The following is a 57,154-nucleotide window of genomic DNA, read 5'->3' as shown; positions in this document are numbered from 1 at the left end:
GCGATGCCCGACCGGATCGAGGCCGCCTCGTGGGGTTCGGCCGCGCTGGCCACCGGCGGGGACATCTTCGTGGCCGGTGCCCGGCAGTCCGACATGATGACCTACCTCAACACCTTCCGGAAGGTCGGCGGCGGGCTCGACATCGGCGAGGACGGCATCCGCTTCCACCACCCCGGCGGGGACCTGAACCCGCTGATCGTGGAGACGGACGTGCACCCCGGGTTCATGACCGACTGGCAGCAGCCGCTCGTGGTGGCGCTCACCCAGGCCAGCGGCGTGTCCATCGTGCACGAGACCGTCTACGAGAACCGCTTCGGCTTCACCGGCGCGCTCAACCGGATGGGCGCCACCATCCAGCTGCACCGCGAGTGCCTGGGCTCGGTGCCGTGCCGGTTCGGGCAGCGCAACTTCGTGCACTCCGCCGTCATCTCCGGGGCCACCCCGCTGCGGGCCGCCGAGATCAACATCCCCGACCTGCGCGGGGGCTTCTCCCACCTGATCGCCGCCATGGCCGCCGAGGGCACCTCCCACGTGACCGGCGTGGAGCTGATCAAGCGCGGCTACGAGCACTTCACCGACAAGCTCAGCGGCCTCGGGGCGTCCTTCGACCTCGACGACGAGTGAGCCCCGCCCCATGAGCCGTGCTGCCGACCGCGTCCTCTTCCGCGTCCTGGCCGGGATCGTCCGGCCCGCCTACCGGCTGGTGGCCCGGGTGCGCTGGAGCGGCCAGGAGCACCTGCCCGCCTCGGGCGGGTTCGTGGTCGCGCCCAACCACCTCACCGAGCTGGACCCGCTGACCGTGGCCTGGGCGCTCTACGACAACGGGGTCCTGCCCCGCTTCCTGGCCAAGGACTCCCTCTTCCGCGTCCCCGTCGTGGGCACGCTGCTGCGCGCGACCGGCCAGGTGCCCGTGATGCGCGGCACCGCCGACGCCGCGGCCGCCCTGACCGCCGCACGCGCGGTGCTCGACGCCGGCGGGGCGGTCGTCGTCTACCCCGAGGGCACCCTGACCGGGGACCCCGACGGCTGGCCGATGACCGGCCGCACCGGGGCGGCCCGGCTGGCCCTGGCCGCCGGCGTGCCGGTCGTGCCCGTGGCCCACTGGGGCGACCAGGAGGTCCTCGGCCGCGACGCCGCCGGCCGCCGCCGCGTCAGCCTCGTGCCCCGCAAGGACGTGCGCGTGCGCTTCGGCCCGCCCGTCGACCTCTCGCCCTGGCGACGGGAGAGCCCCGACCTGGCCCGCCCGGGCAGCGGGGACCGGGACCGGCTGCAGGAGGCCACCGCGGCGATCATGCGCGCCGTGACCGCGGAGCTGGCCGTGCTGCGCGGGCAGCCCGCCCCCGACCGCCCGTGGGACGCCCGCCGCGGGGGCCGGTCGTGACCGGCCCGGCGGGGACGGACCCGGCCCGCACCGGTCCGGTCCCGCCCGGTCCGGAGGGGGGCGCCCCGGCCGCCGCGCCCGGTGCCCCGGCAGCGGGGGCGGCAGGCGCCGGGGCCCCAGCTCCGGGTGCCGCCGCCCCGGCCGTCGTCCCGACCGGCCCGGGCCCGCGCAAGGTCGCCGTGCTCGGGGCCGGCTCGTGGGGCACGACCTTCGCGAAGGTCCTCGCCGACAGCGCCCGGGAGTCCGCCCACGCCCGCCACGAGCCGCTGCGCCGCACGGTCGTGCTGTGGGGCCGGGACGCCGCCGCGATGGGCCACCTCGCCCGCACGCACGTCAACGACCGCTACGTCCCCGGCATCCGCCTGCCCGAGCTGCTCGCCGCCACCGGCGACCTCGGCGAGGCCGTCGCCGGCGCGGACCTCGTGGTCCTGGCCGTGCCCGCCCAGTCCCTGCGCTCGCAGCTGCCCGCCGTGGCGCGGCACGTCGCCCCGGACGCCGTCGTGCTCTCCCTGGCCAAGGGCCTCGAGGGCGGGACCGGGCTGCGGATGAGCGAGGTCGTCGCCGAGGAGCTCGGCCGCGGCACCGGCCTGGGCGCCGAGCACTGGCGGGCGCGCACGTGCGTGCTCTCCGGGCCGAACCTGGCGATGGAGATCGCCGAGGAGCAGCCCACGGCCTCCGTCGTCGCCGCCCCGGACCCCGCGCTCGCGGCCTGGGTCGCCCACGCCTGCCGCACCCGCTACTTCCGCCCCTACACCAACACCGACGTGGTCGGCACCGAGATCGGCGGGGTCGTGAAGAACGTCATCGCCCTGTCCGTGGGCATCGCCGACGGCCGGCACTTCGGGGAGAACTCGAAGGCCTCGATCATCACCCGCGGGCTGGCCGAGACGACCCGCCTGGCGCTCGCGCTGGGCGGGCGGATCGAGACGCTCTCCGGGCTCGCCGGCATGGGCGACCTCGTCGCCACCTGCTCCTCCCCGCTCTCGCGCAACCGCACGGCCGGCCGGCTGCTGGGCCTCGGCAAGACCCTCGCCGAGGTGCGGGAGGAGATGACCCAGACCGCCGAGGGCATCAAGTCCGCCCCCGCCGTGCTCGAGCTGGCCCGCCGCCACGGCGTCGAGATGCCCATCACCGAGGCCGTCGTGGCGATCCTGCGCGAGCGGATCTCCGTCGACGAGCTCGCCCCCCTGCTGCTCGGCCGCGAACTCAAATCCGAAGGGACCGCCCCATGACCCACACCCCGGACCCCGCCGCCCCCGCCGGGAGCCCGTCCGCGCGGCCCTGCGTGGCCGTGCTCTTCGGCGGGCGCTCCAGCGAGCACGCCATCTCCCTGATCACCGCCCGCGGGGTGCTGCGGGCCATCGACCGCGAGAAGTGGGACGTGGTGACGGTCGGCATCGCGCCCTCCGGCGAGTGGTTCCTCTACCCGCAGGAGGAGCTCGAGCGGCTGCTCGACGAGCAGCCCATCGCGCAGCTGCCCGTGGGCGAGGACCTCGTGAGCCTGCCCCTGAAGGTGGGGGAGTCCGAGCTGCTCGTGCGCCAGGACGGCCCGTGCGGCGGCACCGTCGGGCGCGACCGCCACGTCGACGTCGTCCTGCCCCTGCTGCACGGGCCCTTCGGCGAGGACGGGACCCTCCAGGGCCTGCTGGAGCTGGCCGATCTGCGCTACGTCGGCTGCGGGGTCACCGCCTCGGCGATGGGCATGGACAAGCACTTCATGAAGCTCGCCTTCGAGGCGGCCGGACTCGAGGTGGGCCCCTACGAGGTGGTCACCGACCGCCAGTGGCGCGCCGACCCGGACGCCGTGCGCGAGCGCGTGGCCGGGCTGGGCCTGCCGGTCTTCGTCAAGCCGGCCCGCGCCGGGTCCTCCTTCGGGATCACGAAGGTCGAGCGCCCGGAGGACCTCGACGCCGCGATCACCACCGCCCGCGAGCACGACCGCAAGCTGGTCGTGGAGGCGGCGATCACGGGCCGCGAGATCGAGTGCGCCGTGCTGCAGGGCCGCGGCACCGACCCGGTGCGCACCTCCATGCCCGGGGAGATCGAGATCGTCGACGAGCACGCCTTCTACGACTTCGAGGCCAAGTACGTCTCCCAGGCCTCGGCCCGGCTGAGCTGCCCGGCGGACCTGCCGGCGGAGGCCGCCGAGGCCGTGCGCGCCGGGGCGGTGCGCGCGTTCGAGGCCCTCGACGGCGAGGGGCTGTGCCGCGCGGACTTCTTCTACACCGACGACGGTCGCGTGGTCATCAACGAGATCAACACGATGCCCGGCTTCACGCCGATCTCGATGTACCCGCGGATGTGGGCGGCCTCCGGGCTGAGCTATCCCGCGCTGATCGACGAGCTGCTGAGCCTGGCCCTGGAGCGGCCGGTCGGGCTGCGCTGAGCCCGCGGCGCCCGCTCAGGGGTCCGCCGGGGAGGCCACGACGACGACGTTCTTCTCGACCGCGTCCCGGGTGTAGCAGCTGATGAGCACGACCCGGTTCGGCACGATCCGCCAGATCTGCGACCCTGCGAGCTCGTCCTTGTCGTAGGTCGCCACCGAGTCCACGACGTAGTCCAGGGTGCCGTCGAGGGTCTCGACCTCCAGCCGCATCCCGACCAGCGACGGGTCGGAGAGCCGGTTGAAGGGCAGCTCGATCCGGTCCCAGCTGTGCCCGGCGACGTAGGTGGTGTTCTCCGAGCCCTCCCCGGGCATGCCGTAGCGGGTCAGGAAGTAGCCGCTGTAGGTCTGCGGCGGCACCAGTGCGTCCTCGGCGAGCTCCTCCTCGGACGGGCTGTAGGGCAGCACGTCGGTGTCGAAGCCGACCTCGTCGATGCTCAGCCGCACCGGCGGGGCGGCCTGCGGGACGTGGCCCAGGACGTGCTGGGCGATCCACCACTGGTTCATCAGCGCGACCCACAGCACGGCCGCGCAGACCGTGACGACCGCCGCCCAGCGGGCGAGGCGGTCGGGGGCGCGGCGCGGTGCCGGTGCGGTCGTCGTGCCCGGTGCGGGGCGGGTGCTCGTGCTCATCGGCGGTGCCTGCGGCAGCTCGTGCGGCGGCGCGCTCCGGGGCCGGGGCCGCCCGCGGGCGGCCCCGGCCCCGGACCGGGCTCAGGCGCGGCCGCGCCCCGTCCGGCGGGCCCGCAGCGCGAGCGCCCCGGGCAGTGCGACGGCCGCGGCCAGCAGCGCCGTGATCAGCCCGGCGCCCGCCTGCTCCGGCGGGGCCGCCGTCAGGAAGGTGTCGACGGCCATCCCGGCGTTGGTCCCGAGGTCCGGCAGGGACTCGGCGGCCGGTGCGGCCGGGGCCACCTCGGCCGGCGCGACCTCGGCGGCCGGTGCCGCCGGGGCCACCTCGGCCGGCGCGACCTCGGCGGCCGGTGCGGCCGGGGCCACCTCGGCCGGGGCCTCCACGACGGCGGCCTCGGCGGCCGGTGCGGCGGGCTCCGGCAGGACCGGCGCGGCCGGCTCGGCGGCCGGGGCCGCGGGCGCCTCGACGAGGGGCGCCACGGGGGCCTCCGCGACGGGCGCGGGAGCGACGGCGGCCTCGGCGGGCGGTGCGGCGGGCTCCGGCAGGACCGGCGCGGCCGGCTCGGCGGCCGGGGCCTCGACGACGGGCGCCTCGGCGGCCGCCGGTGCCGCGAGCTCGGCCGCCGGTGCGGGCACCTCCTCGGCGACGGCGGCCGGTGCCGCCACGAGCAGCCCCCCGATCAGTGCGGTGGTCGTGGATCCGGCGGCCACCAGCCTCTTGAGAGCGGTCATGCGTTGGTTCTCCTGTTCCCCCATGCGGACCCGGCTCCGTCCGGGGCCGGCAGCCGGCCGCGCGGCCGGTCCCGGGACCCGGCGCGCACCCCCGTGCGCCCCGGCCGGTCGTCCCGCGCGCCCCGGCCCGCCCCCGGCGCGTGCGGGCCGGGCGGGCGTGCCGGAGGACGGCTGTGCAGTCCACTATGACCGTTTCCCGGCGATTGGCAATAGCGAAGACGGATGTGACGCCGGGAGGAGGAGAGAGGGCGACGGGTCAGAGGCCCTCGGCGGCGTCGGCGAGGTCCACGCACTGGCGCTCCGCGGGGATGCGCTCCACCGCCGAGCCCAGCTCCGTGAGCAGCGTCGAGGAGGCCACCGCCCCGCTGTCGAAGACGACCTCGACGGCCGGGTCGCGCCCGTAGGTCGTCGCCGTCCACGTCTCGCCCTCGTCCTGGCGCAGCAGCCAGTCGACCCCGTTGACGGAGGAGCACGGGTCGGTCGTGGGCCCGGGCGGGGTCACCCCGCACCGGACGACCACCGCGGTCGGGTCCCCGTAGGCCGTCGTCGCCTGGCTCGTCGTCTCCCGGCGGTCGTGGTCGCCGATGCGCTCCGGCACGGCCACCATGGCGGGCGCGCAGCCGGGGTCGGCGGCGTTCTCGGCCGGGTCCACGGTCACCGCGGGGGTGCACCCGCTCAGCAGGGCCGCCAGGGCGAGGGCGGGCGGAAGGGCACGGGCGGGGCGGGGGAGGGCCATGCCCCCAGCGTAATCGGCCCCGGCGCCGGCCGGGGCCCCGGGGCCCGTCGCTAGGATGGCGCCATGACCCGACCCCCGGCGGCCCCCCTGCCCGTCCCGGCGCCCGGCGAGCCGGTCGTCGGCGAGCTCTCCGAGGCGGAGCTGCTGGCCCGGGTGCTGCCGCTGCTCGAGCGCCCCGCCCTCCCGCACGTGCTCACCGGCCCCGGCGACGACTGCGCCGTGGTCGCCGCCCCGGACGGCCGCTTCGTGCTCACCGTCGACACCCAGGTCCAGGACCAGGACTTCCGGCTGGCCTGGCCCTGCGGGACGCCGACCACGGGCTTCGACACCGGCGTGAAGTGCGCCGTCCAGAACCTCGCCGACGTCGCGGCGATGGGCGCGGTGCCCACCGCCGTCGTCGTCTCCCTGACCCTGCCGCCGGCCACGCCCGTGTCCTGGCCCGAGGACTTCGCCCGCGGCTTCGTGGCCGGGTGCGAGGCGATGGGCGCGCACCGCTGCGCCGTGGTCGGCGGGGACCTCGGGGCCGGCCGCGAGCTGTCCGTGACCGCGGCCGTCACCGGCGACCTCGAGGGCCGCGACCCCGTCCTGCGCTCGGGCGCCGCCGCCGGCGGGGTCCTGGCCCTGGCCGGGACCACCGGGCGGGCCGCCGCCGGGGTCGCCCTGCTGGAGGACGCCCGCTACCGCCCCGGCGCCGACCCCCGCCTCGACGAGCTCGCCCGCGCGCAGCTGCGCCCCTGCCCGCCCGTCGCGGCGGGACCGGCCGCCGCGCGCGCCGGGGCGCTGGCCATGATCGACCTCTCCGACGGGCTGCTGCGCGACGCCGGGCGCCTGGCCGCCGCGAGCGGCGTCGTCGTCGACCTCGACGCCGCCGCCGTCGGCGGGCTCGCCCGGCCGCTGGACCCGGCGGCCGCGCTGCTCGACGCCGACCCCCGGGACTGGGTGCTGACCGGCGGCGAGGACCACGGGCTGCTCGCCGTCCTGCCCGCCGGGGCGCCGCTGCCGCGTCCGTTCCGTGCGATAGGCTCGTGTGCGCCCGCGCCCCCGGGACCGGCAGGACCCCGCCCCCGGGTGCTGCTCGACGGACGAGCGCCGGAGCTGGCCCTCGGGCACCGCACCGGCGAAGGATGGGATCACTTTGAACCATAGGATCGGATCGAACGCGGCCGTCATGCGGCGGTGGCTCGACCTGGCCCACCGCGACCTCGTCCGGCACGCCCCCGTCCTCGACGCCCTCAACGTCTTCCCCGTGGCCGACGCCGACACCGGCACGAACCTCGCCGCGACCGTGCGGGCGGCCGCCGAGGCCGCCGCCGTGATCGAGACCACCGACGTCGGGGAGCTGCTCGCCCTCGCGGGCCAGGCGGCCCTCGAGGAGGCCCGCGGGAACTCGGGCACCCTGTTCTCCGTGTTCCTCACCGCCGTGGGGCGCTCCCTCGAGGGCAGCACGCGGCTCAGCGCCGAGACCGCCCGGCTCGCCCTGCACGCCGGGCACGTGCGCGCCTGGAGCGTGCTGACCGACCCCGTGCCGGGGACCATGCTCTCCGTCCTCGAGGCCGCCGCGGCCGTGCCGGTGCCCGAGGACGTCGGGGAGGGGACCAACCAGCAGCTCAAGGACTTCCTGCACGACGTGCGCGCCGCGGCCCTCGAGGCGGTGCCGGCCACCACGGGCCAGCTCGAGGTGCTGCGGGAGACCGGCACGGTCGACGCGGGGGCCCTGGGCATGCTCGTGGTCCTCGACGCCCTCGCCCGCACCGTCGGCGGGGAGGACCTGGTCGCCGAGGCGGCCGTCCAGCGCCTGCTCGACACCGCCGCCGCGGCCGCGCCCCGCCCCGCGGACGCCCCGCACGCCGTGCTCGGCGGCGTCGAGGTGATGTGCACGGTGGAGCTGAGCCCCCTGGACGCCGCCGAGCTGCGCCACGAGCTCAGCGAGGTCGGGTCCAGCGTCATCATGAGCGCCGTGACCGAGGTCGGGGAGGCCTACCGGTGGCGCGTGCACGTGCACGTCGAGCGACCCGAGGACGCCCTGGCCGTCATCTCCCCGCGCGGGGAGCCCGTGGCGCTGTCGGTCACCTCGCTGTCCGAGGCGGCCGGGGCCGCCGGCGCCGAGGACGGCTGAGGCCGCCGTGACCGCACGGCACGGCGGCGGGGCGTTCCCCGACCCGGTCCCCGAGCTCGACCAGCCCCTGGCCCCGCTGCTGGGCCGGGGCACGGCCGAGGCCCTCGACCGGCAGCTGGGCATCACCACGATCGGCGGGCTGCTCGACCACTTCCCCCGCCGCTACATGCCGCGCGGGGAGCTGACCCCCTTCGACGAGCTGCGCCTGGACCAGCAGGTGACCATCGTCGCGGAGGTCGTCTCCACGTCCACCCGCCGGATGCGCTCGCGGCGCGGGTCGATCACCGACGTCGTCATCACGGACCGGGCCTCGGCCGACCCCCGCCGGCTCTTCGCCGACGACGGCGACACCGGCGCCGGCACGGGCGGGACGATGCGCCTGAGCTTCTTCAACGCCTGGACCGCCGCCAAGGACCTGCGCCCCGGGACGCACGCCCTGTTCTCCGGGAAGGTCGGCCTCTACGACCGCGCGCTGACGATGACCAACCCCCACTACGCGATCCTGGACCCCGAGGACCCCGAGGCGGGGGAGACCGCCGAGCAGCGGGCCGAGCGGCCCATCCCCATCTACCCCGCGACCGCTAAGCTGACCACGGACAAGATCGCCCGCGCCGTGCACGCGCTGCTGCCGGTCGTGGACTTCGGGGCCGTGCCCGAACCGCTGCCCGACGCCGTGCTCGGCCGGGAGCGGCTGATGGGCCTCGAGGAGGCCTACCGCCAGGTCCACCGGCCGCGGGACGCCGCCGCCCACGCCGAGGCCCGGCGCCGCTTCCGCTACCAGGAGGCCTTCCTGCTCCAGTGCGCGCTGGCCCGCCGCCGGGCCGAGCTCGCCGCCCACCCCACGACCGCCCGCCCGGGCCGCCCCGGCGGGCTGCTCGCGCGCTTCGACGCCGCCCTGCCCTTCGAGCTCACCGCCGGGCAGGGGGCCGTGGGCGAGGAGCTGGCCGCCGAGCTCGCCGGGTCCCACCCGATGAACCGGCTGCTGCAGGGCGACGTCGGCGCGGGCAAGACCCTCGTGGCCCTGCGGGCGATGCTGCAGGTCGTGGACTCCGGGGCGCAGGCGGCCCTGCTCGCGCCCACCGAGGTCCTCGCGGCCCAGCACCACGCCTCCGTGCTCGCCGCCCTGGGCCCCCTGGGCCGGGGCGGTCAGCTCGACGGCGACCCGGACGGCACCCGGGTCGTGCTCCTCACGGGCTCCGTGGGAGCCGCGGCCCGGAAGCGGGCGCTGCTGGAGATCGCCTCGGGGCAGGCCGGGATCGTCATCGGCACCCACGCCCTGCTCTCCGAGGTCGTCCAGTTCGCCGACCTCGGGCTCGTGGTCGTGGACGAGCAGCACCGCTTCGGCGTCGAGCAGCGCGACCGGCTGCGGGACAAGGCCGGCCGGCCCCCGCACCTGCTCGTGATGACGGCGACCCCCATCCCGCGCACCGTGGCCATGACCGTCTTCGGGGACCTCGACGTCTCCGTCCTGGACCAGCTGCCGGCCGGGCGGCGCCCGGTCACCACGCACGTCGTGGGCCTCGTGGAGCACCCCGCCTGGGAGCGTCGGCTGTGGCGCCGGGCCCGCGAGGAGGTCGAGGCCGGGCGACAGGTCTACGTCGTGGTGCCCAAGATCGGCGAGGACGACGACGCCCCCGCGCCCCGGCCCACCCTCGCCGAGGCGGCCGCCGCCGCGGCGGCGGAGCCCGAGGACGCGGAGGCCCCCCTGGCCTCCGTGGCGTGGCTGGCCGAGCTGCTGGAGCGCGAGCCGGCCCTGGCGGGCGTGCGCACCGAGGTGCTGCACGGGCGCCTGGACCCGGCCGAGAAGACCCGGGTGATGCAGGAGTTCGCCGAGGGCGCGGTCGGGGTGCTCGTGTGCACGACCGTCGTCGAGGTGGGGGTGGACGTGCCCAACGCGACGCTGATGGTCGTGGTGGACGCCGACCGGTTCGGGATCTCCCAGCTGCACCAGCTGCGCGGGCGGATCGGCCGCGGCGGGCACGCCGGGACGTGCCTGCTCGTCACCCGCCGCCCGCCGGAGCACCCCTCCCGGGAGCGGATGGACGTCGTGGCCGCCTCCACGGACGGCTTCGAGCTGGCCCGGGCCGACCTCGAGCTGCGCCGCGAGGGCGACATCCTCGGCGCCGCCCAGTCCGGCGGGCGCTCCACGCTGCGGCTGCTGCGCGCCCTCGACGACGCCGAGCTGATCGAGCGGGCCCGCCGCGACGCCGTCTCGATCCTGGCCGAGGACCCCGGGCTGGACGAGCACCCCGAGCTGGCCGAGGCGATCGGGCGCTACCTCGACCCGGACGCCGAGGCGTTCCTGGACCGGGGCTGAGGCCGGTGCGCGCCCGAGGACGAGCAGGAGGACGCCCGTGAGCAGGATCGTCGCCGGGGCCGCGGGCGGGCTGCGCCTGCGCTCGGTGCCCGGACAGGGCACCCGGCCCACCACCGACCGCGTCAAGGAGGCCCTGTTCGCGCGGCTGGAGGCGTGGAACATGCTCGCCGGCGCCGCCGTCGCGGACCTCTACGCCGGCTCCGGGGCGCTGGGCTGCGAGGCCGCCAGCCGCGGGGCCGCCGAGGTCGCCCTCGTGGAGCGCCACGGCCCCGCCGCCCGGGTGTGCCGGGACAACGCCGCGCTCGTGCACCGTGCCCTGGGCCGCGACGACGTCGTGACGGTCCACCGCGGGAGCGTGGAGACCTACCTCGCCGACCCCGCCGAGGGCCCGTGGGACCTCGTGCTGGCCGACCCGCCCTACCCGCTGGGCGAGCGGGAGCTCACGGCCGTGCTGGCCCGGCTGCCCGGGCGGCTGCGCCCCGGGGGCGTGGTCGTGGTCGAGCGCTCCGCCCGCTCCCCGGAGCCGCGGTGGCCCGCGGGCCTGCGCCGCTTCGCGCACGCCCGCCACGGGGAGACCGCCACGTGGTTCGCCGAGGCGGACGAGGCCCCCGCCGGGGACACGGCCGGGACCCCGCCCGCCGGGACGGGGACCCATGACGATGCATACTGACTACGGTCCGACGACGAGAGGGAATTCATGAAGATCACGGTGCTGGGCACGGGCTACCTGGGGGCCACGCACGCCGCCTCGATGGCGGAGCTGGGCTACGAGGTGCTGGGCGTGGACGTGGACCCCGCGAAGGTGGACGCGCTCTCGCGCGGTGAGCTGCCCTTCCACGAGCCCGGCCTCGCCGAGCTGCTGCGCGAGCACGTCGGGTCCGGCCGGCTGCGCTTCACCACGAGCTACGAGGAGGCCGGCGCCTTCGGCGACGTCCACTTCGTGGGCGTGGGCACCCCGCAGCGCCCGGGCGCGTTCGCCGCGGACATGCGCTTCGTCGACGCCGCCGTGGGCTCGATCGCCGCGGCCGCCACGAAGGACTGCGTGATCGCCGGCAAGTCCACCGTCCCCGTGGGCTCCGCCCGCCGCCTGGCCGGCATCGCCCGCGCCTCCGCCCGCCCCGGCGTGGACGTGCAGCTCGTGTGGAACCCCGAGTTCCTGCGCGAGGGCTTCGCCGTGGCCGACACGCTGCGCCCCGACCGCATGGTCCTGGGCCTGGACGGCGCGGACGGGGACCGTGCCGAGGCCGTGATGCGCCGCGTCTACGCCCGCCAGCTCGAGTCCGGGGTGCCGCTGATCGTCACGGACTACGAGACCGCCGAGCTGGTCAAGGTCGCCGCCAACGCCTTCCTGGCCACGAAGATCTCCTTCATCAACGCCCTGTCCGAGCTCACCGAGGTCGTCGGCGGCGACATCCGCACCCTCGCCGACGCGATCGGTCTGGACGAGCGCATCGGGCGGAAGTTCCTCAACGCCGGCGTCGGCTTCGGCGGCGGGTGCCTGCCCAAGGACATCCGGGCGCTGCGGGCCCGGGCGGCGGAGCTGGGCGTCGAGCAGTCGGTGCGCTTCCTCGCCGAGGTCGACGACGTCAACACCCGCCGCCGCGGGGCCACGGTCCAGGCGGTCACCGAGATGCTGGGCGGGTCCGTGGTCGGCAAGCAGGTCGCGGTGCTCGGGGCGGCCTTCAAGCCCGACTCCGACGACGTGCGCGACTCCCCGGCCCTGGACATCGCCGCGCGCCTGCACTCGATCGGCGCGGAGGTCGCCGTCCACGACCCGAAGGCCAACGCCAACGCCGCGAAGCGCTACCCCCGCCTGGACTACGTGGACTCCCTCGAGGCCGCCGTCACCGGCGCCGAGGTCGTGGTGCTCCTGACCGAGTGGGCCGAGTTCAAGGCCATGACCCCGGCCCAGCTCGAACCGCTGGTGGCCGTGCCCCAGATCCTCGACGGGCGCAACGTCCTGGACCCGCAGCAGTGGGAGGCCGGCGGCTTCACCTACCGCGCGCTCGGGCGCCGCGCCCTGCCGGTGGCCTGACGGGAAGGGCGGTCCGGCGCCCGGCCGGCTCAGCCGGCCAGGCGCCGGACCGCCTCCTCGAGGACCTCCGGGCGCTTGCCGAACGAGAAGCGCATCCAGTCGCCGTAGTCCCCGGCGCGCGCCGCCGAGGCCAGGGCGGAGACCGGCACGCCGACCACCCCCGCCTCCTCGGCCAGCACCGGGGCCAGGGCCGTGGCGTCCGCGGCGCCGTGGCGGGCGCACAGCGCCGAGACGTCGGCCACCACGAAGAACGTCCCCTGCGGCCGGGCCGGGTGCGCCCCGGCCGCCGCCAGCCCCGCGACGAGCACGTCGCGGCGGCGCCGGAAGTCCTCGGTCAGCTCCGCGTAGAACGCGTCGGGGCTGCCCAGGGCCGTGGCCGCGGCCAGCTGCAGCGGGGTCGCCGCGCTGTGCGTGAGATAGGCCTTGGTCGCCCGCACGGCCTCCACGAGCCGCCGCGGCCCGCTGACCCAGCCCACGCGCCAGCCCGTGGCCGAGAAGGTCTTGCCCACGGAGGAGACGGTCAGGGTGCGCTCGAACGCCCCCGGGACCGCGGCCAGCGGCCGGTGCGGGCCGGGGTAGCGCAGGTGCTCGTAGACCTCGTCCGTGACGACCACGCAGTCGTGGGCCGCGGCGAGGGCCGCGACCTGCCCCAGCGCGGCGTCGTCGAGCACCGTCCCCGTGGGGTTGTGCGGGTCGTTGAGCAGCACCATCCGGGTGCGGGGCCCGAACGCGGCCGCGAGCCGGTCGGGCCCGGGCGCGAAGCGGGGCGGCTCGAGGGGCACCGTCACCAGCCGCGCCCCGACGAACGCGGCCACGGCCCCGTAGAGGTCGTAGTGGGGCTCGAGGACCACGACCTCGTCGCCCGGGCGCAGGAAGGCCAGCATGGCCGCGGCGATGCCCTCCGAGGCGCCGACGGTGACGAGCACGCCGTGCTCGGGGTCGACGTCGATCCCGTAGAACCGGGCCTGGTGCTCGGCCACGGCCTCCCGCAGCTGCGGGGTCCCGGCCACGGGGCTGTACTGGTTGCCCCCGCCGCGCAGCGCCGCGACCGCGGCCTCGAGCATCTGCGGGGGCCCGTCGACGTCGGGGAAGCCCTGGCCCAGGTTGATCGCCCCGGTGCGCGCGGCGAGCCGGGACATCCGCTCGAAGACCGTCCCGCCCGGCCGCCCGTCCGCGCCCAGCAGCCCCCCGCCGCGGGCCATGCGCTCCCAGGGCAGGGGAGCGGGGGTCTCGGTCGGTCCGGAGGCGTCCATGCGGCCAGTCTAGGGGGAGGCCCCGCGGCGGGCGGGTGGGGCGCGGGCCGGGCGCCCGGGCCCGCGCCCCTAGGATGGGGCGCATGCGCCGCGCCGTCTGCCCCGGATCCTTCGACCCCGTCCACCTCGGCCACGTCGAGGTGGTCGAGCGCGCCGCGGCGCTGTTCGACGAGGTGGTCGTCGCCGTCTCCACCAATCCGCACAAGCGCTACCGCTTCGACCGGGAGGAGCGCCTCGAGCTCGTCCGGCGCAGCCTCGCCGGCGTCCGGGGCGTCGTCGTCGAGCCCATGGGGGAGGGGCTGCTGGCCGAGTACGCGGCCCGGCGCGGGGCCGTGGCCCTGGTCAAGGGCCTGCGCTCGGGCGAGGACTACGCCTACGAGGTGCCCATGGCCACGATGAACCGCCACCTCACCGGCGTGGAGACCGTGTTCCTGCCCGGGGACCCCCGCTACCTGCACCTGTCCTCCACGCTCGTGAAGGAGGTCCACGGCCTCGGCGGGGACGTGGCCCCGTTCGTGCCCGCGCCGGTGCTGGCGGCCCTCGGCCGCTGAGGCCCGCGCCGCGGGCGCGGTTGAGAACGTGCGGCGCGGCACGCTACCATGGTCCGTCGAGCAGAAATCCACCAGGAGTTTGTCATCAGCCGCGAGAACAGTTCGCCCCTCATCATCGGTGTTCGGGACCTCGAGCACCGTCCGGGGACCATGCGAACCCTGGAGGAGGCCGTGCCCGCGCCGAAGGACTTCGGCAACGCGCTGATCGGCGTCCCGGAGGGATCGGAGATCGCTCTGGACCTCCGCCTGGAGTCCGTCCACGACGGGATCCTGGTCTCGGGCACCGCCGGCGTCGCCGTCCACGGCGAGTGCAGCCGGTGCCTCGACCCGATCGACTACGATCTGGACGTCGACGTGCAGGAGCTCTACGTCTTCGACTCCGCCGGCGAGAGCGGGGAGGAGTCCGAGGACGACCAGTTGTATGACGTTCGGGACGAGAGCATCGACCTCGAACCCATGCTTCGGGACGCAGTGATCACGCAGCTGCCGTTCCAACCGGTGTGCCGGGAGCAGTGCCAGGGATTGTGCGCCCAGTGCGGCGCGCGCCTGGAGGACGACCCGGGGCACCACCACGAGGTGACCGACCCTCGCTGGAGCGCCCTCGCGGGCCTGCTCGAGCAGGACGGCACCCCGGCCCAGACGACCGAACCGAGAGAAGAGAGTTAGCCGTGGCTGTTCCCAAGCGGAAGATGTCCCGCGCGAATACCCGCGCCCGCCGTTCCCAGTGGAAGGCGTCCGCGCCGAAGCTGGTCAAGACCGTCGAGAACGGCAAGGTGACCTACAGCCTGCCGCACCAGGCCAAGGTCGTGACCGACTCCGCCGGGACCGCGCTGTTCCTGGAGTACAAGGGCCGCAAGGTGGCCGACGCCTGACCACGGTGACCCCCACCGAGAGCAGTCAGGACCTTCTGGAGCGTCTCGGCGTCGACATCGACGCCGGGACGCTCCGTTGTGCCCTGACCCACCGCTCCTACGCCTACGAGCACGAGGGCGAGGCCCACAACGAGCGCCTCGAGTTCCTCGGCGACTCGGTGCTGGGCCTGGCCGTCACGGACGAGATCTACCACCGCTACCCGGAGGACTCCGAGGGCAGCCTCGCGAAGATCCGCGCCGCGGTGGTCAGCACCCGCACGCTGGCCGAGCTCGCCCGCTCCCTCGGGGTGGGGCAGCACATCCGGCTGGGCAAGGGCGAGGTGCGCACCCGCGGCCACGAGAAGGCCTCGATCCTCGCCGACACCATGGAGGCGCTCATCGGCGCCGTCTACGTCTGCGCGGGCCTCGAGCCGGCCCGGGCCTTCGTGCTGCGCCTGGTCGTGCCGCTGCTGGAGGCCGGGTTCGTGGTGACCGAGGGCCGGGACTGGAAGACCGAGCTCCAGGAGCTGGCCGCCGCCCGGGGCCTGGGCCCCGTGCGCTACGCGGTGGAGGGCACCGGCCCCGACCACGACCGCCGCTACGAGGCGCGCGCCCTCGTGGGCGGGGCCGAGCACGGCACCGGCACCGGCACCACGAAGAAGGAGGCCGAGCGCTCCGCCGCCGCCCAGGCCTGCGCCGCCCTCGCCGCCCGCACGGGTGTCTGAGCCGGTGCGCACCGGCGCCCCGGGGGAGCCCCGTGCCTGAGCTGCCCGAGGTCGAGGTCGTCCGCCGGGGGGTGGCCCGCTGGGTCGTGGGCCGCACGGTCGAGGAGGTCCGGGTGCTGGACCCCCGCTCGGTGCGCCGCCACGAGGCCGGCCCCGCGCACTTCGCCCACGAGCTCGCCGGCGCGGTCGTGGCCGACGCCGTGCGCCGCGGGAAGTTCCTCTGGCTGCCCCTCACAGGCGCGGACGGCGCGGACCCGCAGGAGGCGCTGCTCGTGCACCTCGGGATGAGCGGGCAGCTGCTCGTCCAGGACGCGGGGCGGCCCGACGAGAAGCACCTGAAGGTGCGCCTGCGCCTCGGACCCCGCCCCGGGGTCCCCGACGAGCTGCGCTTCGTCGACCAGCGGATCTTCGGGGGCATGGTCCTCGACCCGCTCGTGCCCACCGACGACGCCGCTCCCGGCGGCCTCGGGTCCACCGGCCTGCCGCTCGTGCCCGCCCGCGCCGCCCACATCGGGCGGGACCCCCTGGACCCGGCCTTCGACGCCGACGCCGTGCACGCGCGCCTGCGCCGCCGCCGCACCGGGCTCAAGCGGGCCCTGCTGGACCAGTCGCTGGTCTCGGGGATCGGCAACATCTACGCCGACGAGGCGCTGTGGCGGGCCCGCCTGCACTGGGCCCGGCCCACCGACACGCTGCGGCGCCCGGAGACCGTCCGGCTGCTGGACGCGGTGCGGGCGGTGATGGAGCAGGCCCTGGCCGCCGGCGGCACGAGCTTCGACTCCCTCTACGTCAACGTCAACGGGGAGTCCGGGTGGTTCGCCCGCTCCCTGGACGCCTACGGCCGGGCCGGGCGGGCGTGCCGGCGGTGCGCCGAGGAGGGCCGGAGCACGCTGATCGTGCGCGAGCAGTTCATGAACCGCTCCTCCTACCGCTGCCCGGCCTGCCAGCGCACCCCGCGCAACGCCCGGTTCTGAGCCCGGCCGGCCCCTGCGGCCCGCGGCCCCGGGGGAACCGCGGGCCGCGCCCCCTCAGGCGGGCTCGGCGGAGGTGGAGCCCGTGGCGGGCAGGGCCGCGCCGCCGCGGGGGTGGGACCGGTAGTGCTCGGCCAGGCGCGCCATGCCCTCCTCGACCGTGACCTCCGGGCGCCAGCCGAGGACCTCGCGGGTGCGCCGCTGGTCGAACCAGTGCGCCGTGGACAGCTGCTCGGCGAGGAACTCCGTCATGGGCGGCTCGTCCCGGCCCGGGCGCACGGCCCAGACCCGCTCGATCACCCGTCCGGCGAGGCGGGCGGCCCAGCCCGGCACGCGGCGCCGGGGCGGCTCGACGCCGGCGGCGCGGCAGAACCCGGCGATCAGCTCGCCCACCGGCCGCGGCTGGCCGTTGGAGACCACGAACGCCTGCCCGTGGGCCTGCTCGATGCGCTCGAGGGCCCGCACGACCGCCTCGGCGGCGTTGTCGACGTAGGTCGTGTCGATCAGCGCGGCCCCGGCGTCGAGCAGCGGCAGCCGTCCGGCCGCGGCCCGGTCGACGACGCGCTCGACGAGCTGGGTGTCGCCGGGGCCCCACACGATGTGCGGGCGCACGGCGGTCACGCGCAGCTGCTCGCCGTCCGCGTCGAGGGCCAGCAGCTCGGCGGCCGCCTTGGACCGGGCGTAGTGGCCGCGGGCCCGCACGGGGTCGGCGGGGCGGGCGGGCTCGCCCACGAGGGAGGTCCCGGTGTGGGCCACGGAGGGCGAGGAGACGAACACCACGTTGCGGGCGCCGGCGCGCCGGGCGGTCTCCAGCACGGTGCGGGTCCCGGTGACGTTGGTGAGCACGAACTCGTCCCAGTCCCCCGCGAAGGAGACCTTGGCGGCGAGGTGGACGACGTCGTCGACGCCCTCCATCGCCCGGGCCACGGCGTCGGGGTCGGTGACGGAGCCCCGGACCTCCTCGACGTTGCGCTGGTCGGCCAGCGCGGCGTGCCCGCGCTGGAGGAGCCGGACCGTCCACCCCCGGGCGACCAGCCGGCGGGCGACGTGCTCGCCGAGCATGCCCGAGGCGCCGGTGACCAGGACCCGGCGGCCCTGCCCGCGCAGCTCCGGCGGGCCCTGCCCGGCGTCGTGGCTGCCCGCGGGGGGCGGTGCGGCGGCGGCCTCGGCCGCCGCGGGGTCGGGGACGGGGACCTCGGTGCTGCGGTGCTTCGCGCTCACGGGGTGCTGATCCTTCCTCCGGCGAGGGCGGCCTCGGCCCACCCGGCCAGCAGGGCTCGGTCGATCTTGGAGTTGTGCCGCACGTCGGTGGGGTGCTCGGGGAGCACGAGCACCGCCGCGAGGTCCAGGCCCGTGGCCGCCCGCACGGCGGCCCGCACGGCGCCGGCCAGCTCCGGGTCCGCGGGACCGGGGCGCCGCGCCGGCGGGACCGTCTCGGCCACGGCCACGGGCACCTGGCGGCCGCGCGGGCCCACGCCCACGACCGCGACCCGGCCGGTGCCCGGGACGTCCTGGGCCGCGTGCTCGGCGGCCACCGGGGTGCGCACGCCGTCGGCGGTGACGACCACGTGCGCCAGCCGGCCCTCGACCCACAGCCGCCCGGCGGCGTCGAGGTGGCCGACGTCGCCCGTGCGGTGCCAGCCGGGCAGCGCGGTCGCCTCGTGCTCGGTGGCCCACAGCCGGTCGTAGCGGTCCTTCACGTGCGGGGCCCGGGCGAGGATCTCCCCGGTGGTCCCGGCCTCCCGGGTGGGCTCCGTCCCGGGGACGCCGTCGGGGCCCAGGGGGGTGATCGCGAGCTCGGCCCCGGGGACGGGGGCGCCCACGCACACCCCGTTGCCCGCCCCGGCCACGGCCGGGGCGCCGGTGAGCTCGCCGGCGAGGTCCGCGGGCCCGGCGTCGGCGCGGGCCCGGCGGATGCCCTCGAGCGTGACGTCGGTCAGGGGCAGCCCCTCCGTCATGCCGTAGGGGGTGTGCAGCTCGGCCGCGGGCAGCAGCGCCTGCGTGCGCTCCAGCAGCGGCTCGGGCAGCGGGGCGCCGGCGGAGAGCAGCATCCGCACGTCCCCGAGCGCCGCGCGCCCGGCGGGGTCCAGCCCGTCCTGGGTGGCCAGGACGTTGTCGATCGCGGCGGGGGAGAGGAACACCGCGGTGGCGCGGATGGCCGCCGCCGCCTCGGCCAGGGCCCGGGCGGTGAGGGTCCGCGGGGCGGTGACGTCCATGTCGGGGGTGACCGAGGTGACGCCCAGGGCCGGGCCGAGCAGCGCGAACGGGGCGAAGCCGGCCACGAGGCCCGTGCCGGGCACGAGCCCGCACGTCGCCGCCACCGCGTCGCGCATGGCCGCGAGCTGGCGGTGCGTGTAGACCACGCCCTTGGCCGGGCCGGTGGAGCCGGAGGTGAACAGCACCGCCGCGTCGTCGTCGGGGTCCGGGACGGGCAGCTCCGGGTCCGGGGCCGTGCGCAGCAGGCCGGGCACGTCGGCCACCGCGCCCAGGGCCCGCCGGGAGACGGGGTCGAGGTCCTCGACGGCGATCCGGGTGCCGGGCCAGCCCAGCGCGCGGCCGGCCACGAGCGCCCGGCGGATCCCCACCAGCCAGGCGGGGCGCGCCCCGCGCAGCGCGCGGGTGAGGCCCTTGGGCCCGAGTCCGGTGTCGGCCACGACGATCACGGCGCCGATCCGCAGGCACGCGTAGAGCAGCGCGGTCAGCTCCGAGCCGGGCGGGACCATGAGGTTGACGCGGTCGCCGGGGCGCACGCCGGCGGCCGCGAGCCCGGCCGCGAGGCGCTCCACGCGCTCGGCCAGCCCGGCCCAGCTCAGCGACGCGCGCACCGGCGGCGTCCCGTCCGCGGGCCCGTCCCCGGCGGGGGCCATGTCGACGACGGCGAGGCCGGGGTCGGCGCGGCGCTCCTCGAGCCCGGCGTGGAACGGCACGAAGGGCTCCGCCGCGCGGGCGCGCGCCTGCAGGTGGCGCTGACGGCGGGTCGGTCCGGGGCCGAAGCGGTCGGCGAGCCAGGCCAGCACGGGGGTCGCGATGTCCCGGGACTCGGCGACCAGGTGGTTGCCGCCCTCGAAGCGGTGGATGTCCGCGTGCGGGAGCCGGTGCATCAGGTCGGCGAGGTAGCGCTCCTGGAAGACCGGGTCCCCGGTGCCCCACAGCAGCAGAGCGGGGCCCTGCAGCCGGGCCACGCCCGCGGCGATCCGCTCGAAGGACTCGTGCGAGGGGTGGCCCGCGGGCACGGGGATGTCGGCCACGAAGTCGCGGATCGCCCGGCGCCGCTCGCGGGTCGCGTAGGGCGCCCGGTAGGCGGCCCGCACCTCCGGGGGCAGCGGCGGGTCGGCCAGGCGCAGGGTGACGTCCAGGAACGCGGAGGTGCGGTCGGTGAGCAGCCCGTGGGCGGCCGGAGCCAGGGCCAGGCGCAGCGCGGCCGGGATCCGCTCGGCGCCGTCGTGGTGGACGGCGGTGTTCGTGAGGACCGTCCCGGCGTGCACCCCGGGGTGCTCGAGGGCCCAGCCGGAGGAGATCAGCCCGCCCCAGTCGTGGGCGAGGGTCACCACCGGCCCGGGGCCGTCGTCGAGGCCGAGGGCGGCGGTGAGGTCGGCGAGGTCGCGCACCCGGTCGGCGAGGCGCCGGGTCAGGCCCGTGCGCTCGGAGAAGCCCATGTCGAGCTGGTCCACGGCCACCACGCGCCAGGGGTTGGCGGGGTCGGTGGCGGCGGCCAGCACGGTGCGCCACAGGTAGGACCAGGTCGGGTTGCCGTGCACCGCCAGGACCGTCCCGCGCGGGGTGAGCCCGGCCGCCTCCAGGGAGGCGGCGTTGTCCAGCACGTGCCAGCGGCGCCGCCGGCCCGGCACGGGCTCCACGGGGGCCGTGGAGGCCACGGTGAGGGTGCGCGACCAGGCGGGGTCCACCCCCGGCAGCGGCACCTCCGTCCCGGGCAGCCGCGCCCCCTCCGGACCTCGGCCGGCTCCTGCGCGGCGCGGGGGCGTGGACGGTCGGGTGCGTGCCATGGGCGGGGTGCTCCTCACGGGTCGGGGCGGCGGGGTGGTGCGGGTTCTCAGCGGCTCACCAGTCGATCTCCATGTACGTCGCGTTCAGCCCGGAGCCCACGCCCAGCAGCAGCACGCGGTCCCCGGCGCCCAGGGACTCGGCCTCGAGGGCGAGGGTCATGGGCAGCGCGGCCGCGGCGACGTTGCCCCAGAAGGGGAAGGTCACCGGGAAGCGGTCGGGGTCGATCCCGACGTCGGCGAACAGCTTGTTGGTGTGGGACATGGAGACCTGGTGGCCGATGTAGCGGTCCATCTCCTGCCAGTCCCAGCCGTCCGCGTGGGCGTCGTTCCAGGCCTGCTCGAGCAGGCCCACGCCGTGCTTGAGCAGCCCGGTGGCGTCGGTGAACATCCCGTCGAAGCCGCCGATGCACAGGCCGTGGTGCTCGGTCGCGGAGCGGGTCACCGACCCGGCCACGCGGTGGCCCTCCGGGTGGCGGTCGGCGGGTCCCACCACGGCCGCGGCCGCGCCGCAGCCGAGGGTCAGGGTCGCGAACTCCCGCACGACGTCGGCCCGGGTCACGCCGGGGGCCTGCAGCCGCTCGTAGGTCTCGCGGTGCCAGGGCCGGGGGTCCTCGCCGGCGACGACGACGGCGTAGTCGATCGCCCCCGCGTCGATCATCGTGGCGGCGATGGTGAGCCCGTTGACGAAGCCGAGGCAGGCGTTGGTGACGTCGAAGTTCAGCGCGGAGGAGGGCAGCCCCAGGCGGTGGTGGACCGAGACGGAGACCGCCGGCTCGTAGCCGTCGCGGGTCACGGAGGCGTTGATCAGCAGCCCCACCTGCTCCGGGCGCACCCCGGCCTGCTCGAGCGCGGCCTGCCCCGCCTCCACGGCGCCGTCGGTGAAGTGGCGGCCCGGCGCCCACTCGCGCCGCTCCTTCACGCCCGCGAGCCGCTCGAGCAGCCCCTTGGGCATCCTCAGCCGCTCGAAGGTGCCGGCCAGGACCTCGTCGGCCTGCGAGGAGGGGACGACCTCGTCCGCCTCGACCTTCGTGATGGCGAGGAGGGCGGCGTTGCGGTGGCGCATCGTGGAATTACCGGTCAAGGTCTCTGGCTTTCCTTCGGGGCTCGTCGCCGCGCAACGGTCCGGTGCGGGACCGGGCGGGCTGACGGTGCGGGGCTGGTCGGCGCCAGTCTAGTGGCGCGCTCCCGGGGCCCCGGCGCGCACCGGCCGGTTTCTCTGCAGGCTGATCGTCTCACGCCGGGGCGGGCCCCGCCCCCGCGCGGGCCGTCCGGGGGCGCGGCTAGACTCGTGCGGGTCCGAGACCGCCCCCGCCCCTGGAGCCGCCCCCGTGCACCTGAAGACGCTGACCGTGCGCGGGTTCAAGTCCTTCGCCTCGGCCACGACCTTCGAGTTCGAGCCCGGGGTCACCGCCGTGGTGGGCCCCAACGGCTCCGGGAAGTCCAACGTCGTGGACGCCCTCGCCTGGGTGATGGGCGAGCAGGGCGCCAAGTCGCTGCGCGGCGGGAAGATGGAGGACGTGATCTTCGCGGGCACCGCCGGGCGGGCCCCGCTGGGCCGCGCCCACGTGTCCCTGACGATCGACAACGCCGACGGCGCCCTGCCGATCGACTACGCCGAGGTGACGATCTCCCGGACCCTCTTCCGCACCGGCGGCTCCGAGTACGCGATCAACAACCGGCCCTGCCGGCTGCTGGACATCCAGGAGCTGCTCTCCGACTCCGGGCTGGGCCGGGAGATGCACGTCGTCGTCGGACAGGGCCGGCTCGACCGGATCCTGCACGCCAGCCCGGAGGAGCGGCGCGGGTTCGTGGAGGAGGCCGCCGGGGTGCTCAAGCACCGCCGCCGCAAGGAGCGCACCCTGCGCAAGCTCGAGGCGATGCAGGCCAACCTCGACCGGCTCGAGGACCTCACGGCCGAGCTGCGCCGCCAGCTCGCGCCCCTGGGCCGGCAGGCCCGCACCGCCCGCCGCGCCCAGCGCATCCAGCACGACGCCCGCGACGCCCGCGCCCGGCTGCTGGCCGACGACCTCGTGCAGGCCCGCACCGGCCTGGCCGCCGACGAGGAGCTCGAGCGGCGCCTGCGGGCCGAGAGGGACGAGGCGCAGCGGGCCCTCGACGCCGGGCGCGCCCGGCAGGCCGAGGTCGAGGCGCGCGCCGCCCGGGCGACCCCGGCCCTCAACGCCGCCCGGGACACGTGGTACCGGCTCACCGCCGTGCAGGAGCGCTGCCGCTCGCTGGCGCGCCTGGCCGCCGAGCGCCGCCGCCTCCTGGGCACCGCCGAGGCCCCCGCCGAGCCCGCCCGCGACCCCGGCCGGCTGGCCGCCCAGGCCGCCCGCACCCGCGAGGAGCAGGCCCGGCTGCTCGAGCAGGTCGAGGACGCCACGGACGCCCTGGCCGCCGCGATCGAGGACCGCGAGACCGCCGAGGCCGCCGCCCGGGACCAGGACGCGGTGGTCACCGGGCTGCTGCGCGCCGCCGCGGACCGGCGCGAGGGCGCGGCCCGGCTCACCGGGGCCGTGGCCGCCGCCCGCTCCCGCGTCGAGGCCGCCGAGCAGGCCCTGGCCCGGCTGCACGAGGCCCACGCCGGTGCCGGGGCGCGCCGGGAGGGCGCCGGGGCGGAGGCCGACCGCCTGCGCCTGGCCGCCGGGCGCGCCGCCGAGGCCGCCGCGACCGCCCGCGCCGCCCACGACGAGGCCGCGGCCGCCCACGACGCCGCGCGCACCGCGGCCCGGGAGGCCGGGGCCGCGGCGCAGGAGCTGCTGCGCGCCCACGACGCCCAGGCCGCGCGGGCCGAGACGCTGCGCGCCGCGCTGCGCCAGCCCGACGGCTCGGCGGCGGTGCGCGCGGCCCACCCCGAGGACGTCGTGGGCGCCGTGGCCGAGCTCGTGGGCGTCGCCCCGGGCTGGGAGCGTGCCGTGACCGCCGCGCTCGGCCCGCTCGCGGACGCGCTGGCCGTGCGCTCCCACGGGGCGGCCCTCGGCGTGCTCGCCACCCTGCGCGAGGCCGGCCGCGGCCGGGTGCAGCTGCTCGTGGCCGCGGCCGGGACCGGCCCCGAGGCCCCCGCGGTACCGGAGCTGCCCGGCGCGCTCGCCGCCGTGGACGTGCTGCGCGCCCCCGGCGGCGCGGCCCGGGACGCGGACGACGACGCCGGGCGCGCGGCCGCCGCGGTGCGGATGGCGCTGGCCCGCACCGTGCTCACGGAGGACCCCGCCACCGCCGCCCGTGTCGTCGCCGCCGACCCGCGGCTGACGGCCGTCACCCGCGACGGCGACGTGCTCACCGCCCTCAGCGCCCGGGGCGGGGCCGCCGAGGCCGCGGGCACGCTCGAGACCCGCGCCGCGGCCGAGCGCGCCGAGGCCGAGCGCGCCGCCCTGGCCGGGCGCCTGCACGCCGCCCGGGAGGCCGAGACCGCCGCGGCCGCCGCGCGCACCGCCGCCCGCGCCCGGGCCGAGGCCGCCGCGGCGGCCCTGCGCACGGCCGAGCGCGACGCCGACCGGGCCGCCGCCGAGCTCGACCGGGTGCGGGCCGTGCTCGGCTCCGCCGAGGCCGAGACCCGCCGCGCCGACGACGAGCTCGCCGCCGCCCGGGAGCGCCTCGCCGGGGACCAGCGCCGGCTCGAGGAGGCGCTCGGGCGGCTGGCCGCGGCCGAGGCCGAGGACCCCGGCGACGACGAGGCCGCCCAGCTCGAGGCCGCGGCCCGGCGCGAGGAGGCCCAGCGGGGCGCCTCCGCGGCCCGCGCCGCCGAGACCGAGGCGCGCCTGGCCCTGCGCTCCCTCGAGGAGCAGGCGAGGGCCCTGGGCGCCCGCGCGGCCTCCCAGGAGCGGGCCGCCGCCGCCGAGCGCCGGGCCCGCGAGGAGGCCGAGCAGCGGGCCCGCCGGCGCCGCGCGCAGGCGCGCACCGCCGAGGCGGTGCACGCGGCGGCCGAGGCCCTGCTGGCCCGGGTCGCGGGCTCCGTGGCCGCCGCGGAGGCCGCCCGCGAGCGCGCGGAGGCGGTGCGGGCCGGGCTGGACGCCGAGCTGACCGACCTGCGCGCCGGCAACGACCGGCTCGCCGCCCGCGTCGCCGAGCTCACCGACTCCGTGCACCGCGACGAGCTCGCGCGCACCCAGCGGCGCACCCGCGTCGAGGCGCTCGAGGCCCGCTCCCTCGAGGAGCTCGGCCTGACCCCCGACGCCCTCGTGGAGCACTACGGCCCGCACCTGCCGGTGCCCGCCGCGACCGGCGCCGAGGACGGCGCGCCGGGGACGGACGGGCAGGAGACCCTGTTCGCGGAGGAGCCGGGCACCGCCTACGTGCGCGCCGAGCAGGAGCGGCGGCTGCGCCGGGCGGAGAAGGAGCTGGCCGCGCTGGGGCGGGTCAACCCGCTCGCGCTCGAGGAGTTCGCCGCCCTGGAGGAGCGCCACCGCTTCCTGGCCGAGCAGCTCGAGGACCTCCGGCGCTCCCGGGCGGACCTGCGCGCCATCATCCGCGACGTCGACCGGCACGTCGAGGAGGTCTTCGGCGCGGCCTTCGCCGACACCGCGGCGCAGTTCGAGCAGGTCTTCGCCACCCTCTTCCCCGGCGGGGAGGGCCGGCTGCGGCTGACCGACCCCACCGACCTGCTCAGCACGGGCATCGAGGTCGAGGCCCGGCCGGCCGGCAAGAAGGTCAAGCGGCTGTCCCTGCTCTCGGGCGGGGAGCGGTCCCTGACCGCGATCGCGCTGCTCGTGGCGATCTTCCGGGCCCGGCCCTCCCCGTTCTACGTCATGGACGAGGTCGAGGCCGCCCTCGACGACCGCAACCTCGGGCGGCTGCTGACCGTGCTGCAGCAGCTGAGGGAGACCTCGCAGCTGATCGTCATCACCCACCAGAAGCGCACGATGGAGATCGCCGACGCCCTCTACGGGGTCGCCATGCGCGGGGACGGGGTGACCACGGTCGTCGGCCAGCGCCTCGCCGAGCTGCGCTGAGGCCGGCGCCGCGCCGGGGCCGGCGGCTCAGTCCGCGGCGCGCGGCAGGGTGTCGCGCACGGGCAGCCACGCAAGGGCGGCCAGCAGCATCAGGGCCCCCGAGACCCCGAAGGCCCACCCGAAGCCGGCGGCGTCGGCCAGCGCCCCCGCCACGACCGGCCCCAGGATCTGCCCGGCGTCCGCGCTCATCTGGTAGCGGGCCAGCACGGGCCCGCCCGAGCGGTCGGGGCCGATCACGTCCGCGACCGCCGCCTGCTGGCCGGGGTTCATGGTGCCGGAGCCCATCCCGGCCACCAGGGACAGGACCACGAAGGTCACCACGTCCCCGGACAGACCCAGGGCCGTGGTCGCCACCCCGTTGACGACCAGCCCCACGAGCACGAGGGGCCGGCGGCCGAACCGGTCGGTGAGCCGGCCGGTGACCGTCAGCGCCAGCGCGTTGCCGGCCGCGAAGACCGCGAGCGCCAGGCCGGCCACGCCCGGGCCCGCGCCCAGGACCGCGACGGCCAGCAGCGGCACGAGGGCCACGCGGATGCCGTAGGAGGTCCACCCGTTGGCGAAGTTCGAGGCCACCGCCGCCCGGTAGGCGCCCACCGACCACGCCTCGCGCGGGGTCAGCACCGGCTGGGCGGCGCCCGCGCGGCCCTCGCCGAGGACCTCGTCCCTGAGCCGGAAGTGCACCACGGCCACGGCCACCAGCAGCGCCGCGGCGTAGATCAGGAACGGCGCCTGCAGCCCCAGCCCCGCCAGCAGGCCCCCGATCACGGGCCCGAGGACGCCGCCGAGCAGGAACGCGCTCGCGTAGTAGCCGGAGACCCGGCCGCGCATCCGGGGCGGGGCCAGGCGCACGATCAGCCCCATCGCGGAGATGGTGAACATCACGGACCCGATCCCGCCCAGGCCGCGGAAGACCAGCAGCTGCCAGTAGGACTGCGCGAACGCGGTGGCCGCCGAGGAGACCGCCACGACGAGGACGCCCACCACGTAGGTGGGGCGCTCGCCGATCCGGGCCAGGATCCGCCCGCCGGCCGGGGCGAAGAGCAGCCGGGCGAGGGCGAAGGCGCTCACCACGGCGCCCGCGGCGGAGACGCCCACGCCGAAGGTCGTGGCGAACTGCGGGAGCACGGGGGCGACGATGCCGTAGCCCACGGCGATCACGAAGGCGGCGGCGATGAGCACCGTGATCTGCTGGGGCACGCGGTCACGGTCGGGGGCGGCGGGCTGGGTCGGCACCCGACGAGTCTAGTGACCGCCCGGGACCGGCGGGGACGGTGTGAGAAGCTTCTGTGCGTGGAATCGATACCCGTCATCGCGTACGTGCTCGTCGCCGTGGTGGTGCTCGGCCTGCTGGGCCTCGTGCTGCTGCGCGGGCCCAGGGCTCCCCGCGGCGGCTACCCCTCGACCCGGGACCCGGACGACCCCGTGCAGGCCCCCGGGGACCTGCGCCCCGGCACCGCGCAGGCCCCGCCGGAGGAGCCCGCCCCGCGGCTGGAGCGGCCCGAGTCCGCCGCCTCCCGCATGGCCCGGCTGCGCGGGCGGCTGGCGCGGTCCAACTCCGTGTTCGGCAAGGGCCTGCTCGCCCTGCTCTCCCGCGACCGGATCGACCAGGACGTCTGGGACGAGATCGAGGAGACGCTGCTGCTGGCCGACCTCGGCACCGACGCCACGACGGAGCTCGTCGAGGCGCTCCAGCGCCGGGTGCGCGTCGAGGGCACGAACGACCCCGCCCACGTCAAGGCCATGCTGCGCGAGGAGCTCGTGCGCCTCGTGGACCCCGCCGCGGACCGCTCCCTGGCCGTGGACCGGAAGGGGCCGCTGCCCGCCGTCGTGCTCGTGGTCGGCGTCAACGGCGTGGGCAAGACCACGACGGTCGGCAAGCTCGCCCGCGTGCTCGTGGCCGAGGACAAGGACGTCCTGCTCGGGGCCGCGGACACGTTCCGCGCCGCCGCCGCCGACCAGCTGGCCACCTGGGGCGCCCGGGTGGGCGTGCCCACGGTCCGCTCCGACGTCGAGGGCGCCGACCCCGCCTCCGTCGCCCACGACGCCGTCTCGGCCGGCATCGAGCAGGAGGCCGACGTCGTGCTCGTGGACACCGCCGGGCGGCTGCAGAACAAGGCCGGGCTGATGGACCAGCTCGGCAAGATCAAGCGCGTCGTCGAGAAGGCCGCCGCCGTCGACGAGGTGCTGCTCGTGCTCGACGCCACCACCGGGCAGAACGGCCTGACCCAGGCCCGGGTCTTCGCCGAGGCGGTGCACATCACCGGGATCGTGCTGACCAAGCTCGACGGCACGGCCAAGGGCGGGATCGTCGTCGCGATCCAGCGCAGCCTCGGCGTGCCCGTCAAGCTCATCGGCCTGGGGGAGGGCCCCGACGACCTCGCCCCGTTCGAGCCCGAGGCCTTCGTGGACGCCCTGCTCGACTGAGCCCGTCCCCACGAGGGCCCACAGGAACGCCTCGCGCCCGCCGCACTTCACGGACCCGTAACCGTGGCGGCGGGCGCGAAACATGTCCGCAACGGCCCGCGGGCGTGCCCGAAACATCTCTTGCCGAGACTCGTAGCGACGGTGAGCGCCGACCGGCCCCGCAGCAGGGGGACGGGCCGGCGGCGCCGGACCCGCAACGCAACGGACTCGAGAAAGAGGTGCAGATCGTGGACATCACCGCTGGACACGTGTGGACGATCGTCGCGGCCGCCCTGGTCTTCTTCATGACCCCCGGGCTGGCCCTGTTCTACGGCGGCATGACCCGCGCCAAGGGCGTGCTGAACATGATGATGATGAGCTTCATCGCGATCGGCATGGTCTCGGTCGTGTGGGTGCTGTGGGGCTACTCCATGAGCGGCGGGGACCCGCTGCTCGGCGGGCTCACCGCCAGCCCGGTGCCCTCCTTCGCCCTGGGCGACCTCATGGGCACCGACGGGCTGCTGGGCGCCGCCTACGGCGGGACCTTCGCCATCATCACCGTGGCGCTGATCTCCGGCGCCATCGCCGACCGCGCCCGCTTCGGCGCCTGGGCCCTGTTCGTGCCCGTGTGGACCACCCTCGTCTACGCCCCGCTGGCCTTCATGGTCTGGGGCGGGGGGCTGCTCACCGAGGACGGGGCCATCGGCGCGGCCCTGGGCGAGGCCATCGACTTCGCCGGCGGGCTCGTGGTGCACATCAACGCCGGCGTGGCCGCGCTCGTGCTCATCGCCGTCGTCGGCGCCCGGCAGGGCTTCGGCAAGGACCCCGGGCAGCGCCCGCACAACCTCCCGCTCGTGATGCTGGGTGCCGCGATCCTGTGGTTCGGCTGGTTCGGCTTCAACGCGGGGGCCGCGGCCACCGCCGAGCAGGCCGGGCTGATCTGGGTCAACACGCTGGTCGCCCCCGCCGCCGCGATGCTCGCCTGGCTGCTCACCGAGCGCGTGCGCGACGGCCACCCCACCTCCCTGGGCGCCGCCTCCGGCGCGGTCGCCGGCCTCGTGGCCATCACCCCGGCCTGCGCCAACGTCTCCCCGGTGTGGGCGATCGGCATCGGCGTGCTGGCCGGCACCGCCTCCGCGCTCGCCGTCGGGCTGAAGTACCGGCTGCGGATGGACGACTCCCTCGACGTCATCGGCGTGCACCTGGTCTCCGGCGTCGTCGGGACCGTGGCCCTGGGCTTCGTGGCGCTGCCCTCCGAGGGCACCGCCGGGCTGTTCTACGGCGGCGGCCCCGGCCTGCTGCTGACCCAGGTGGTGGCCGTGCTCGTCTCGGTCGTCTACTGCGCCGTCCTGACCCTGCTCGTCGCCGTCGCGATCGACCGGACCGTGGGCTTCCGCATCCCGCCGCGCGACGAGATCGACGGCATCGACATCACCCAGCACGCCGAGACCGGGTACTCCTTCGCCGGCGACGCCACGGGCTCCTTCACCCCGGGCCGCCACGCCGCGGCGGCCCCGCCCGCCGCCCCGGAGGCACCGGAGGCACCGGAGGCCCCGGCGGGCGCGGCCCCGGAGACCGCCCCCGCCGCCCGCTCCGAGCGGGTGCCGGGCTGAGCCCGCGCCCGCCCCGCCCCGACCCACCACCTGCGAGAAAGGCCCTCCCATGAAGCTCGTCACCGCGATCGTGCGCCCGGACAAGTTCAAGGACATCAAGTCCGCCCTCGAGTCCTACGGCGTCCAGGGCATGACCGTCCAGAACGTCTACGGCTACGGCCAGCAGCGCGGCCACACCGAGGTCTACCGGGGCGCCGAGTACACGGTGGACCTGCTCGAGAAGGTGCGCCTGGAGATCCTCGTCGACGACCACCAGGCCACCGACATCGTCGACGTCATCGTCTCCTCGGCCAACACCGGCCGCGCCGGCGACGGCAAGGTGTGGGTCCTCGACGTCGCCGAGGCCGTGCGCGTGCGCACCGGCGAGCGGGACGAGACCGCCCTGTAGGACGGGCCCGCCCCGGGCGGCGGGCGGCAGCCGCGCGGCGCACCGGCGCCCTCCCCGCGGGGAGGGCGCCGGTGCGCCGCGCAGGACGGGCCCCGCGTTGGTACCCTGGACTACCGACCCGATGCCTTCGGGCCGGCGCCGCGCCCCGCAGTGCACCCCCGCGGCGCCCCGGCCGCCTCCCTCGACGAAAGCAGCTTTCGACCCGTGTTCAATTCACTGTCCGACCGGTTGACCGCCACCTTCAAGAACCTCAAGGGCAAGGGCCGCCTGTCCGAGGCGGACGTCGACGCGACCGTGCGGGAGATCCGCCGGGCGCTGCTCGACGCCGACGTCGCCGTGCCGGTCGTGCGCGAGTTCACCGCCGCGGTCAAGCAGCGCGCCCTCGGCGCGGAGGTCTCCGAGGCCCTCAACCCGGGCCAGCAGGTCGTGAAGATCGTCAACGAGGAGCTCCAGGGCATCCTCGGCGGGCAGACCCGCCGGATCCGCATGGCCAAGACCGGTCCGACCGTCATCATGCTCGCCGGCCTCCAGGGCGCCGGCAAGACGACGCTGGCCGGCAAGCTCGGCAAGTGGCTCAAGGGCCAGGGCCACCGCCCGCTGCTCGTGGCCTCGGACCTGCAGCGGCCCAACGCCGTGACCCAGCTGAAGGTCGTGGGCGAGCGGGCCGGGGTGCCCGTGTTCGCCCCGCACCCCGGCACCACCTCCGAGTTCGACGACCCCACGGGCGACCCCGTCCAGGTGGCCCGCGACGGCGTGGCCCAGGCCCGCGCCCGCCTGCACGACGTGGTCATCGTCGACACCGCCGGGCGCCTCGGCATCGACGAGGCGCTCATGGCCCAGGCCCGCGACATCCGCGACGCGGTGCAGCCCGACGAGGTGCTCTTCGTCATCGACGCGATGATCGGCCAGGACGCGGTCAACACCGCCCAGGCCTTCAACGAGGGCGTGGACTTCACCGGCGTGGTCCTGTCCAAGCTCGACGGCGACGCCCGCGGCGGCGCGGCCCTGTCCGTGGCCTCCGTGACCGGCAAGCCCATCATGTTCGCCTCCACCGGCGAGAACGTCGACGACTTCGAGCAGTTCCACCCCGACCGGATGGCCTCGCGCATCCTGGACATGGGCGACGTCCTGACGCTGATCGAGCAGGCCGAGCAGCAGTGGGACCGGGCCGAGGCCGAGAAGATGGCCCGGAAGTTCACCGACCAGGAGGACTTCACCTTCGAGGACTTCCTCGCGCAGATGCAGCAGCTGCGCAAGATGGGCTCGATGAAGAAGATGCTCATGATGATGCCCGGCGCCGCCGGGATGCGCGAGCAGCTGGAGAACTTCGACGAGCGCGAGATCGACCGCGTCGAGGCGATCGTGCGCTCCATGACCCCGCACGAGCGGGTCGCGCCGAGGATCATCAACGGCTCCCGCCGCGCCCGCATCGCCCGCGGCTCCGGCGTCACCGTCTCCGAGGTGAACCAGCTGATGGAGCGCTTCGCGCAGGCGCAGAAGATGATGAAGCGCCTGGCCCAGGGCAAGGGCGTGCCCGGCATGCCCGCGGGGATCCCCGGGATGCCCGGCGCCGCCGGGGGCGGGGCGAAGAAGGGCAAGGGCAAGGCCGCGGCCAAGAAGAAGGGCGGCTCCCGCTCCGGCAACCCCGCCAAGCGGGCCCAGGAGAACGCGGCCCTCGAGCAGCAGCGCAAGCAGAAGGCCCCCGTCGGCTCGTCCTTCGGCGCCGCGCAGCAGGAGCCGGACCCCGCCGACCTGAACCTGCCCAAGGGCTTCGAAAAGTTCCTGGGGAAGTGACCCGGCCGTGAGCTCCTACCTCTCCGAGACCGAGCTGAGGAAGTTCGTCGACTCCCTGCCCACCCGCCGGCTGGCCGCCGAGGCGCTGATCCGCGACCCCGAGGGCCGCGTGCTCATCGTCGAGCCCAACTACAAGCCCGACTGGACCGTGCCCGGCGGCACCGTCGAGGCGGGGGAGGACCCCCGCACCGGCTGCTTCCGGGAGGTCGCCGAGGAGGTCGGGCTCGACCTGCCGCCGGGCCGGCTGCTCGTGGTCGCCCACGGCGTGGCCATGGGGGTGTGGGGGGACTCCGTGTCCTTCGTCTACGACGGCGGCACGATCGCCGCCGACACCCCCCTGCGGATCCAGGAGGAGGAGCTGCTGAGCCACCGCTGGGCGGCCCCCGAGGAGCTCGACCGCTGGCTGCGCCCGGGGCTGGCCCTGCGGCTGCGCCGGGCGCTCGACGCCCTGCGCGAGGGCACGGTCGTGGAGACCGTCAACGGGGACGGCTGAGCCCCGGCCCCCGGCGGCGGGCGCCGCCGGGGCGGCCCGGGCGACGGCGTAGCATGGCACCATGACCTCTCTGCCCGCCGACGACGTCGCCTCCCCGACCTCCGCGTGGGACCTGGCCCCCGCCACGGTGCCGCACCCGGAGGGCGCCGACGCCCCCGCCGCGGACGCGGTCGCCCGGATCGTGGCCGGCCACCGCCTCATCGGCGCCCTCGCCGAGGGCCCCGGGGCGCTGCAGCTGATGTTCCTCGCCGACGCCGGGGGCCGCCTGGCCCGGGCCGCCGAGGACGGGACCGTGGAGCCCGGGTGCACCCTCGACGAGCTCTCCGCCGACCTCGCCCGGCAGACCGGGCGCGGACTGCAGCCCGAGCACCCCGGCCTGCGCCGGGTGCTGCTGGTGCGCCTCGACGCCCCGGAGCTGCCCGTGCTCGCCGCCCTGTCCCAGACGGGGTTCACCGCCGTCTCCCGGCACGGCTGGTCCGTGGTCGTCTTCGACGACGAGGTCGACTACTGGGCCGTGCGCACGGGCCTGGGGGAGCCCGCCGTCGTGCTCTCCTCCGACGGCGCCACCCGCTCGGCGGAGGTCCTGCTCGCCGGGGAGGACCCCGCCGACGTGACGGACCTGGAGGCCGCCGACGCCGTGTGCGCCCTGGAGTGGGGGCCGGAGTGGCGCCCTGCCGGCGGGCCCGCAGGGACCGGCCGCGACACCCCGGCCGCCCGCTTCCAGGACGACCTCGTGCGCCTGTGCGCCGCGGGGACCTCGGAGCTGCAGGTCGAGTCCGTCGCCTCCGTCTTCGACCTCGACCCGGCCGAGACCAACCGGCTGCGCAACTACGTGGCCGGGGACTCGACCGAGCTCGTCCTGGAGTCGGTGCTGCAGCTGCTGGGCCTGCCGGTGCTCGCCGCGAAGGTCGTCGAGGGCCGCCGCGAGCTGGCCGAGCTCGAGGACGCCGAGCACTACGCGCCCACCGGGGTCGGGCCCGCCGTGCTGCGGGCGATGACCATCGCCCCCACCGGGGACGGGCTGCTCGACCGCTGCCGGCGCGCCCTCGTCCACCGGCCCGGGCTCGTGCTCGCGGTCGCCGGGGCCGAGACGGCCGTCGGGGTCGGGCTCGCCGGGGCCGCGCGCCGCGGCGGGGCCGGGGCTCGCGTGCTCGGGACCCTCTCGGCCGCGCTGCTGGCCGACGCCGCCGCGGAGGGCGCCTGGTGGGCGGCGCTGCGGGCGGCCCGCCGCGAGCGGGCCCGCGCCGCCGGGCCCGCCGACCCGGGGCCCGCGCCCCGCCCGTCGGCGGCGCGCACGGGCCTGCGCCGCTTCTTCGGCCTGGACTAGCGCCCGCGGGAGCCCGCGGGCTCCGCCCCGCGGCGGAGTCCCGTGCGCGCCGGCGCCCGGTACCGTGGTGGGGTGCTGCATCCCCCACCCGTCGCGGAGCCCGCCCGGCGGCCCGCCGCCGAGGACGCCGCCCCGGTCCGGCGCCTGCCCTGGCCGGAGCGCGTCACCGCCTGGCTCAACGATCCCGAGGACCCGTACTGGCGCCGGCCCGCGCCCACGGCGGCCCAGCAGCGCCGCGACGTCCTCGCCGCGCTCGGCCTGCTCGGCGTCGCCCTGCTGATGTCCGTGCTCATGCACAGCTACGCCGGTCTCGCGGAGGGCGACGAGCCCTGGCGCTACTACCTGAGCACCGCGCTGATCGTGGTCCCCCTGGCCGTGCGGCGGCGCCACCCCGTGCCGGTGGTGATCGCCTCATCGGCACTGTTCCTCGGGCTGACCTACGCCAGTCCCACGGCGGCGCTGACGCTGAGCTTCCAGGGGGCCTACTTCGCGGCCCTCTACGCGGCGGTCGCCTGGTCGCGCGACCGCCAGGCCCTGTGGGTGGCGATGTCGGTGGTGGTCGGGACCATGGGCCTGTGGCTGCTCGGGGCCTTCACGGTCACCAACGCCTACGCCGAGTTCCTGGACGGCCTCGGCGAGGTCGAGGGTCCGCTGCCGCAGCTGCCCGCCTACGCCGCCTCGACCCTGCTCGTCAACGCCGCCTACTTCGGCGGGGCCGTCCTCGCCGGACGGGCCTCCTGGCGGGCCGCCCTGCAGCAGCACCGGCGCACGGCCCAGGCCCGGCGGATCCGCGAGCAGTCCGCCGAGATCGCCCGCCGCGCCGTGGTCGACGAGCGGATGCGCATCGCCCGGGAGCTGCACGACGTGGTCGCCCACCACGTCTCCGTGATCGGCATCCAGGCCGGGGCCGCGCGCAAGGTCCTCGGCCGCGACCCGGAGGCGGCCACGGGGGCGCTGCGCACCATCGAGGAGTCCTCCCGCACGGCCGTGGGGGAGATGCGCCAGCTGCTGGGCGTGCTGCGCGCCGAGGACGAGGACTCCGGGGACGCGGCCGGGCGCGGGCCCGAGCCCGGCCTGGGGGAGATCGCCGACCTCGCCCGCCACCACGCCGCGCACGGGCCGGCCGTCGAGCTGCGCACCGTCGAGGCCGTCCCGGGGGACCTCGCCCGCGTCCCGCAGGGGCTCGCGCTGTCCGTCTACCGGTGCGCCCAGGAGTCCCTGGCCAACGTCCTGCGCCACTCCACGGCCGGGACCGTCTCGCTGGCCCTGCGCACCGGGCGCGGCCCGGACGGGCCCTGGCTCGAGCTCGAGGTGCTCGACGACGGCGGCCCCCGCGGCGGCACCGCCGGCACCGGCTTCGGCCTGCAGGGGCTGCGGGAGCGCGTGCGGCTGCACGGCGGCGAGGCCGAGATCGGCCCGCGGTCCGGGCGCCCGGGGTGGCGGGTGCGCGTGCGCTGCCCCCTGCCCCCGGCCGGCCCGCCCGCGCCGGCGCCCGGACCGGACGTGGGAGGATCGGAGGCATGATCCGCGTCCTGCTCGCCGACGACCACGCCCTCGTCCGCTCCGGCTTCGCCATGGTCCTCTCCGTCGAGGACGACATCGAGGTCGTCGCCCAGGCCGCCGACGGCGCGCAGGCCGTGGCCGCGGCCCACGCCCACGACGTCGACGTCGCCCTGCTGGACGTGCAGATGCCCGGCACGGACGGCATCGAGGCGACCCGCCGGATCGTGGGCACGGGCTGCGCGAAGGTCGTGATCGTGACGACCTTCGACCGGGAGGACTACCTCTTCGACGCCCTCGCGGCCGGGGCCAGCGGGTTCCTGCTGAAGAACGCGGACCCCGACGACCTCGTCGAGGCCGTGCGCGCCGTCGCCGGCGGGCACGCGCTGCTCGCGCCCGAGGCGACCCTGCGGGTGATCCGGGCGCTGACGGCCGCCCCGCCGCCGGCTGCGGCGGCACCTGCCGGGCCCGTCCCGGCCGACCCCGGGCAGCGCCGCGCCGCCGCGTCCCTGACCGAGCGCGAGCACGAGGTGCTGGGGCTCGTCGCCGAGGGGCTGTCCAACGCGGAGATCGCCCAGCGGCTGTTCCTGGGCCCGGCCACGGTCAAGACGCACGTGTCCAACATCCTCGCCAAGACGGGCTCCCGCGACCGCGTCCAGGCCGTCGTCTTCGCCCACCGCGCCGGCCTGGCCGGCTGAGCGGCCTCCGCCCCGCGGCGGAGACCCCGCCCCGGCCGCGCCCCGGGATCCGCCCCGGTGGGGACGCCCCGGCGCCCCGCCCTCCGTAGGCTGGGGAGGAGCCCCCCGGCACCCGCGGGCGGGCGCCACCGGCCGAGAGGAGCACGGGCCCATGAGCGCCGGCACCCGCCCCGCGGCGACCACCCTCCGCTTCCGCGCCCGCCCCGCCGGCCACGTCCTCGAGGCGCGCGGGCTGAGCCGCGCCTTCGGGGGCCGCACGGTGGTCGAGGACGTCTCCTTCCGCGTCGAGCCCGGCCGGATGACCGGCTTCGTCGGCGCCAACGGGGCGGGCAAGACCACGACCATGCGGATGCTGACGGGCGTGCTGCGCACCACCGCCGGGGAGGTCCTGTGGGACGGCCGGCCCGTCACCGCCGCCGACCGCGCGGGCTTCGGGTACATGCCCGAGGAGCGGGGCCTCTACCCCCGCCAGCCGGTGCTCGACCAGCTGTGCTACCTCGGCCGGCTGCACGGGATGGACCGGCGGGCGGCCCTGGCCGAGGCCCGGCGGCTGCTCGAGCGCCTCGACCTGGCCGGACGGGAGCGGGACCCGCTGGGCACCCTGTCCCTCGGCAACCAGCAGCGGGTGCAGATCGCCGCCGCCCTGCTGCACGGGCCCACGGCGCTCGTGCTGGACGAGCCGTTCTCCGGGCTGGACCCCGTGGCCGTGGACGCCATGACCGGGCTGCTGCGCGAGCGGCTGGAGCAGGGGGTGCCGGTGCTGTTCTCGAGCCACCAGCTCGACCTCGTCGACCGGCTGTGCGACTCCCTCGTCGTCCTCTCCGCCGGCCGGGTCCTGGCCGCCGGCACGGTCGAGGACCTGCGCCGCGCCGGTCCGCGCCGGCACCGGCTGCGCTGCGAGCAGGACGCCGGGTGGGTGCGGGGGCTGCGCGGGGTGCGCGCCGTCGACGTCGACGGCCCCGACGCGGTCCTCGAGCTCGACGACGACGACGCCCGCCGCCGGCTCCTGCGGGCGGCCGTCGAGCGCGGCCTGGTAGAGTTCGCCGAGATCGTCCCCGGCCTCGCCGACGTCTACCGGGAGGTGACCCGGTGAGCCCCCGCCCGCCGCTGCCGCGCCCCTGGTGGGTCGTCGCGACCCGGGAGCTGTCCGTGCGCCTGCGCGACCGCTCCTTCCTGGTCTCCACGGCCGTCACGGTGCTGCTCGTGGCCGGCTCGATCGCCGCCTCGGCCCTGCTCGGCGGGCGCGCCGCCGAGCACGTGCTCGCCACCGCCGCCCCCGAGGCCGGGCCCGTGGCCGCCCGCGCCGCCGCCGTGCTCGCCGAGGAGGGCGAGGACACCCTCACCGTGCACTCCGCGCACTCCCCGGACGCGGCCCGCGCCGCCGTGGCCGGGCAGACCGCCGACGCCGCGCTGCTGCGCGGGCTCGACGGGTGGACCGTGGTCGGCCGGGACGGCGTCGACCCCGCCCTGGCCCGCGCCCTCGAGGAGGCCGTGGCCGAGACCGTCCTCGCCGCGAACGCCCGGGCGGCCGGCACCAGCGCCGAGGAGCTCACCGCCGGGACCGAGGTGCGCACCGAGCTGCTCGACGGCGGGCAGGACCGCGGCCCCGCCCGGCTCGTGCTCGGCCTCGTCTTCGCGTTCCTGTTCTACCTGGCGGCGGTCCTCTTCGGCACCGCCATCGCCAACTCCGTGCTCGAGGAGAAGCAGAACCGCGTCGTGGAGATCCTCGCCACCGCCGTGCCCGTCCGGCACCTGCTCCACGGCAAGGTCCTCGGCAGCTGCCTGCTCGCCCTCGGGCAGCTCGGCCTCTACGCCGCCGTCGGCCTCGTGGGCGTCAACGCCGCCGGCGCCGCCGCCGACGTCGGCTGGGCCCTGGCCGCCTCCGGCTGGTTCGTGGCGTTCTTCCTGGCCGGCTTCGCCGCCCAGGCCTGCGTCTGGGCGGTGCTCGGCGCGCTGGCCGCCCGCCCGGAGGACCTCCAGTCCAGCTCGGGGCCGGTGCTGACCGTGCTCGTCGGCGCCCTCGTCCTGGGCCTCTACGCCGAGGGGCCGTGGCTGACGGCCGCGTCCTTCGTGCCGGTGGTCTCCTCGGTGGCGATGCCCGTCCGCCTCCTCGCCGGCGACGTCCCCTGGTGGCAGCCCGCGCTCGCCCTGGCCCTGGCCCTCGCCGCGGCCCGGGGCCTGCTGCTCCTGGGGGAGCGGATCTACCGGCGCGCCGTCCTCCAGGGCGGGCGCGCCCTCGGGTGGCGCGAGGCCGCACGCCTCGAGCAGTGAGCGCGGCGGGCCGCGGACTTGACGCCGTCTGGCATACTGGACGGGTACTCGATGCGTGCGGTCCCTCTCGCCGCACGTTTCTCGTGTCCACAGAGCCCCTGCGACCGGCCCGCCCCACGGGAGCGGAACCAGACGGCTCGCCCCATCCACGAACCAGGAGAGTCCACACCAGTGGCAGTCAAGATCCGTCTCAAGCGCATGGGCAAGATGCGCGACCCCCGTTACCGCGTCGTCGTCGTCGACTCCCGCAAGAAGCGCGACGGCCGTGTCATCGAGGAGATCGGCAAGTACCACCCGACCGAGCACCCCTCCTACATCGAGGTCGTCTCCGAGCGGGCCCAGTACTGGCTCGGCGTCGGCGCCCAGCCCTCGGAGTCCGTGGCCGCGATCCTGAAGGTCACCGGCGACTGGCAGAAGTTCAAGGGCGAGGAGGGCGCCGAGGGCACCCTGAAGCAGCCCGAGGCCAAGCCCGAGTTCACCGCCCCGGACAAGGGCTCCGTGATCGTCCCCGAGGCCATCACCCCCAAGGCCGAGAAGGCCGAGGCCCCCGCCGGCTCCGACGACGCCCCCGCGGCTGACGCCGAGAAGGCCGAGTAGTCGTGCTCGCCGACGCGTTGGAGCACCTCGTCCGCGGGATCGTGGACAGCCCCGATGACGTCGACGTCCGTCTCAAGAGCGGGCGCCGGGCCGAGACCCTCGAGGTCCGGGTCCACCCCGACGACCTCGGCCGGGTCATCGGCCGCCAGGGCCGCACCGCCAAGGCGCTGCGCACCGTGATCGGCGCGCTCGCCGACGGCGGACCGGTCCGGATCGACGTCGTCGACACCGACCGCCGCACCCGCTGAGGCGGGTCCGGGCCGGCCCCGCCCCCACGGTCCCCGCATCCCCCGGATGCGGGGACCGTGCGCGTTCCCGGCCCCGCCCGCACCCCGGACCGACGGTCCGGGCCCGAAACCCCAGGAGCACCATGAAGGTCCAGGTCGCCCGCATCGGCAAGCCCCACGGCATCCGCGGCGAGGTCACCGTCCAGCTGTTCACCGACGCCCCGGAGGAGCGCTTCGCCCCCGGCACGCGACTGCTGGTCGAGCCCGCCCCGGCGCTGGCCCCCGGCGGGGAGGTCACGGTCCGCTCCGCCCGCTGGAACAAGGCCGTGCTCGTGGTCGGCCTCGAGGAGGTCCCCGACCGCAACGGGGCGGAGACCCTGCGCGGCTCCCGCCTGTTCGCCGAGGCGGAGGAGGAGGCCCCCGAGGACGCCGAGGAGTGGTACGAGCACGAGCTCGTGGACCTCGAGGTGCGCACCGGGGCCGAGGACGGCTCCGGGCCCCGCATCGGGGTCGTCACCGGGCTCGTCACCATGCCCGTCCAGGACCTGCTCGAGATCCGCCTCGACGAGGACGGCCGCACGGCCGTCCTGCCGTTCGTCGAGGAGATCGTCCCCGTCGTCGACCCCGCGGCGGGCCACGTGGTGGTGACCCCGCCGCCGGGGCTGCTCGAGCTCGGCCTCGAGGACGCCGGCGAGGACGGGGCCCCCGGGCCCGGGGGCCGGGACCGCTGATGCGCATCGACGTCGTCAGCATCTTCCCGGAGTACCTCGCCGCCCTCGACCTGTCGCTGATCGGCAAGGCCCGCCGGCAGGGGCTGCTCGAGCTGTCCGTGGCGGACCTGCGCGAGTACACCACCGACCGGCACCGCACCGTGGACGACACCCCCTACGGCGGCGGGGCCGGGATGGTCATGAAGCCCGAGCCCTGGGCGCAGGCCCTCGAGGACGTGCTGGCCCGCGGTCCCGCCGCTGAGGGGCAGCGGCCCGTGCTGGTCGTCCCGTCGCCGGCCGGCGAGGTCTTCACCCAGGCGGTCGCCCGCGAGCTCGCCGGCCGGGAGCACCTCGTCTTCGCCTGCGGGCGCTACGAGGGCATCGACGAGCGTGTCGTCGACTGGGCCCGGGAGCGCTTCGAGGTCCGCCCCACGAGCCTGGGCGACTACGTCCTCAACGGCGGGGAGGTCGCCGTGCTGGCCATGGTCGAGGCGATCGGGCGGCTCGTGCCGGGCGTGATCGGCAACCCCGAGTCCCTCGTGGAGGAGTCCCACGCGGACGGGCTGCTCGAGTACCCCGTCTACACCAAGCCCGCCGTGTGGCGGGACCGGCCGGTGCCCGAGGTGCTGCTCTCCGGCCACCACGGGCGGGTCGCCCGCTGGCGGCGCGACCTGCAGCTGCGGCGCACCGCGGCGCGCCGGCCCGACCTCGTCGCCGCCCTCGACCCGGCCGCCCTCGACCGCGCCGACCGCGCCGTCCTCGCGGCCGAGGGGTGGGCGGTCGCCGGCGACCGGCTCGTGCGTGCGCAGCCGTGCCCGCCTGTGGCATAATGACCAGCTGTGCGTCTGCTGGGCACGCCCCTGCCGCAGGGGGATGAGCGACCAACAGCAGGCACCCGGGACCGCCCGACGGGCTCCCGGCACCACGTCTTCCGGATCCGCACCGGGCCCGCCGGGCCCCAGCACGGGTCCGCACCGACCCACGTGAGCGACCTGCGGCGTTCACCAGGAGAAGCAGCATGAACATCCTCGACCAGCTCGACGCCAAGTCCCTGCGCGACGACGTCCCCGACTTCCGCCCGGGCGACACCCTCAACGTGCACGTGAACATCGTCGAGGGCAGCCGCTCCCGCGTGCAGGTCTTCAAGGGCTTCGTCCTCGGCCGCCAGGGCGCGGGCGTGCACGAGACCTTCACCGTCCGCAAGGTCTCCTTCGGCGTCGGCGTGGAGCGCACCTTCCCGGTGCACTCGCCGGTCATCGACAAGATCGAGGTCCTCACCCGCGGTGACGTCCGCCGCGCGAAGCTGTACTACATGCGCGACCGCCACGGCAAGGCCGCCCGCATCCGCGAGAAGCGCGAGAACACGGCTCCCGGCAAGGGCGCCAAGTCCGCCAAGCCCGGCAAGTAGGACGGCCCGCACGCCGGTGCCCACCGACATCCCGGCCGCGGCCCGCACCGGGTCCCGCGCCGTGCGGCGCGAACGCCAGCCCCGATCCCGGGGCTGGCGTTCCGTCGTCCTGGCCCTGCTGCTGACCGTCCTGCTGACCGGGGCGCTGCGCACGTGGGTGGTCGACGTCTACTGGATCGGCTCCGACTCCATGCAGCCCACGATCGAGCCCGGCGACCGGGTCCTGGTCGGCAAGCTCGTGGACGGGAACGAGCTCGAGCGCGGGGACCTCGTGGTCTTCGACGGCCGCGGCAGCTTCGATCCCCTGCACGACGACGCCCCCTGGCCGCTGCAGGCCGCCCGGACGCTCGGGCGCTGGGCCGGGCTGACCGGCTCGGGGACGGTCTACCTCAAGCGCGTGATCGGCACCCCCGGCGACGTCGTCGAGTGCTGCGGGCCCACGGGCCGGCTCGTCGTCGACGGCGAGGAGATCGAGGAGGACTACCTCCACCCCGGGGACCGGCCCAGCGAGCTCGAGTTCACCGCGGTCGTGCCCGAGGGCCGGCTGTGGGTGATGGGCGACCACCGCTCCGTGTCGGTCGATTCGCGAAGTCTGCTCGGCGCGCCCGGCGGCGGGATGGTCCGAGCGGATAAGGTCGTAGGAGTTCCCGACGCCGTCCTGTGGCCCCTCGACCGGGCCGGACGGCTCTGACCCGATCCCGCGGGATCCGCACCCGGGCGCCGGCCGGCGCCCGCCCAGGAAGGACGGCAGCAGTGGCCGACAGGACCCTCCCCACCGGCGACGGCGGCACCCCGGAGGACCCGGCCCCCGAGGAGGCCGGCGCCCCCGGTGCCCCCGCCGCGCCGGAGGAGACCGGCCGGCGCCGCCGCGGGTCCTCCCGGCCCCGCAAGGAGCGCCCCGACACGCTGTGGGGCTCGGTGCGCGAGATCGTGCTGGTGCTGCTGTGGGCGGTGCTCATCGCCTTCGTCGTCAAGACCCTGCTCGTGCGCGGCTTCTACATCCCCTCCGGGTCGATGGAGAACACCCTCCAGCTCAACGACCGCATCTTCGTCAACGTGGTCGAGCCGACCGTCGGGCCGCTCGAGCGCGGCGACATCGTCGTGTTCGAGGACGCCAAGGGGTGGCTGCCGCCCCAGGACGACGGCGACGGCGGGCTCTCCGACACCGTCTACGACGCCCTCGCCTTCGTGGGCGTGCTGCCCGACCGCACCGACCAGCACCTGATCAAGCGCGTCATCGGCGTGGGCGGGGACCGGGTGGTGTGCTGCGACGCCTCCGGCCGCGTCACCGTCAACGGCCACCCCCTCGAGGAGCGGGAGGCCTACCTGTACCCCGGGGCCGCCCCCTCCGACATCCCCTTCGAGGTCGTCGTGCCCGAGGACCACTACTTCGTGATGGGCGACCACCGCAACGCCTCCGCGGACTCCCGGGTCCACCTCGGCGACGCCGCCGAGGACAGCGCCTTCATCGCCCACGACGAGGTGGTCGGGACGGCCTTCGTGATCGCCTGGCCCCTGGACCGCTTCGAGCTCCTGCGCAACCCCGAGGACGTCTTCGACGGCGTGCCCGCCCCCTCCGGTGGCTCCTGACCCGTCGCGCCGCGGACGGCTGCCGGGCCGCGCCCCCGGGCTCGCCCTCGAGCACGAGCTCGCGCGGGACGGCACCCGCCGCGTGGGCGGGATGGACGAGGTCGGCCGCGGCGCCCTGGCCGGGCCCGTGACGGTCGGCGTCGTCGTCCTGCACCCCGGCACCCGCCGCGGCGTGCCCGGGCTGCGCGACTCCAAGCTGCTGAGCCCCGCCCGGCGGCAGGAGCTCGTGCCCCGGGTCCTGGCATGGTGCGCCGCCGCCGGGGTCGGCCACTCCTCGCCGGCCGAGATCGACGGTCTCGGCCTGACCGCGGCCCTGCGCCTGGCCGGCCACCGCGCGCTCGCCGCGGCCGCCGCCGCGGCCCCCGACGTCGTGCTGCTGGACGGGCGCCACGACTGGCTCAGCCCCCCGGGCGCACCGGCCCTGTTCGGGGACCCCGGTCCGGGTGGTCCCGGCCCCGGGGACCAGCCGGCCGCGGGGGAGCCCGGCGGGGGGCCCGCTCCGGAGCCGGCCTGGGCCGGGGAGGTCGTCCCCCGCGTGCGGGCCGACCTCGACTGCGCGTCGGTGGCGGCCGCCAGCGTCCTGGCGAAGGTCGAGCGGGACCGGATCATGAGCGAGCTCGCCGCGGACTGGCCGCAGTACGGTTGGGGGACCAACATGGGCTACGGGGCCGCCGGGCACCGCAGCGCCCTCGCCGCGCACGGGCCCAGCCCGCACCACCGGCTGAGCTGGCGGCTGGGCCCGGGGCCCGGACCCATACGCACCGACCGAGAGGGGACGGCATGAGCGCCGAGGAGCTCGAGAACTTCGAGACGGGCCTGGAGCTGCAGCTCTACCGGGAGTACCGGGACGTGGCCAAGCTCTTCCGCTTCGTGGTGGAGACCGACCGCCGGTTCTACCTCGCCAACTCCGTGCGCGTCGAGCCGGTGCACACCGGCGGGACCCTCTACTTCGACGTCGAGCTCAAGGACGCCTGGGTCTGGGACGTCTACCGCTCCGCCCGGTTCGTGAAGAACGTGCGCGTGCTCAGCGTGAAGGACGTCAACGTGGAGGAGCTCGCCCACGCCGACCCCTTCGCCGTGCCCGGGACCGGTCCCGCGGGTGGGGACGGACCGGAGAGCCCCGCCGGGCTCTGAGCCCGCCTCCCGGGAACGGCGCGGGCGCGGCCGGGGCCGCACGGGCGCCCCCCCTCGGCTTCCCTGCGGCTCCCACCCGGTGCCGTCCGCACGAGCGCTGCCCGGCCCCGCGGTGGTCTGCGGCCGCACCGCCCTGAGCCGTGCGGCTCCCGCCCGGCCGCTGCGCAGCCCGGGCGGGAGCCGCACGGCCACTGCACAGCCCCCGCGCCGGTGCGCCGGGCACGGCCGCGCCGGGCCACGCTGGGTGGGGACGGCCCCGTCCCGGCCCGCGACGACACGCAGGAGGCACCCCGTGCCCGAAGCCCTCGGCCCGCGCGGTGAGCGGCTCGCCGCGGCCCACCTCGAGGAGCACGGCTACCGGGTGCTCGCCCGCAACTGGCGGGCGGACCCCGCCCGCGACGGCGTGCGCGGGGAGGCCGACCTCGTCGCCGAGCACGAGGGCGTGCTCGTGGTCGTGGAGGTCAAGACCCGCTCGAGCCTGCGCTACGGCCATCCTTTCGAGTCCGTTACGCCGGGCAAGTCCGCCCGCCTCCACCGCCTCGCCGCGGCCTGGGCCCGACGTCACGGCCGGGACCCCCTCCTGATCAGGGTCGACGCCGTGGCCGTGCTCCTGCCCGCCCGCGGACCGGCCGGGATCGAGGTGCTGCGCCAGATCGAGTGAGACACCCCTCCTCCCGTCCGGCGTGACACGGCCCGCCGGACGTGCCACTGTGGGACCGTCGAGGACCGGGGACGACGACGGAGGTGCACCGTGGGGCGACGCCGAGCCCTGGCCGCACTGGGGGCCACCGCGGTGGCGCTCGCGCTCGCGGGGTGCAGCCTGCTGGATCCGCCCGAGCCGCGGGCGGTCGAGCGCCCGGGGACCGTCACCGCCGCCGAGTCCGGACTGCAGCAGGGGGCCTACGAGCTGGCCACGCCGGACGGCGCCGTCATCACCTTCGACCTGCCGACCGTGCCCGCACCGGACGACGAGGTCGAGCAGCTGCGCCAGGACCTGCGCGTCGAGCCCGTGACCTACGTCGAGCTGCACATCGACAACTCGCAGGGCACCCGCCCCGTGGAGATCGAGTCGCTGAAGGTCGTCAGCCACATGGGCGGGTTCTTCCCGTTCGAGCCGGCCGTCGACGTCCTCGAGGACTGGGACCCGCACCGGGCGACCGCCGCCGGGTACTGGCGCGCGGACGGCAGCGTGCCCGAACCCGCGCAGGGCGCCGCGCTCGACGCCCGCCTGCACGGGCTGGTCGCCGAGTACACCGGGGTGGTGCCCGCGGGCGCCACCGGCCGGGAGCTGCTGATCGGGGACTTCGAGTCCCTGCCGGAGTCCTTCGACGACGTCGAGCTCAAGCCCTACCCGCACGAGCGCGCCCTGGGTCCCGCCCCCGTGGGCACGACCGTCGAGCAGCGCCGCGAGCGCGCCGGCGACGACGTGCCCCCGCCCGTCGTCGAGGAGGAGGCCCCGCTCGCGGAGCCCGTCCCGGCACCCCCGGCCCGGCCGGCGCAGGAGGCGCCCGCCCAGGACGCCCCGCCGCCGCAGGAACCCGCACAGGAGGCCCCCGCGCCGGACGCCCCGGCGCCGGAGGCACCCGCCCCCGTCGTGCCCGAGCCACCCGCCGGGGAACCGGCCGGCGACCCGCTCCCGGTGCCGACCCTCCCGGCGCCGAGCCCCACCCCCACACCGTCGCCGACCCCCACTACCGTGCCTCCGGCCGGCGCCCCGGGTTCCGACGGGGGCGGGACGGCGTCCGACGACCGGACGCAGGTCGCCGAGCCCTCACCGGCGGGGTCCGCCGCCGCGGCGCCGGACGGGCTCGAGGTCGCCCAGGGTCCCACGGCCGAGCCGACGGGACGACCCTCCGGACGGGCGTGGCCGCCGCCCGAGCCGACGGCCGTCCCCGAGCCCGCTCCCTCCGTGACCGCTGCGATCCCGGAGGGGACGGCGGACCCGCCCGCGGCGACGGCGGCTCCCACGGCCGCGGCCACGCTCGTGGCGGCCGTCGCCGCGGCGGCCGACGGCGACCCCGTACAGGCCCCGGCGGCCTCGCTCCCCATCCTGCTCGGGCAGGACTGAACGGGGAGGCCCCTCCACAGGCGCCACCGGCCGCCGCCGGGCACGGGCGGCGACGGCCAGCATGGGTCCCATGCCTCGTCCCGCCGCCACCGCCCCGCTCCTCCCGTCCCGCACCGCGACCCGGGGCCGCCGCCCCGCGGGGGCGACTCCGCCCCGTCCCGCCCGCGGGCAGCCGCTGCGTCCCGGCTGCTCCGCGCACGCCCGCGGTGCCCGGCCGGCCGCCGCCGTCGAGCTCCGCCCCGGCGCCGGGCGCACCCTCGGCACCCGGTCCGCTGCCGGCTCCCGACCGTCGTGCGGCCACGACCGTCCCGGCGCCGATGATCCTGCTGCCGTCCGACGTGCCGTCGCGGGGGCCGTGCGCGCGGGGGAGACGGCCCCGTGAGGGGCTTCGCGCGCACGTGGGCGGTGGCCCTCGTGGGCCTGGAGGGCTCGATGGTCGAGGTGGAGGCCGACATCGGCCAGACCCTGCCGGCGTTCTCCATCGTGGGCCTGCCCGACGCCGCGCTCAACGAGGCGCGCGAGCGGCTGCGCGCCGCGGCCCGCAACACCGGCCTGCCCCTGAGCCCCCGCAAGCTCACCGTCAACCTCACCCCGGCCACCCTGCCCAAGCGCGGCTCCCTGTTCGACCTCGCGATCGTGGTCAGTGCCCTCCAGGCGGCAGGGAAGGTCCCGCCCACCGGCCGCACCGTCTACCTCGCCGAGCTCGGTCTGGACGGGGCGCTGCGCCCCGTGCGGGGGATCCTCCCGGCCGTGATGGCGGCGGTGCGGGCCGGGCACGAGCACGTGGTGGTCGCCGGCGCCAACGCCGCCGAGGCCCGGCTCGTGCCGGGCGCCCGTGTGGCGGGCCACGCCTGTCTCGCCGACGTCCTCGTCGCCGCCGGGGCCGACCCCGCTCCGCTGCGCCGGCCCGCGCCCGCCGGGCCGCCCCCGGGCCCGGCACCGGGGTCCGACGACGAGGACGCCGTCCGGCCCGGCCCGGACCTCGCCGAGGTGGCCGGTCAGGCCGAGGGGCGGCTCGCGCTGGAGATCGCCGCGGCCGGCGGGCACCACCTGCTGATGGTCGGCCCGCCCGGCTCCGGCAAGACGATGCTGGCCGAGCGGCTGCCGGGGCTGCTGCCCGACCTCGACGACGCCGCCGCCATGGAGGTCACCGCGGTGCACTCGCTCAACGGGGCCGCCGGCCGGTGCACGGCCCTGGTGCGGCGCCCGCCCTTCGAGGCGCCCCACCACACCGTCTCGGCCCCGGCCCTGCTGGGCGGCGGCTCCGGCATCCCCCGACCCGGGGCGGCCTCCCGGGCGCACCGCGGCGTGCTGTTCCTCGACGAGGCCCCCGAGTTCGACCGCCGGGTCGTCGACGCCCTGCGCCAGCCGCTGGAGTCCGGACGGGTGAGCATCGACCGCTCGATCGCCTCCGCGACCTACCCCGCCCGCTTCCAGCTGGTCCTCGCGGCCAATCCCTGCCCCTGCGGCCTCTCCGGGGGCCGCGGAGCCGAGTGCCGGTGCACTCCGCGCGAGCGCCGCAGCTACTTCGGCCGGCTCAGCGGCCCCCTGCTCGACCGCATCGACCTGCAGATCGCCGTGCCCCGGGTCTCCTACGGGGAGCTCGCCGCGGAGACCGGCAGGGGCGAGGCCACGGCCCCCGTGGCCCGGCGGGTCGCCGCCGCGCGCGCCGCCCAGGCCCAGCGGCTGCGCCGGCACGGGGTGCGCACCAACGCCGAGCTCGGCGGTGCCCTCCTGCAGGGCCCGCTGCGCCCCGGCCGGGCCGTCACCGCGCCGCTGGAGCGGGCCATGGACCGGGGCGAGCTCACCGCCCGCGGCCACCAGCGCGTCCTGCGCGTCGCGTGGACGCTCGCCGACCTCGAGGGGCGGGCCGCCCCCGACGCGGACGACGTCGAGACCGCCCTGTGGTTCCGCTCCCTCGTGCCCGCCTGAGACCCCGCACCCGAGGAGAGGACCCGCCCGTGCACCCCGACCCGTTGGCCCCCGAGACGGTGCGCCTGGCCCGCGCCGGGCTCTGCCGGCTGCTCGAGCCCGGCGACCTGCCCGGCACCCTGCTGCCCGCCGTCCTGGGCCCCGTCGCCGCCCTCGAGATCGCCGCGGGGCGGCGGCCCATCCGCGCGGCCGAGCACGCCGCGTACGTCCGCGCCGCCGCGGAGGCCGGCCTGCCCCCGCGCCAGGCCTCCCTGGGCCGGTCGCTCGAGCGGTGGTCCGGCCGCGCCGCGGCCCTCGAGCCCGCCGCCGACCTCGCCCGCGTGCGGGCGTGCGGGGGGTGGTTCGCCGTGCCCGAGGACCCGGACTGGCCCGCGGCGCTGACCGACCTGGGCGCCGCCGCCCCCCTGGGCCTGTGGGGGCGCGGGGACCGGGCGCTGCTGGGCTTCCCCGCGTCCCGGGCCGTGTCCGTCGTCGGGGCCCGCGACTGCTCGCACTACGGGCGCCGGGTCGCCCTCGACCTGGCGGGCGCGCTCGCCGCCCGCGGCTGGACGGTCGTCTCGGGCGGGGCCTACGGCATCGACGAGGCCGCCCACGCTGCCGCCCTCGCCACGGGCACGGCCCGGCCGCCGACCGTCTCGGTCATGGCCGGGGGCGTCGACCGGTTCTACCCGCGGGGCAACGCCCAGTTGCTCGCCCGGGTCGCGGAGTCCGGGCTGCTGCTCTCCGAGATCGCCCCGGGCGGGACCCCCGGGCGCTTCCGCTTCCTGCAGCGCAACCGCCTCATCGCCGCCCTGTCCGCGGGGACCGTCGTGGTCGAGGCGCGGTGGCGCTCCGGGGCACTGAGCACCGCCCACCACGCCGACGCCCTCAGCCGGGCGGTCGGTGCCGTGCCGGGCAGCGTCCAGGCCGGCACCTCCGCCGGCTGCCACCGCCTCGTGCGGGAGGGCGCGGCCGTGCTCGTGACGGACGTCGACGAGGTGCTCGAGCTCCTCCAGCCCCTCGGCGCCGCGCCCGCACCGGAGCCGGAGGCGCCGGCCGCCGACGTCGACGGCCTGCACGAGCCCGACCGGCGGCTGCTCGACGCCCTGCCGCTGCGCGCCCGCAGCCGGCCGGAGCGACTGGCCCGGGTCGCGGGCCTGTCCGCCCGCGAGGTCCTCGGCGGGCTGCGCCGGCTCGAGGAGCGCGGCCTGGCCGAGGGCACGGGGGAGGGGTGGCGCCGCCGCTAGACTGCCGCCCATGACCAGCGACACGCCCGCGGCACCCCCCCTGCCCCCGGCGCTCGCGCGCGCGGTGGAGCGGTGGGCCGGCCACCTCGCCCACGAGCTGGCCCGCAGCCCGCGCACGGTGCAGGCCTACACCGCCGACGTGCGGTCCCTGCTCACCTGGCTGCACGCCCACCACCGCGTCGCCTCGCCCGCCGACGTGGAGCTGGAGATGCTGCGGGCCTGGCTCGCGGCCCGCCACGCCGACGGGGCCGGGAGGTCGTCGATGGCCCGCTGGACGGCGTCCGTCCGCGGCTTCTTCGGCTGGGCCGCGGCCACCGGGATGATCGGCACGGACCCCAGCCTGCGCCTCGCCGCGCCGAAGCGGGGCCGGCACCTGCCCGACGTCGTGCCCGCCGACGCCGTGCGGACCCTGCTCGACGACCTCGCCGACCGAGCCCGCGCCGGGGGCGAGGACGCCCGCGGGGCCGCGCTGGCCGCCCGCGACCGCGCCCTGCTGGAGCTGCTCTACGCGACCGGCGCCCGGGTCGCCGAGCTGGCCGGTGCCGACGTCGACGACGTCGACCGGACGCGCCGGGTGCTCACCGTCGTGGGCAAGGGGGACAGACAGCGCAGCGTGCCCTTCGGCGTCCCCGCCGACGACGCGCTGGAGCTGTGGCTGCGGCGCCGTCCGGTGCTCGCCGGTCCGGACGGCGGGCCGGCCCTCTTCCTCGGTTCCCGCGGGGGCCGGATCGACGTGCGGGAGATCCGCCGCGTCGTCGAGCGCGAGCTGGGCACCGTCCCGGACACGGCGGCGCGCGGACCGCACGCGCTGCGCCACTCCGCCGCGACCCACCTCGTCGACGGCGGCGCCGACCTGCGCACGGTCCAGGAGCTGCTCGGCCACTCCTCGGTGGCGTCCACCCAGATCTACACGCACGTCTCCGTCGACCGCCTCGGTGCGGTCTACCGGCAGGCCCACCCGCGGGCCTGAGCGACGGGTGCCGCAGCGGACCGGGCCCCCGCGGGGCTGCCCGCGGCCGCTCCGCGCCGACGCGGGCAGGGGCACCACGGTTGACGCCCCGGTGAAACGTGCTAAAGAATGAGCTCAGGATCGTCCTCGACGACCCGGCGCACGGCCCCGACCCCGAGAACCCGGGGCCGGCGGCGGGACCGGGGGCGACCGGCGGAGCGACCGCACCCGCGCGGACCTCGAACCCCGCACGGCACCGCGGACGCGACGGACAACTGCATGGCCGGCCGCGCCGCGCGCGACCGGCCCCACGGGTCGGCGAGCCCCGTGCAGGGCGTCGGGGAAGACGTACCTACACGACGGAGGAACAGGTCATGTCGTCACCCAGCACGCGCGGTGTGCTCTACGTGCACTCCGCGCCGCGGGCCCTGTGCCCGCACATCCAGTGGGCACTGGAGTCGGTGGCGCGCCAGCGCACCGAGCTCGAGTGGACCCCGCAGAACGCCGAGCCCGGATCCGTGCGCGCGGAGCTCGAGTGGTCCGGCCCCGCCGGGACGGGCGCGCTGCTCGCCTCGGCCCTGCGCACCATGGGACGGCTGCGCTTCGAGGTGACCGAGAACCCCTCCCGTGGCCACGACGGCGCCCGGTGGTCCTTCACCCCGGACCTCGGGATCTTCCACGCCACCACGGACACCGCCGGCAACATCGTGGTCTCCGAGGACCGCATCCGCTTCGCCTACGAGACCGCCGGCGGCAACCCCCTGCTCGTGCTCAACGAGCTCTCGCTCGCGCTGGGGGAGGCCTGGGACGAGGAGCTGGAGCCCTTCCGCCACGCCGCCGAGGGCGCGCCCGTGCGCTGGCTGCACCGCGTGAGCTGACCGGCGCTCCCGGTCCCCGCCCCCGGGGCGCTCGTCGGGGCCCCGGCCGCGCTCCGGGCACCGCCGTCCCCTCGCCGGCCTCCGGGGCGACCGGGCGCCGGTGCGACGGCGACGCGGGCACCCGGCCCCCGGTGCGGTCGGCGGCGAGGACGCCGCAGCGTCGGCCCCACCGGAGCCGGGCCGGCTGCGCGACGACGGGCCGCCCTGCTCCCAGGGCGGCCCGTCGTCGTGCGGGGTGGTGCGGTCGGGCTCAGACGGTGCGGAACGCCGCCACGGCGTTGTGCCCGCCGAAGCCGAAGGAGTTGGAGACGGCCACGAAATCGCCGGCCGGCAGCTCGCGGGCCTCGGTCACGACGTCGAGGTCGATCTCCGGGTCCTGGTTCTCCAGGTTGATCGTGCACGGGGCGAGCCGGTGGTGGACCGCCAGCACGGTCAGCACCGCCTCGACCGCGCCGGAACCGCCCAGGATGTGCCCGGTCATGGACTTCGTCGCCGAGACGCACATCGAGTCCACGGCGTCGCCGAAGGCCCGCCGCAGGGCGTTGGCCTCCGGCGCGTCGCCCTTGGGGGTGGAGGTGGCGTGGGCGTTGACGTGCCGGACGTCGGTCGCGGAGAACTCCCCGGTGGTCATGGCCTCCTGCAGCGCACGGGCGGCGCCGCGGCCCTCCTCGTCGGGGGCCGTGATGTGGAAGGCGTCCGAGGTCAGCCCTGCGCCGGCGAGCTCGGCGTAGACCCGCGCGCCGCGCGCCGCCGCGAACTCCTCCGACTCCAGGACCACGGCCCCGGCGCCCTCGCCCATGACGAAGCCGTCGCGGGCGGTGTCGTAGGGCCGAGAGGCGCGCTCGGGCTCGTCGTTGCGGCGGGAGAGGGCCTGCATCGACGAGAACGCCGCGATGGTCACGGGGTGGATCGCGGACTCGGCCCCGCCGACCACCACGACGTCGGCCTTGCCGGAGCGGATGAGGTTCATCCCCTGGTAGAAGGCCTCGGTGCCGGAGGCGCACGCCGAGACGGGGGTGATGGACGCGGCACGGGCCCGCAGGTCCATGCCCACGGCCGCGGCGTTGCCGTTGGGCATGAGCATCGGCACGGTCAGGGGCATGACGCGGCGGGCGCCGCGGGACTTGAGGGTGTCGTAGGCGTCGAGCAGGGTCCACACCCCGCCGATGCCGGTGCCGAACGCGACCGCGAATCGGTCGGGGTCGACCTCGTCCGCGTCCTCGGCGTTGGGGGCGGAGAACCCCGCATCGGCCCACGCCTCGCGCGCGGCGATCACGGAGAGCTGACCCGAGGGGTCCAGGCGCTTGGCCTCCACCCGGGAGAGGACCTCGCTCGCGGGCGTCGAGACGGGCGCGGCGATGCGCACGCCGAGGTCGTAGGTGTCCACCCAGTCGTGCTCGATGGCGCGGACGCCCGAGACGCCGGTCGTGGCGGCACGCCACACCTCCGGCACGGTTCCGCCGATGGGCGTGGTGGCACCGAGGCCGGTGACGACTACTTTGCGGGTCATGAGTGCACTTCCTCGTGTCCTGGGGATGCGGCGGCGGGGGAGCCCCGGGGTGCGGGGTCGTGGGGCGGGCGGGCCGTGCGGGCCCTGCCCGCCCCGGCGACCGGGCGGCTCAGGCCTGGGCGTTGTCGATGAAGTTGACGGCGTCCTCGACGGTCTTGAGGTTTTTGACCTCCTCGTCGGGGATGGTCACGTCGAACTTCTCCTCGGCGTTGACGACGATCGTCATCATCGAGATCGAGTCGATGTCGAGGTCCTCGGTGAAGGACTTGTCGAGCTGCACGGCCTCGGTCTCCAGGCCGGTCTCCTCGTTGACGATCTCGGCCAGGCCGGTCAGGATCTCTTCTTTGCTCGCCATGGTGGCTTCCTTTCTGTTCGGCTGCGGGGCAGCCGGTCGCGGTCGCTCCCGGACGGGTGCCGGGTGCATCTGTCCCGCCCCGGCCGGGGCGGGGGACTACGGGTGTGCGGTCCAACCCTACGACGACTTCGGGGGCCGCCGCGGCGGGCGGCGCCCGTGCCGGATCAGGGCAGGACGACGACCTGCGCGCCGTAGACGAGCCCGGCGCCGAAGCCGATCTGCAGGGCCAGCTTCCCGGAGAGCTCGGGGTGCTCGGCGAGGAGCCGGTGGGCCGCCAGCGGCACGGAGGCCGCGGAGGTGTTGCCGGCCTCCGCGATGTCGCGGGCGATCACGACGGACTCCGGCAGCTTCAGGGTCTTGGCCATCTGGTCGATGATGCGCATGTTGGCCTGGTGCGGGACGAAGGCGGCGATGTCCTCGGGCTGCACGCCGGCCACGTCCATGGCCTCCTGCGCCCGCTTCGCGACCTCCCACGAGGCCCAGCGGAACACCGTCTGGCCGTCCTGGCGCAGGGTCGGCCAGAGGGTGGCGTCCTCGCGCATCCGGCCCGTGGCGGGGTCCTCGAGGTCAGCGGAGGGCGTGCGCTCACGGCCCTGCTCCACGGCGCGGATGTCCGTCAGCGGGTGGGTCATGCGGATCGCGTCCCACTTCGACCCGTCGGAACCCCACACCGAGGGGCCGATGCCCGGGGTGTCGGAGGGGCCCACCACGGCCGCGCCGGCGCCGTCGCCGAGCAGGAAGGAGATCGAGCGCTCACCGTTGTCGATGACGTCCGAGAGCTTCTCGACGCCGACGACGAGCACGTGCTCGGCCGCGCCGGAGCGCACGAGGGCGTCCGCCTGGGCGATGCCGTAGCAGTACCCGGCGCAGGCCGCCGAGATGTCGTAGGCCGGGGCGGGGGTGGCGCCGAGGCGGTGGGCCAGGGCCGCGGCCGCGGACGGGGTCAGGTAGGGGAACGAGATCGAGGAGACGATCACGGCCCCCAGCCGGCCCGGCTCGATGCCGGCGGCGGCCAGGGCCTCACGGGCGGCGTGCTCGGACATGTCCAGCACGCTCACGTCCTCCGGGGCCCGGTGGCGGGTCCGGATGCCGGTGCGCTGCTGGATCCACTCGTCGGAGGACTCGATCCACTGGCAGACGTCGTCGTTGGTGACGATCACGTCCGGACGGTAGGCGCCGAGGCCGAGGATGCGCGAGTGCGCGTTGGTCTTGTTCTGCTGCAGGGTCACCACGGGTGTCGTTGCTCCTTCGTGCGGCCGGGCGCGGCGGGCCGGCCCCACGGGGGGCGGCAGGCGTTCGGCTGGTCCGGTCCGGGGGCGGGGCCGGTGTGCTGGTGGACGTCAGGCAAGGATACTCCGTGCCTGCTCCAGCTCCTGCGGCGAGGTGACGGCCAGGGCGGGCACGCCCTTCATGCCGCGCTTGGCCAGGCCCGTGAGCGTGCCCGCCGGGGGCAGCTCGACGAGCTGGTCCACGCCGCGCTCGAGCAGGGCCGCCATGCACAGGTCCCAGCGAACGGGCCGGCAGACCTGGGCGACGAGGGAGTCGAGGTTCGCGGCGCCCGAGGCCACGGCGGCGCCGTCGGCGTTGGAGAGCAGCGGGTGCACCGGGTCGGCGGGGGAGAGCCGGTCCACCAGCGCGCGCAGCGGCTCGAGGGCGGGGGCCATGTGCTCGGTGTGGAAGGCCCCGGCGACCTTCAGCGGCACCACCCGGGCGCGGGCCGGCGGGTGCTCGGCCAGGGCGGCCAGCTGCTCGAGGGTCCCGGCGGCCACCACCTGCCCGCCGCCGTTGGCGTTGGCCGGGGTCAGCCCGGCGGCCTCGATCGCGGCGAGGACCTCGTCCTCCTTGCCGCCGAGGACCGCGCTCATGCCGGTGGGCACGGCCGCGGCGGCCTCGGCCATCGCGGTGGCCCGGGTGCGGACGAACGCCATGGCGTCGTCCTCCGTGAGCGCCCCGGCCAGCGCCGAGGCGGTGATCTCCCCGACCGAGTGACCGGCGTAGACCAGGTCCTCGCGCTCGGCGCCGAGCCGGTCCGCGAGCAGGCGCCCGGCCACGAGGCCCGCGGCGACGATCAGCGGCTGCGCCACGGCGGTGTCCTTGATCGTCTCCTCGTCGGCCTCGGTGCCGAAGTGGACGAGGTCCAGCCCGGCGGCCTCGCTCAGCCGCCCGAGGTGGGCTCGCACGCCGTCGAGCGCGAGCCAGTCGGTGAGGAATCCGGGTTTCTGGGAGCCCTGTCCAGGGCAGACGATGGCGATCACCGTCCCAGCTTGGCAAGAACGCCCTCCCGTGACGTGGCGCGGAGGCCACCAAGCCGCGGGGCGCCGTTTGTAGGGAAGCTACAAGACGGCCGCGGCGGCGGGCGCGGAGGTGTCGATCGGCCGGCACGAGTCCGCCAGCCGCCCGGCGACCAGAGCGCAGTGGAGGACGAAGGCGTCCCGGGGGACCAGCGGGTCCCACCCGGTGAGGTCGCAGATCCGGCGCAGCCGGTAGCGGACCGTGTTGGCGTGGACGAACAGCTCCCGTGCCGTCGCCTCGAGGGAGTGGCCGACCGCCACGTACGTGGACAGGGTCTCGACGAGCCCGGTCGCCGAGCGGGTCAGCGGCCGGTAGATCGATTCCACCATGGCGGTGCGGGCGGCCTCGTCCCCGGCCATGGCCCGTTCCGGCCACAGGTCCTCGGAGGGCACCGGCCGCGGGGCGGCCGGCCACGCGGGGGCCACGGACAGGGCGGCGTGGGCGAGCCGGGCGGCCGCACCGGCCTCGAAGATCGACGGGGCCTCGGGCCCGTGCACCACGGGGCCGGGGCCGAAGGCGGCGGCGAGCTTCTCGAGGGCCTGCTCGCGCTCCTCGACCCCGCCCAGGATCAGCACGAGCCGGTCGTCCTGGATGGAGACCAGCGAGTCCTTCGCCCACCGGCCCGCGAGCTTGCGCACCCGGGCGACCGTGGTGGGGCCGGTGCCCTCGGGGGCGGGGCCCGCGAGGACCGTCACGGGGCCGGTCGAGGCCCAGCCCAGGGCGGCGATGCGGGAGCGCAGGGAGTCGGAGTGCTCGCCGCGCAGGATCCCGTCGACCACGAGGGACTCCAGCCGGGCGTCCCAGGAGCCGCGGTTCTCGGCCGCCCGGGCGTAGACGTCGGCGGCCGCGAAGGCCACCTCCCGCGAGTAGCGCAGCACGGCCTCCCGCAGGGCCGTCTCGTCGTGGTGCTTGGCGAGCTCGGGCACCTTGTCCTCGACGACGTCGACGACGATGCGCAGCAGCTGCAGCGCGTGCTGGAGGGAGATGGCCCGGGTGAGCTCGGTGGGCGCCTCGCGGAACACCTGGGTGAGCACCCACAGGGGCTCCTCCGGGTCCTCGTACCAGCGGACGAAGGAGGAGATCCCGCGCTGGGCGACCAGCCCGAGCTCCGAGCGCTCGTCGGCGCGCAGCTGCCCGAACCACGGCAGGTCGGTCTCGAGGCGCCGGACGGCGGCCGTGGAGATCGCCCCGAGGTGCGCCTTGAGGTTCTCCAGGGTGCGGGGGTGGGGCGGGGCCACGGGGCGGGACCGGGAGCGGTCCGTGCCCGGGGTGCGCCGGCGGGGGGTGCGCAGCCAGCGCGTCGTGGTGTTCCCGTCCTGTCCGGCCATGCCCTCGAGCTTAGAGCACGCACGGCCGCGCCCCGGCCGCCCGCGAGGGGCTGCCGGGGCGCGGGGGACGGGCAGGCCTCAGGCGTCCCCGCCGGCGTTGCCGCTCGTGCCGGCCGTGACGTCGTTCAGCCGGTACTTCTCGATCGCCTCGCCGGGGGCGCGCCAGTCGACCTCGCCGCGCTTGGCGAGCATCTCCAGGGCGCGGACCACGATCGAGTGGGAGTCGATCTTGAAGTGCCGGCGCGCGCCGGCGCGGGTGTCCGAGAAGCCGAAGCCGTCGGCGCCCAGGGAGGCGAACTCGTTCGGGACGAACTGGCGGATCATGTCCGGCAGCTCCGAGCTGAAGTCCGAGACCGCGACGACCGGGCCCGTGGCCCCGGCCAGCTGCTGGGTCACGTACGGCGTGCGGCTGCCCTCGCCCGGGTTCAGGAACGCCTGCTGCTCGGCGGCCACGCCGTCGCGGCGCAGGTTCACCCAGGAGGTCACCGACCACACGTCGGCCGAGACGCCCCAGTCCTCGGCGAGCAGCCGCTGGGCCTCGAGCGCCCACGGCACGGCCACGCCGGAGGCCAGCAGCTGCGTGCGCGGGCCCTCCTTCTGCGCGGGGGCGAGCAGGTAGATGCCCTTGAGGATGCCCTCGACGTCGACGTCCTCCGGCTCGGCCGGCTGCTGGTAGGGCTCGTTGTAGACCGTCAGGTAGTACATGACGTCGTGGTCCTCGTCGCCCGTGCCGTACATCTGCTCGAGCCCGCGCTCCACGATGTGGGCGATCTCGTAGCCGTAGGCGGGGTCGTAGTGGACGACCGCCGGGTTGGTCGAGGCCAGGATC

The 57,154-nt window shown here is 76.8% G+C and carries 53 protein-coding genes and 1 pseudogene (1 of these 54 cut by a window edge); 40 read left to right on the top strand and 14 right to left on the bottom strand.

The annotated features are described in order from the left end of the window. The 4 genes from murA to LQU92_RS10210 form a co-directional block, all read left to right on the top strand. Positions 1–624: the 3' portion of a UDP-N-acetylglucosamine 1-carboxyvinyltransferase gene (gene murA / locus LQU92_RS10225; RefSeq protein WP_230780482.1), read on the top strand. The gene continues 693 nt to the left of window position 1, outside the view; only the last 624 of its 1,317 coding nucleotides appear in the window; its start codon lies off the left edge, out of view; the stop codon is at positions 622–624. A gap of 10 nt (positions 625–634) precedes the next feature. Beyond that, on the top strand, positions 635–1,381 hold the full coding sequence (locus LQU92_RS10220; protein ID WP_230780479.1) for a 1-acyl-sn-glycerol-3-phosphate acyltransferase: 747 nt from the start codon (positions 635–637) through the stop codon (positions 1,379–1,381). Positions 1,382–1,560: 179 nt separating this feature from the next. Further along, positions 1,561–2,613, top strand: a complete 1,053-nt coding sequence (locus tag LQU92_RS10215; protein ID WP_230780476.1) for an NAD(P)H-dependent glycerol-3-phosphate dehydrogenase — start codon at positions 1,561–1,563, stop codon at positions 2,611–2,613. After that, positions 2,610–3,767, top strand: coding sequence for a D-alanine--D-alanine ligase family protein (locus LQU92_RS10210; RefSeq protein WP_101852113.1), 1,158 nt, complete (start codon positions 2,610–2,612; stop codon positions 3,765–3,767). Before LQU92_RS10215 ends, LQU92_RS10210 begins: the two co-directional genes overlap by 4 nt. Before the next feature lie 15 nt (positions 3,768–3,782). Here LQU92_RS10210 and LQU92_RS10205 read toward each other — a convergent pair whose 3' ends face one another. The 3 genes from LQU92_RS10205 to LQU92_RS10195 all read right to left on the bottom strand — a co-directional run bounded on the left by LQU92_RS10205 (position 3,783) and on the right by LQU92_RS10195 (position 5,862). Further along, the gene (locus tag LQU92_RS10205; protein ID WP_101852114.1) at positions 3,783–4,397 is read right to left on the bottom strand and encodes a class F sortase; all 615 of its coding nucleotides are present in this window, start codon (positions 4,395–4,397) and stop codon (positions 3,783–3,785) included. 81 nt (positions 4,398–4,478) lie between these two features. Next, a complete protein-coding gene (locus LQU92_RS10200; RefSeq protein ID WP_230780474.1) occupies positions 4,479–5,126 on the bottom strand; it encodes a hypothetical protein in 648 nt (215 codons plus the stop codon). Positions 5,127–5,382: 256 nt separating this feature from the next. Next, positions 5,383–5,862, bottom strand: coding sequence for a DUF3515 domain-containing protein (locus LQU92_RS10195; protein ID WP_101853116.1), 480 nt, complete (start codon positions 5,860–5,862; stop codon positions 5,383–5,385). Positions 5,863–5,925: 63 nt separating this feature from the next. Between LQU92_RS10195 and thiL the strand changes: the two genes are divergently transcribed. The 5 genes from thiL to LQU92_RS10170 are packed head-to-tail and all read left to right on the top strand — an operon-like array spanning position 5,926 to position 12,330. After that, positions 5,926–7,008: a thiamine-phosphate kinase gene (gene thiL, locus LQU92_RS10190; protein ID WP_230780471.1), complete on the top strand. Its 1,083-nt coding sequence runs from the start codon at positions 5,926–5,928 to the stop codon at positions 7,006–7,008. Then, positions 6,998–7,978 carry a DAK2 domain-containing protein gene (locus tag LQU92_RS10185; protein ID WP_308071616.1) on the top strand — a complete coding sequence of 327 codons (981 nt, stop codon included), beginning with the start codon at positions 6,998–7,000 and terminating at the stop codon, positions 7,976–7,978. The genes thiL and LQU92_RS10185 overlap by 11 nt, the downstream gene beginning before the upstream one ends. Before the next feature lie 7 nt (positions 7,979–7,985). Further along, on the top strand, positions 7,986–10,295 hold the full coding sequence (locus tag LQU92_RS10180) for an ATP-dependent DNA helicase RecG (protein ID WP_230780469.1): 2,310 nt from the start codon (positions 7,986–7,988) through the stop codon (positions 10,293–10,295). A 37-nt stretch (positions 10,296–10,332) separates the two neighbouring features. Then, a complete protein-coding gene (locus LQU92_RS10175; protein ID WP_101852119.1) occupies positions 10,333–10,965 on the top strand; it encodes an RsmD family RNA methyltransferase in 633 nt (210 codons plus the stop codon). 27 nt (positions 10,966–10,992) lie between these two features. Beyond that, positions 10,993–12,330, top strand: coding sequence for a UDP-glucose/GDP-mannose dehydrogenase family protein (locus LQU92_RS10170; protein WP_101852120.1), 1,338 nt, complete (start codon positions 10,993–10,995; stop codon positions 12,328–12,330). Positions 12,331–12,359: 29 nt separating this feature from the next. Here the strand turns inward: LQU92_RS10170 and LQU92_RS10165 are convergent, their stop codons facing one another. Continuing rightward, a complete protein-coding gene (locus LQU92_RS10165; RefSeq protein ID WP_101852121.1) occupies positions 12,360–13,583 on the bottom strand; it encodes an aminotransferase class I/II-fold pyridoxal phosphate-dependent enzyme in 1,224 nt (407 codons plus the stop codon). Between the two features lie 83 nt (positions 13,584–13,666). On the opposite strand from LQU92_RS10165, the gene coaD reads away from it, so the two are divergent. From coaD to mutM, 5 genes are all read left to right on the top strand, one after another. Then, positions 13,667–14,134, top strand: coding sequence for a pantetheine-phosphate adenylyltransferase (coaD, locus tag LQU92_RS10160; protein ID WP_058859100.1), 468 nt, complete (start codon positions 13,667–13,669; stop codon positions 14,132–14,134). 150 nt (positions 14,135–14,284) lie between these two features. Continuing rightward, positions 14,285–14,800, top strand: coding sequence for a DUF177 domain-containing protein (locus LQU92_RS10155; protein ID WP_230780467.1), 516 nt, complete (start codon positions 14,285–14,287; stop codon positions 14,798–14,800). A gap of 2 nt (positions 14,801–14,802) precedes the next feature. Next, positions 14,803–15,006 (top strand): 50S ribosomal protein L32, encoded by a 204-nt coding sequence (gene rpmF, locus LQU92_RS10150; RefSeq protein WP_058859099.1) that lies wholly within the window; start codon positions 14,803–14,805, stop codon positions 15,004–15,006. A gap of 5 nt (positions 15,007–15,011) precedes the next feature. Next, a complete protein-coding gene (gene rnc / locus LQU92_RS10145; RefSeq protein ID WP_101852122.1) occupies positions 15,012–15,710 on the top strand; it encodes a ribonuclease III in 699 nt (232 codons plus the stop codon). Between the two features lie 32 nt (positions 15,711–15,742). Beyond that, entirely contained in the window at positions 15,743–16,684 is a 942-nt protein-coding gene (mutM, locus tag LQU92_RS10140) for a bifunctional DNA-formamidopyrimidine glycosylase/DNA-(apurinic or apyrimidinic site) lyase (protein ID WP_101852123.1), read from the top strand. Positions 16,685–16,738: 54 nt separating this feature from the next. Here mutM and LQU92_RS10135 read toward each other — a convergent pair whose 3' ends face one another. Genes LQU92_RS10135 through LQU92_RS10125 form a run of 3 tightly spaced genes read right to left on the bottom strand, consistent with a single transcriptional unit; the run spans position 16,739 to position 21,766 of the window. Next, positions 16,739–17,902: an NAD-dependent epimerase/dehydratase family protein gene (locus LQU92_RS10135; RefSeq protein ID WP_374229686.1), complete on the bottom strand. Its 1,164-nt coding sequence runs from the start codon at positions 17,900–17,902 to the stop codon at positions 16,739–16,741. Then, the gene (locus LQU92_RS10130) at positions 17,899–20,685 is read right to left on the bottom strand and encodes an alpha/beta fold hydrolase (protein WP_230780465.1); all 2,787 of its coding nucleotides are present in this window, start codon (positions 20,683–20,685) and stop codon (positions 17,899–17,901) included. Before LQU92_RS10130 ends, LQU92_RS10135 begins: the two co-directional genes overlap by 4 nt. 55 nt (positions 20,686–20,740) lie before the next feature. After that, positions 20,741–21,766, bottom strand: a complete 1,026-nt coding sequence (locus LQU92_RS10125; RefSeq protein WP_058859095.1) for a 3-oxoacyl-ACP synthase III — start codon at positions 21,764–21,766, stop codon at positions 20,741–20,743. A 247-nt stretch (positions 21,767–22,013) separates the two neighbouring features. On the opposite strand from LQU92_RS10125, the gene smc reads away from it, so the two are divergent. Then, the gene (gene smc, locus LQU92_RS10120) at positions 22,014–25,634 is read left to right on the top strand and encodes a chromosome segregation protein SMC (RefSeq protein WP_230780463.1); all 3,621 of its coding nucleotides are present in this window, start codon (positions 22,014–22,016) and stop codon (positions 25,632–25,634) included. A gap of 27 nt (positions 25,635–25,661) precedes the next feature. Here smc and LQU92_RS10115 read toward each other — a convergent pair whose 3' ends face one another. Further along, a complete protein-coding gene (locus LQU92_RS10115; RefSeq protein ID WP_101852128.1) occupies positions 25,662–26,867 on the bottom strand; it encodes an MFS transporter in 1,206 nt (401 codons plus the stop codon). A 57-nt stretch (positions 26,868–26,924) separates the two neighbouring features. Between LQU92_RS10115 and ftsY the strand changes: the two genes are divergently transcribed. The 25 genes from ftsY (at position 26,925) to LQU92_RS09990 (ending at position 50,840) form a co-directional block, all read left to right on the top strand. After that, positions 26,925–28,058, top strand: a complete 1,134-nt coding sequence (ftsY, locus tag LQU92_RS10110) for a signal recognition particle-docking protein FtsY (RefSeq protein ID WP_230780461.1) — start codon at positions 26,925–26,927, stop codon at positions 28,056–28,058. 227 nt (positions 28,059–28,285) lie between these two features. Further along, entirely contained in the window at positions 28,286–29,650 is a 1,365-nt protein-coding gene (locus LQU92_RS10105; protein WP_230780842.1) for an ammonium transporter, read from the top strand. Positions 29,651–29,699: 49 nt separating this feature from the next. Further along, positions 29,700–30,038, top strand: coding sequence for a P-II family nitrogen regulator (locus LQU92_RS10100; protein ID WP_058859091.1), 339 nt, complete (start codon positions 29,700–29,702; stop codon positions 30,036–30,038). A gap of 204 nt (positions 30,039–30,242) precedes the next feature. Further along, entirely contained in the window at positions 30,243–31,832 is a 1,590-nt protein-coding gene (ffh, locus tag LQU92_RS10095; protein WP_101852130.1) for a signal recognition particle protein, read from the top strand. A gap of 7 nt (positions 31,833–31,839) precedes the next feature. After that, positions 31,840–32,325 (top strand): NUDIX hydrolase, encoded by a 486-nt coding sequence (locus LQU92_RS10090; RefSeq protein ID WP_230780459.1) that lies wholly within the window; start codon positions 31,840–31,842, stop codon positions 32,323–32,325. 61 nt (positions 32,326–32,386) lie between these two features. Next, positions 32,387–33,652: a hypothetical protein gene (locus LQU92_RS10085; protein WP_230780456.1), complete on the top strand. Its 1,266-nt coding sequence runs from the start codon at positions 32,387–32,389 to the stop codon at positions 33,650–33,652. Positions 33,653–33,724: 72 nt separating this feature from the next. Beyond that, positions 33,725–35,176: a sensor histidine kinase gene (locus LQU92_RS10080; protein ID WP_230780453.1), complete on the top strand. Its 1,452-nt coding sequence runs from the start codon at positions 33,725–33,727 to the stop codon at positions 35,174–35,176. Then, entirely contained in the window at positions 35,173–35,850 is a 678-nt protein-coding gene (locus LQU92_RS10075) for a response regulator transcription factor (RefSeq protein ID WP_230780451.1), read from the top strand. Before LQU92_RS10080 ends, LQU92_RS10075 begins: the two co-directional genes overlap by 4 nt. 151 nt (positions 35,851–36,001) lie before the next feature. Next, complete coding sequence (locus tag LQU92_RS10070) at positions 36,002–36,943, top strand: ABC transporter ATP-binding protein (RefSeq protein ID WP_230780448.1); 942 nt, start codon at positions 36,002–36,004, stop codon at positions 36,941–36,943. Beyond that, a complete protein-coding gene (locus tag LQU92_RS10065; protein ID WP_230780445.1) occupies positions 36,940–38,121 on the top strand; it encodes an ABC transporter permease in 1,182 nt (393 codons plus the stop codon). Before LQU92_RS10070 ends, LQU92_RS10065 begins: the two co-directional genes overlap by 4 nt. A gap of 171 nt (positions 38,122–38,292) precedes the next feature. Further along, positions 38,293–38,718: a 30S ribosomal protein S16 gene (rpsP, locus tag LQU92_RS10060; RefSeq protein WP_058859084.1), complete on the top strand. Its 426-nt coding sequence runs from the start codon at positions 38,293–38,295 to the stop codon at positions 38,716–38,718. A gap of 2 nt (positions 38,719–38,720) precedes the next feature. Next, on the top strand, positions 38,721–38,966 hold the full coding sequence (locus LQU92_RS10055) for an RNA-binding protein (RefSeq protein ID WP_101852136.1): 246 nt from the start codon (positions 38,721–38,723) through the stop codon (positions 38,964–38,966). Positions 38,967–39,088: 122 nt separating this feature from the next. Continuing rightward, positions 39,089–39,676: a ribosome maturation factor RimM gene (gene rimM / locus LQU92_RS10050; protein ID WP_230780442.1), complete on the top strand. Its 588-nt coding sequence runs from the start codon at positions 39,089–39,091 to the stop codon at positions 39,674–39,676. Next, a complete protein-coding gene (trmD, locus tag LQU92_RS10045) occupies positions 39,676–40,485 on the top strand; it encodes a tRNA (guanosine(37)-N1)-methyltransferase TrmD (RefSeq protein WP_230780439.1) in 810 nt (269 codons plus the stop codon). The genes rimM and trmD overlap by 1 nt, the downstream gene beginning before the upstream one ends. Before the next feature lie 188 nt (positions 40,486–40,673). After that, positions 40,674–41,063, top strand: coding sequence for a 50S ribosomal protein L19 (gene rplS, locus LQU92_RS10040; RefSeq protein WP_058859080.1), 390 nt, complete (start codon positions 40,674–40,676; stop codon positions 41,061–41,063). A 16-nt stretch (positions 41,064–41,079) separates the two neighbouring features. Further along, positions 41,080–41,754, top strand: coding sequence for a signal peptidase I (gene lepB, locus LQU92_RS10035; RefSeq protein WP_230780436.1), 675 nt, complete (start codon positions 41,080–41,082; stop codon positions 41,752–41,754). 62 nt (positions 41,755–41,816) lie between these two features. Next, the gene (lepB, locus tag LQU92_RS10030; RefSeq protein WP_230780433.1) at positions 41,817–42,653 is read left to right on the top strand and encodes a signal peptidase I; all 837 of its coding nucleotides are present in this window, start codon (positions 41,817–41,819) and stop codon (positions 42,651–42,653) included. After that, a complete protein-coding gene (locus LQU92_RS10025) occupies positions 42,643–43,437 on the top strand; it encodes a ribonuclease HII (RefSeq protein WP_230780431.1) in 795 nt (264 codons plus the stop codon). Before lepB (LQU92_RS10030) ends, LQU92_RS10025 begins: the two co-directional genes overlap by 11 nt. Further along, positions 43,434–43,787, top strand: a complete 354-nt coding sequence (locus LQU92_RS10020) for a DUF2469 domain-containing protein (protein WP_058859078.1) — start codon at positions 43,434–43,436, stop codon at positions 43,785–43,787. The genes LQU92_RS10025 and LQU92_RS10020 overlap by 4 nt, the downstream gene beginning before the upstream one ends. A gap of 292 nt (positions 43,788–44,079) precedes the next feature. After that, positions 44,080–44,448: a YraN family protein gene (locus LQU92_RS10015; RefSeq protein ID WP_101852139.1), complete on the top strand. Its 369-nt coding sequence runs from the start codon at positions 44,080–44,082 to the stop codon at positions 44,446–44,448. Between the two features lie 90 nt (positions 44,449–44,538). Next, positions 44,539–45,855, top strand: coding sequence for a hypothetical protein (locus LQU92_RS10010; protein WP_230780429.1), 1,317 nt, complete (start codon positions 44,539–44,541; stop codon positions 45,853–45,855). A 432-nt stretch (positions 45,856–46,287) separates the two neighbouring features. Next, complete coding sequence (locus tag LQU92_RS10005; RefSeq protein ID WP_230780841.1) at positions 46,288–47,787, top strand: YifB family Mg chelatase-like AAA ATPase; 1,500 nt, start codon at positions 46,288–46,290, stop codon at positions 47,785–47,787. Between the two features lie 29 nt (positions 47,788–47,816). Continuing rightward, on the top strand, positions 47,817–49,013 hold the full coding sequence (gene dprA / locus LQU92_RS10000; RefSeq protein WP_230780427.1) for a DNA-processing protein DprA: 1,197 nt from the start codon (positions 47,817–47,819) through the stop codon (positions 49,011–49,013). A 10-nt stretch (positions 49,014–49,023) separates the two neighbouring features. Continuing rightward, positions 49,024–49,983, top strand: a complete 960-nt coding sequence (locus LQU92_RS09995; protein WP_230780425.1) for a tyrosine recombinase XerC — start codon at positions 49,024–49,026, stop codon at positions 49,981–49,983. Positions 49,984–50,336: 353 nt separating this feature from the next. Then, positions 50,337–50,840, top strand: a complete 504-nt coding sequence (locus tag LQU92_RS09990) for a DUF3145 domain-containing protein (RefSeq protein ID WP_101852144.1) — start codon at positions 50,337–50,339, stop codon at positions 50,838–50,840. 250 nt (positions 50,841–51,090) lie between these two features. On the opposite strand, the gene LQU92_RS09985 is transcribed toward LQU92_RS09990, so the two are convergent. The 6 genes and pseudogenes from LQU92_RS09985 to LQU92_RS09960 form a co-directional block, all read right to left on the bottom strand. Next, positions 51,091–52,350, bottom strand: a complete 1,260-nt coding sequence (locus LQU92_RS09985; protein WP_101852145.1) for a beta-ketoacyl synthase — start codon at positions 52,348–52,350, stop codon at positions 51,091–51,093. Positions 52,351–52,459: 109 nt separating this feature from the next. Further along, on the bottom strand, positions 52,460–52,705 hold the full coding sequence (locus LQU92_RS09980) for an acyl carrier protein (protein WP_017833742.1): 246 nt from the start codon (positions 52,703–52,705) through the stop codon (positions 52,460–52,462). 164 nt (positions 52,706–52,869) lie between these two features. Then, a complete protein-coding gene (locus tag LQU92_RS09975; RefSeq protein WP_058859072.1) occupies positions 52,870–53,937 on the bottom strand; it encodes a beta-ketoacyl-ACP synthase III in 1,068 nt (355 codons plus the stop codon). Between the two features lie 108 nt (positions 53,938–54,045). Further along, complete coding sequence (locus tag LQU92_RS09970; protein ID WP_230780422.1) at positions 54,046–54,960, bottom strand: ACP S-malonyltransferase; 915 nt, start codon at positions 54,958–54,960, stop codon at positions 54,046–54,048. A 78-nt stretch (positions 54,961–55,038) separates the two neighbouring features. Further along, positions 55,039–56,325, bottom strand: coding sequence for a CdaR family transcriptional regulator (locus LQU92_RS09965; RefSeq protein WP_230780419.1), 1,287 nt, complete (start codon positions 56,323–56,325; stop codon positions 55,039–55,041). A gap of 78 nt (positions 56,326–56,403) precedes the next feature. Beyond that, positions 56,404–57,154: pseudogene (locus tag LQU92_RS09960) on the bottom strand (pyruvate dehydrogenase (acetyl-transferring), homodimeric type); the annotation flags it as partial.

It is taken from the genome of Kocuria sp. LUK (assembly GCF_021012935.1).
In the GTDB taxonomy this organism is placed as follows: Bacteria; Actinomycetota; Actinomycetes; order Actinomycetales; family Micrococcaceae; genus Kocuria; species Kocuria flava.
The sequence above is the reverse complement of the archived record's forward strand: the minus strand, read 5'-3'. Positions and strand labels throughout refer to the sequence as shown.

What these genes read in the sequence shown, in the direction of transcription:
- LQU92_RS10195 (WP_101853116.1), bottom strand. Translation starts at nt 5,862, where the DNA reads ATGGCCCTCCCCCGCCCCGCCCGTGCCCTTCCGCCCGCCCTCGCCCTG.
- trmD (WP_230780439.1), top strand. Translation starts at nt 39,676, where the DNA reads ATGCGCATCGACGTCGTCAGCATCTTCCCGGAGTACCTCGCCGCCCTC.
- LQU92_RS10165 (WP_101852121.1), bottom strand. Translation starts at nt 13,583, where the DNA reads ATGGACGCCTCCGGACCGACCGAGACCCCCGCTCCCCTGCCCTGGGAG.
- LQU92_RS09990 (WP_101852144.1), top strand. Translation starts at nt 50,337, where the DNA reads ATGTCGTCACCCAGCACGCGCGGTGTGCTCTACGTGCACTCCGCGCCG.
- LQU92_RS10005 (WP_230780841.1), top strand. Translation starts at nt 46,288, where the DNA reads ATGGTCGAGGTGGAGGCCGACATCGGCCAGACCCTGCCGGCGTTCTCC.
- LQU92_RS10210 (WP_101852113.1), top strand. Translation starts at nt 2,610, where the DNA reads ATGACCCACACCCCGGACCCCGCCGCCCCCGCCGGGAGCCCGTCCGCG.
- LQU92_RS10100 (WP_058859091.1), top strand. Translation starts at nt 29,700, where the DNA reads ATGAAGCTCGTCACCGCGATCGTGCGCCCGGACAAGTTCAAGGACATC.
- LQU92_RS10130 (WP_230780465.1), bottom strand. Translation starts at nt 20,685, where the DNA reads ATGGCACGCACCCGACCGTCCACGCCCCCGCGCCGCGCAGGAGCCGGC.
- LQU92_RS10075 (WP_230780451.1), top strand. Translation starts at nt 35,173, where the DNA reads ATGATCCGCGTCCTGCTCGCCGACGACCACGCCCTCGTCCGCTCCGGC.
- coaD (WP_058859100.1), top strand. Translation starts at nt 13,667, where the DNA reads ATGCGCCGCGCCGTCTGCCCCGGATCCTTCGACCCCGTCCACCTCGGC.
- thiL (WP_230780471.1), top strand. Translation starts at nt 5,926, where the DNA reads ATGACCCGACCCCCGGCGGCCCCCCTGCCCGTCCCGGCGCCCGGCGAG.
- LQU92_RS09985 (WP_101852145.1), bottom strand. Translation starts at nt 52,350, where the DNA reads ATGACCCGCAAAGTAGTCGTCACCGGCCTCGGTGCCACCACGCCCATC.
- LQU92_RS10020 (WP_058859078.1), top strand. Translation starts at nt 43,434, where the DNA reads ATGAGCGCCGAGGAGCTCGAGAACTTCGAGACGGGCCTGGAGCTGCAG.
- rimM (WP_230780442.1), top strand. Translation starts at nt 39,089, where the DNA reads ATGAAGGTCCAGGTCGCCCGCATCGGCAAGCCCCACGGCATCCGCGGC.
- LQU92_RS10170 (WP_101852120.1), top strand. Translation starts at nt 10,993, where the DNA reads ATGAAGATCACGGTGCTGGGCACGGGCTACCTGGGGGCCACGCACGCC.
- LQU92_RS09980 (WP_017833742.1), bottom strand. Translation starts at nt 52,705, where the DNA reads ATGGCGAGCAAAGAAGAGATCCTGACCGGCCTGGCCGAGATCGTCAAC.
- LQU92_RS10205 (WP_101852114.1), bottom strand. Translation starts at nt 4,397, where the DNA reads ATGAGCACGAGCACCCGCCCCGCACCGGGCACGACGACCGCACCGGCA.
- LQU92_RS10085 (WP_230780456.1), top strand. Translation starts at nt 32,387, where the DNA reads ATGACCTCTCTGCCCGCCGACGACGTCGCCTCCCCGACCTCCGCGTGG.
- LQU92_RS10155 (WP_230780467.1), top strand. Translation starts at nt 14,285, where the DNA reads ATGCGAACCCTGGAGGAGGCCGTGCCCGCGCCGAAGGACTTCGGCAAC.
- LQU92_RS10070 (WP_230780448.1), top strand. Translation starts at nt 36,002, where the DNA reads ATGAGCGCCGGCACCCGCCCCGCGGCGACCACCCTCCGCTTCCGCGCC.
- LQU92_RS10220 (WP_230780479.1), top strand. Translation starts at nt 635, where the DNA reads ATGAGCCGTGCTGCCGACCGCGTCCTCTTCCGCGTCCTGGCCGGGATC.
- rplS (WP_058859080.1), top strand. Translation starts at nt 40,674, where the DNA reads ATGAACATCCTCGACCAGCTCGACGCCAAGTCCCTGCGCGACGACGTC.
- LQU92_RS10200 (WP_230780474.1), bottom strand. Translation starts at nt 5,126, where the DNA reads ATGACCGCTCTCAAGAGGCTGGTGGCCGCCGGATCCACGACCACCGCA.
- LQU92_RS09965 (WP_230780419.1), bottom strand. Translation starts at nt 56,325, where the DNA reads ATGGCCGGACAGGACGGGAACACCACGACGCGCTGGCTGCGCACCCCC.
- LQU92_RS09995 (WP_230780425.1), top strand. Translation starts at nt 49,024, where the DNA reads ATGACCAGCGACACGCCCGCGGCACCCCCCCTGCCCCCGGCGCTCGCG.